The sequence below is a fragment of the Chryseobacterium sp. KCF3-3 genome, from assembly GCF_045865955.1.
Taxonomy (GTDB): domain Bacteria; phylum Bacteroidota; class Bacteroidia; order Flavobacteriales; family Weeksellaceae; genus Chryseobacterium.
This window is the reverse complement of the sequence record NZ_AP035792.1, coordinates 3,918,234-3,975,904: the sequence shown is the minus strand read 5'-3', so window position 1 is coordinate 3,975,904 and position 57,671 is coordinate 3,918,234. Positions and strand designations below refer to the sequence as shown.

46 protein-coding genes (2 of these 46 cut by a window edge) are annotated in these 57,671 nt (G+C 35.2%); 20 read left to right on the top strand and 26 right to left on the bottom strand.

The window, feature by feature from the left end:
* Positions 1-1,472, bottom strand: partial view of a nitrate/nitrite transporter gene (locus ACKTTZ_RS17790; RefSeq protein ID WP_253317738.1) — the 5' portion only. The gene continues 4 nt to the left of window position 1, outside the view; only the first 1,472 of its 1,476 coding nucleotides appear in the window; its start codon is at positions 1,470-1,472; its stop codon lies off the left edge, out of view.
* A 292-nt stretch (positions 1,473-1,764) separates the two neighbouring features.
* Here ACKTTZ_RS17790 and ACKTTZ_RS17785 point away from each other — a divergent pair, with 292 nt between their 5' ends.
* Positions 1,765-2,196 carry an Rrf2 family transcriptional regulator gene (locus ACKTTZ_RS17785; protein WP_253317737.1) on the top strand — a complete coding sequence of 144 codons (432 nt, stop codon included), beginning with the start codon at positions 1,765-1,767 and terminating at the stop codon, positions 2,194-2,196.
* Positions 2,197-2,214: 18 nt separating this feature from the next.
* On the opposite strand, the gene ACKTTZ_RS17780 is transcribed toward ACKTTZ_RS17785, so the two are convergent.
* From ACKTTZ_RS17780 to ppk2 (ACKTTZ_RS17770), 3 genes are all read right to left on the bottom strand, one after another.
* Positions 2,215-2,838: an ATP-binding cassette domain-containing protein gene (locus tag ACKTTZ_RS17780; protein ID WP_407846213.1), complete on the bottom strand. Its 624-nt coding sequence runs from the start codon at positions 2,836-2,838 to the stop codon at positions 2,215-2,217.
* Positions 2,839-3,387: 549 nt separating this feature from the next.
* Positions 3,388-4,191: a polyphosphate kinase 2 gene (gene ppk2 / locus ACKTTZ_RS17775; RefSeq protein WP_034698754.1), complete on the bottom strand. Its 804-nt coding sequence runs from the start codon at positions 4,189-4,191 to the stop codon at positions 3,388-3,390.
* 20 nt (positions 4,192-4,211) lie between these two features.
* Complete coding sequence (gene ppk2 / locus ACKTTZ_RS17770; protein WP_407846212.1) at positions 4,212-5,066, bottom strand: polyphosphate kinase 2; 855 nt, start codon at positions 5,064-5,066, stop codon at positions 4,212-4,214.
* A gap of 233 nt (positions 5,067-5,299) precedes the next feature.
* On the opposite strand from ppk2 (ACKTTZ_RS17770), the gene ACKTTZ_RS17765 reads away from it, so the two are divergent.
* Positions 5,300-5,728 (top strand): CBS domain-containing protein, encoded by a 429-nt coding sequence (locus tag ACKTTZ_RS17765; protein ID WP_407846211.1) that lies wholly within the window; start codon positions 5,300-5,302, stop codon positions 5,726-5,728.
* A 413-nt stretch (positions 5,729-6,141) separates the two neighbouring features.
* On the opposite strand, the gene ACKTTZ_RS17760 is transcribed toward ACKTTZ_RS17765, so the two are convergent.
* The gene (locus tag ACKTTZ_RS17760) at positions 6,142-6,489 is read right to left on the bottom strand and encodes a glycoside hydrolase family 19 protein (RefSeq protein ID WP_407846210.1); all 348 of its coding nucleotides are present in this window, start codon (positions 6,487-6,489) and stop codon (positions 6,142-6,144) included.
* Between the two features lie 361 nt (positions 6,490-6,850).
* On the opposite strand from ACKTTZ_RS17760, the gene ACKTTZ_RS17755 reads away from it, so the two are divergent.
* Together ACKTTZ_RS17755 and ACKTTZ_RS17750 are read left to right on the top strand one after the other, a co-directional pair.
* On the top strand, positions 6,851-7,657 hold the full coding sequence (locus ACKTTZ_RS17755) for a helix-turn-helix transcriptional regulator (RefSeq protein WP_407846209.1): 807 nt from the start codon (positions 6,851-6,853) through the stop codon (positions 7,655-7,657).
* A 292-nt stretch (positions 7,658-7,949) separates the two neighbouring features.
* Entirely contained in the window at positions 7,950-9,386 is a 1,437-nt protein-coding gene (locus tag ACKTTZ_RS17750) for a serine hydrolase (protein ID WP_407846208.1), read from the top strand.
* 1,762 nt (positions 9,387-11,148) lie between these two features.
* Here ACKTTZ_RS17750 and cas13b read toward each other — a convergent pair.
* From cas13b to ACKTTZ_RS17725, 5 genes are all read right to left on the bottom strand, one after another.
* Positions 11,149-14,586: a type VI-B CRISPR-associated RNA-guided ribonuclease Cas13b gene (gene cas13b, locus ACKTTZ_RS17745; RefSeq protein WP_407846207.1), complete on the bottom strand. Its 3,438-nt coding sequence runs from the start codon at positions 14,584-14,586 to the stop codon at positions 11,149-11,151.
* Between the two features lie 121 nt (positions 14,587-14,707).
* A complete protein-coding gene (locus ACKTTZ_RS17740) occupies positions 14,708-16,909 on the bottom strand; it encodes a CHAT domain-containing protein (protein ID WP_407846206.1) in 2,202 nt (733 codons plus the stop codon).
* Between the two features lie 291 nt (positions 16,910-17,200).
* Positions 17,201-17,752 (bottom strand): TIR domain-containing protein, encoded by a 552-nt coding sequence (locus ACKTTZ_RS17735; protein WP_407846205.1) that lies wholly within the window; start codon positions 17,750-17,752, stop codon positions 17,201-17,203.
* A 16-nt stretch (positions 17,753-17,768) separates the two neighbouring features.
* Complete coding sequence (locus ACKTTZ_RS17730; RefSeq protein ID WP_407846204.1) at positions 17,769-18,650, bottom strand: macro domain-containing protein; 882 nt, start codon at positions 18,648-18,650, stop codon at positions 17,769-17,771.
* Between the two features lie 152 nt (positions 18,651-18,802).
* A complete protein-coding gene (locus ACKTTZ_RS17725) occupies positions 18,803-19,471 on the bottom strand; it encodes a hypothetical protein (RefSeq protein ID WP_407846203.1) in 669 nt (222 codons plus the stop codon).
* Positions 19,472-20,047: 576 nt separating this feature from the next.
* Here ACKTTZ_RS17725 and ACKTTZ_RS17720 point away from each other — a divergent pair.
* Entirely contained in the window at positions 20,048-20,782 is a 735-nt protein-coding gene (locus ACKTTZ_RS17720) for a hypothetical protein (RefSeq protein ID WP_407846202.1), read from the top strand.
* Between the two features lie 335 nt (positions 20,783-21,117).
* Here ACKTTZ_RS17720 and ACKTTZ_RS17715 read toward each other — a convergent pair whose 3' ends face one another.
* From ACKTTZ_RS17715 to ACKTTZ_RS17705, 3 genes are all read right to left on the bottom strand, one after another.
* Positions 21,118-21,945, bottom strand: coding sequence for a helix-turn-helix domain-containing protein (locus ACKTTZ_RS17715; RefSeq protein WP_407846201.1), 828 nt, complete (start codon positions 21,943-21,945; stop codon positions 21,118-21,120).
* Between the two features lie 221 nt (positions 21,946-22,166).
* Positions 22,167-22,382, bottom strand: a complete 216-nt coding sequence (locus ACKTTZ_RS17710; RefSeq protein WP_407849184.1) for an N-acetyltransferase — start codon at positions 22,380-22,382, stop codon at positions 22,167-22,169.
* A 1,631-nt stretch (positions 22,383-24,013) separates the two neighbouring features.
* Positions 24,014-24,454 (bottom strand): transposase, encoded by a 441-nt coding sequence (locus tag ACKTTZ_RS17705; RefSeq protein WP_407846200.1) that lies wholly within the window; start codon positions 24,452-24,454, stop codon positions 24,014-24,016.
* A gap of 468 nt (positions 24,455-24,922) precedes the next feature.
* Between ACKTTZ_RS17705 and ACKTTZ_RS17700 the strand changes: the two genes are divergently transcribed.
* Entirely contained in the window at positions 24,923-26,500 is a 1,578-nt protein-coding gene (locus ACKTTZ_RS17700; protein WP_407846199.1) for a helix-turn-helix domain-containing protein, read from the top strand.
* A gap of 178 nt (positions 26,501-26,678) precedes the next feature.
* Here the strand turns inward: ACKTTZ_RS17700 and ACKTTZ_RS17695 are convergent, their stop codons facing one another.
* The 6 genes from ACKTTZ_RS17695 to ACKTTZ_RS17670 form a co-directional block, all read right to left on the bottom strand.
* Positions 26,679-27,077 (bottom strand): VOC family protein, encoded by a 399-nt coding sequence (locus ACKTTZ_RS17695; protein ID WP_407846198.1) that lies wholly within the window; start codon positions 27,075-27,077, stop codon positions 26,679-26,681.
* 24 nt (positions 27,078-27,101) lie between these two features.
* Positions 27,102-27,857 (bottom strand): helix-turn-helix domain-containing protein, encoded by a 756-nt coding sequence (locus ACKTTZ_RS17690; RefSeq protein ID WP_407846197.1) that lies wholly within the window; start codon positions 27,855-27,857, stop codon positions 27,102-27,104.
* A 440-nt stretch (positions 27,858-28,297) separates the two neighbouring features.
* Positions 28,298-28,651: a hypothetical protein gene (locus ACKTTZ_RS17685; RefSeq protein ID WP_407846196.1), complete on the bottom strand. Its 354-nt coding sequence runs from the start codon at positions 28,649-28,651 to the stop codon at positions 28,298-28,300.
* Between the two features lie 448 nt (positions 28,652-29,099).
* On the bottom strand, positions 29,100-31,259 hold the full coding sequence (locus tag ACKTTZ_RS17680; RefSeq protein WP_407846195.1) for a TonB-dependent receptor: 2,160 nt from the start codon (positions 31,257-31,259) through the stop codon (positions 29,100-29,102).
* 451 nt (positions 31,260-31,710) lie between these two features.
* The gene (locus tag ACKTTZ_RS17675) at positions 31,711-33,003 is read right to left on the bottom strand and encodes an HlyD family efflux transporter periplasmic adaptor subunit (protein ID WP_407846194.1); all 1,293 of its coding nucleotides are present in this window, start codon (positions 33,001-33,003) and stop codon (positions 31,711-31,713) included.
* Positions 32,963-35,179 (bottom strand): peptidase domain-containing ABC transporter, encoded by a 2,217-nt coding sequence (locus ACKTTZ_RS17670; RefSeq protein WP_407846193.1) that lies wholly within the window; start codon positions 35,177-35,179, stop codon positions 32,963-32,965. The genes ACKTTZ_RS17675 and ACKTTZ_RS17670 overlap by 41 nt, the downstream gene beginning before the upstream one ends.
* A gap of 137 nt (positions 35,180-35,316) precedes the next feature.
* On the opposite strand from ACKTTZ_RS17670, the gene ACKTTZ_RS17665 reads away from it, so the two are divergent.
* Genes ACKTTZ_RS17665 through ACKTTZ_RS17650 form a run of 4 tightly spaced genes read left to right on the top strand, consistent with a single transcriptional unit; the run spans position 35,317 to position 38,459 of the window.
* On the top strand, positions 35,317-36,018 hold the full coding sequence (locus tag ACKTTZ_RS17665) for a 2-C-methyl-D-erythritol 4-phosphate cytidylyltransferase (RefSeq protein WP_407846192.1): 702 nt from the start codon (positions 35,317-35,319) through the stop codon (positions 36,016-36,018).
* On the top strand, positions 36,002-37,201 hold the full coding sequence (locus tag ACKTTZ_RS17660) for a LicD family protein (protein WP_407846191.1): 1,200 nt from the start codon (positions 36,002-36,004) through the stop codon (positions 37,199-37,201). Before ACKTTZ_RS17665 ends, ACKTTZ_RS17660 begins: the two co-directional genes overlap by 17 nt.
* 24 nt (positions 37,202-37,225) lie before the next feature.
* Positions 37,226-37,900, top strand: coding sequence for a DUF6973 domain-containing protein (locus tag ACKTTZ_RS17655; RefSeq protein ID WP_120231216.1), 675 nt, complete (start codon positions 37,226-37,228; stop codon positions 37,898-37,900).
* A 25-nt stretch (positions 37,901-37,925) separates the two neighbouring features.
* On the top strand, positions 37,926-38,459 hold the full coding sequence (locus ACKTTZ_RS17650; protein WP_407846190.1) for a hypothetical protein: 534 nt from the start codon (positions 37,926-37,928) through the stop codon (positions 38,457-38,459).
* A gap of 913 nt (positions 38,460-39,372) precedes the next feature.
* Here the strand turns inward: ACKTTZ_RS17650 and ACKTTZ_RS17645 are convergent.
* The 4 genes from ACKTTZ_RS17645 to ACKTTZ_RS17630 form a co-directional block, all read right to left on the bottom strand.
* The gene (locus tag ACKTTZ_RS17645) at positions 39,373-39,624 is read right to left on the bottom strand and encodes a hypothetical protein (RefSeq protein ID WP_407846189.1); all 252 of its coding nucleotides are present in this window, start codon (positions 39,622-39,624) and stop codon (positions 39,373-39,375) included.
* Positions 39,625-39,757: 133 nt separating this feature from the next.
* Complete coding sequence (locus ACKTTZ_RS17640) at positions 39,758-40,054, bottom strand: helix-turn-helix domain-containing protein (RefSeq protein ID WP_407292792.1); 297 nt, start codon at positions 40,052-40,054, stop codon at positions 39,758-39,760.
* A gap of 110 nt (positions 40,055-40,164) precedes the next feature.
* Positions 40,165-41,016 carry an RteC domain-containing protein gene (locus tag ACKTTZ_RS17635; RefSeq protein ID WP_407846188.1) on the bottom strand — a complete coding sequence of 284 codons (852 nt, stop codon included), beginning with the start codon at positions 41,014-41,016 and terminating at the stop codon, positions 40,165-40,167.
* Between the two features lie 65 nt (positions 41,017-41,081).
* Positions 41,082-42,731: a helix-turn-helix domain-containing protein gene (locus ACKTTZ_RS17630; protein WP_407846187.1), complete on the bottom strand. Its 1,650-nt coding sequence runs from the start codon at positions 42,729-42,731 to the stop codon at positions 41,082-41,084.
* A gap of 305 nt (positions 42,732-43,036) precedes the next feature.
* On the opposite strand from ACKTTZ_RS17630, the gene ACKTTZ_RS17625 reads away from it, so the two are divergent.
* From ACKTTZ_RS17625 to ACKTTZ_RS17590, 8 genes are all read left to right on the top strand, one after another.
* Entirely contained in the window at positions 43,037-43,264 is a 228-nt protein-coding gene (locus ACKTTZ_RS17625) for a hypothetical protein (protein WP_407846186.1), read from the top strand.
* Positions 43,261-43,434 carry a hypothetical protein gene (locus ACKTTZ_RS17620; RefSeq protein ID WP_407846185.1) on the top strand — a complete coding sequence of 58 codons (174 nt, stop codon included), beginning with the start codon at positions 43,261-43,263 and terminating at the stop codon, positions 43,432-43,434. Before ACKTTZ_RS17625 ends, ACKTTZ_RS17620 begins: the two co-directional genes overlap by 4 nt.
* Positions 43,435-43,444: 10 nt before the next feature.
* Entirely contained in the window at positions 43,445-44,956 is a 1,512-nt protein-coding gene (locus tag ACKTTZ_RS17615; RefSeq protein WP_407846184.1) for a MauE/DoxX family redox-associated membrane protein, read from the top strand.
* Positions 44,957-44,985: 29 nt separating this feature from the next.
* A complete protein-coding gene (locus ACKTTZ_RS17610) occupies positions 44,986-45,249 on the top strand; it encodes a hypothetical protein (RefSeq protein WP_407846183.1) in 264 nt (87 codons plus the stop codon).
* Between the two features lie 452 nt (positions 45,250-45,701).
* The gene (locus ACKTTZ_RS17605) at positions 45,702-46,160 is read left to right on the top strand and encodes a hypothetical protein (protein ID WP_407846182.1); all 459 of its coding nucleotides are present in this window, start codon (positions 45,702-45,704) and stop codon (positions 46,158-46,160) included.
* A 47-nt stretch (positions 46,161-46,207) separates the two neighbouring features.
* Positions 46,208-47,053, top strand: a complete 846-nt coding sequence (locus tag ACKTTZ_RS17600; protein WP_407846181.1) for a hypothetical protein — start codon at positions 46,208-46,210, stop codon at positions 47,051-47,053.
* A gap of 9 nt (positions 47,054-47,062) precedes the next feature.
* Positions 47,063-47,749 carry a hypothetical protein gene (locus tag ACKTTZ_RS17595; protein ID WP_407846180.1) on the top strand — a complete coding sequence of 229 codons (687 nt, stop codon included), beginning with the start codon at positions 47,063-47,065 and terminating at the stop codon, positions 47,747-47,749.
* Positions 47,740-48,729: a hypothetical protein gene (locus ACKTTZ_RS17590; protein ID WP_407846179.1), complete on the top strand. Its 990-nt coding sequence runs from the start codon at positions 47,740-47,742 to the stop codon at positions 48,727-48,729. Before ACKTTZ_RS17595 ends, ACKTTZ_RS17590 begins: the two co-directional genes overlap by 10 nt.
* 88 nt (positions 48,730-48,817) lie before the next feature.
* Here the strand turns inward: ACKTTZ_RS17590 and ACKTTZ_RS17585 are convergent, their stop codons facing one another.
* The 3 genes from ACKTTZ_RS17585 to ACKTTZ_RS17575 are packed head-to-tail and all read right to left on the bottom strand — an operon-like array spanning position 48,818 to position 55,800.
* Positions 48,818-51,364, bottom strand: a complete 2,547-nt coding sequence (locus ACKTTZ_RS17585) for an alpha/beta hydrolase family protein (protein ID WP_407846178.1) — start codon at positions 51,362-51,364, stop codon at positions 48,818-48,820.
* Positions 51,354-52,757, bottom strand: a complete 1,404-nt coding sequence (locus tag ACKTTZ_RS17580) for a RagB/SusD family nutrient uptake outer membrane protein (RefSeq protein WP_407846177.1) — start codon at positions 52,755-52,757, stop codon at positions 51,354-51,356. The genes ACKTTZ_RS17585 and ACKTTZ_RS17580 overlap by 11 nt, the downstream gene beginning before the upstream one ends.
* Before the next feature lie 22 nt (positions 52,758-52,779).
* The gene (locus ACKTTZ_RS17575; RefSeq protein ID WP_407846176.1) at positions 52,780-55,800 is read right to left on the bottom strand and encodes a SusC/RagA family TonB-linked outer membrane protein; all 3,021 of its coding nucleotides are present in this window, start codon (positions 55,798-55,800) and stop codon (positions 52,780-52,782) included.
* A gap of 646 nt (positions 55,801-56,446) precedes the next feature.
* Between ACKTTZ_RS17575 and ACKTTZ_RS17570 the strand changes: the two genes are divergently transcribed.
* Together ACKTTZ_RS17570 and ACKTTZ_RS17565 are read left to right on the top strand one after the other, a co-directional pair.
* On the top strand, positions 56,447-56,755 hold the full coding sequence (locus tag ACKTTZ_RS17570; protein WP_407846175.1) for a helix-turn-helix domain-containing protein: 309 nt from the start codon (positions 56,447-56,449) through the stop codon (positions 56,753-56,755).
* Positions 56,756-57,286: 531 nt separating this feature from the next.
* Positions 57,287-57,671, top strand: partial view of a YaaC family protein gene (locus ACKTTZ_RS17565; RefSeq protein ID WP_407846174.1) — the 5' end (the start) only. It continues 659 nt past the right edge of the window; the window shows 385 of its 1,044 coding nt (coding positions 1-385); its start codon is at positions 57,287-57,289; the stop codon falls past the right edge of the window.

Here is a 57,671-nt window from a genome sequence, read left to right as displayed (position 1 = left end):
TGTTCAATTTTATCTTTGATATGGGGAGCCTCCCGGTAGGTCATATTTTTAATAACATGATTCATCCATAAAAGAGAGACTGCTGAAATGATGAATACAAAGATCCATGAGCTGGTCCACAATCCCGAAAAATCAAGGAGATACCCAAAAAGAATAGGGCCGATAAAACCTCCCAGTCCTCCTATAAGTCCTACCATACCGCCAACAACACCTATTTCATTTGGGAAATATTCCGGGATGTATTTATAAACTGCTGCTTTACCAATCCCCCACATGATTCCCAGCAGAATAACCAAAACAGAAAATATCCAGATATGTGCTTCGAATTTGATCAGTGTATGCCCCTGAGCCAGCAGTTGTTTTTTAGATACTTGCTGATTTTGCTTTACCAGCACTTCCTGCCATGAAAAGGACTCGGGAAGTATGGACGTATGTTCAGGAATTTCAGGTTTGGATTTTATATTCAGAACCTCATCTCCTAATACAATTTTATGGGTTGAAACCTCAGCAATTACTCCAGTTTTCTTTGCGGTGATCCCCTTGCCCGGTGTCAATATATCCATCTTAGGAAGCATAAGAAAACCGCTCAGAATAAGAGAAGAATAAAGAACCCAATTCATTACTTTTCTTGCTCCGAATTTATCAGACAAATAACCACCAAAAGCTCTTATGACTCCACTTGGTAAGCTAAAAGCTGAGCTTAAAATCCCTCCAAGAATCAATGATGTTTTATAAACACTTACATAATAAGGAAGAAGCCATTGAGAAAATGCTACAAACAATCCGAAAACAAGAAAATAATAGAGTCCGAATCTCCATACTCTAAGCTTGGAAAGTGGAGCCAGAAGCTCTGACATTGTTTTATCCTGTACTTCAGCTTTTTTATTTTTAACGAAGAATAAAAAAATCAACCCGATCAGGATGAGTATAATTCCGTAAATAACTGGAAGCATTCTCCAGCCGTTTTCCGGATCAGTTGCAGACAGATAATTCAGTAAAGCGGGTGCAAAAAATGTAGTTAATGCAGCACCGGCATTTCCCATTCCGAAAATACCCAGCGCTCTTCCCTGCCATTCTTTTGGATACCATACAGAGGTAAAAGCAATTCCTACGGCAAATCCGGTTCCTATCATTCCGAATAAAGCACTTAATAAAAAATAAATCCAGTACGAATTCGCAAAATAAAGTAAGAACAAAGGAATACTGCAAAGTAACAGCAAGGATGCAAATACAGGTTTCCCTCCATACTTATCCGTTAGAATTCCTAAAGGCAGCCTCATGATAGAACCTGTAAGAATGGGAATTCCCAGAAGCCAGCCTGTTTCAACTACTGACCAGTTAAAAATACCATTATCAACCAGATAAGTTACCAATACCCCATTCATTGTCCAACAGGCAAAGCAGACTATGAATGCCAGAGTATTCAGGAAAAGGACTTTATGTGCCGTGGCTAGAGAGTTTTCAATCATCATCTATATTTTGAATTTCAAAATTACTTTTTAAATAAGACAAAAACATCTTATTTAAAATTATTTTTTGATTCCTGTCAAAAATCATAATCATTATCTTTAACAATAATATTTCACATTCATTAGAAAAAAAGAGATTATGAAATGTAAATCTGATAGAATCACATAAAAAAAAAACTTATAATGAGTAGAATACCTTAAAACTCACTTTACTTTACAGTTACTTTATTTCAGGTATGATTTTGTATTTTTGTATTTTAGATATTATTCTTAGTTTTAATAATTAGATAAAATAATGCTGATATTTTCATATACATGCCAATACGCCATCAAAGCCTGTATTGTGCTGGCCTCCGAGAGAAAAAAAACAGGAATAATTGATATCTCTGAGCAAATTGGTACGCCTACTCATTTCACCTCAAAAATTCTTCAGCAGCTTACCAAGAAACAACTGATTTCTTCCGGAAGAGGAAAAGGAGGAGGATTTTATCTTAATGATGAGCAGTTTGAAAAACTAACCATTCAGGATATATACGAAAGCCTTGAAAGAGAAGGAGTTCTAACTTCATGTCTTTTAGGACTTAAAATCTGCAGCAGCGAAAATCCCTGTCCTATTCATGATATGGCTGTTGCAGTGAAAGAAAAGGTTAAAATAATTTTCGAGTATAAAATTAAAGATTTAAAAGATCTCGGAAGTGTAATGAAAATGATGGAATATCCCGGTTAAGCTCATTGGTTAAAAAAATCATCTGATAACCAGTTTTTTATGAGCATAATCTTCAAACTCATTTTCGTTATGACTGATCACAAAAAAGATTGATCCCTGGTTGATAGAAGTTTTCACAATTTCATCTTTCATTATCTTCCTCATTGAAGGATCAACAGCTGAAAAAGGTTCGTCTAAGAGGGCAACCCTGGCATTCTGAACCAATGTTCTTGCCAGCGCAACTCTTTGCTGCTGACCACCGGAAAGCCTGGAAGAAACTGTATTTTTCAGATTTTCCAGATTAAATATTTTCAAAAGATGATTAATGATCTCTTCATTCTTCTTTTTCTGTGCAAATTCAATATTTTTCTTTACAGTCATGTTGGGAAACAAAGCATAGTTCTGAAACATCAATGCAATATCACGTTTTTGAGGTGACAGAAAGGTTTTGCCTTTTGTATCCGTTAAAACCGTATTATTTACTGTAATGAGTCCGGAATCCGGAGTAATTAATCCTGATACAATTTTAAAAAAAGTAGTTTTTCCAATTCCCGAATCTCCGGAAACATGGATAATACTTCCCGCTTCAAACTGCTCATTAATCTCAAGAAACTGATTTCCCGAGGAGATAAAAATCTGGTGCTTTATATGAATATCAATCATCGGAATGTTGTCATATTAACTTTACGGTTGTGGCAATATGTCCTTCGTCTACAAATTGCCTACAATATTGAATACTTATAAAACTTTAAGAAATTACTTTTTTCTTATTCATATGAGATATATTTTTTAGTTAAAACGGCAAATTCAGTTACCTTAATAGATTTGGTTTCCTGTAGTTAATCAATTATTTTTTAGACCGGAATATATCCTAAATAAAATTTTATTTTTCTAATTCTTTTTTGGATTTTTTTTCATTTTCTAAAGAAATACTCAGAGGGATGATTATATTATTTTACACTCTTTCCCATTAGCAGGTTTATGATGAATCCACCACCTGTAATGAGAAAATAGAGCTCCTCATATGTTCTCAGATAATTATAAATACATATAATTAGTTTTCCATCACACCTACATAGCCAGATGATAACTTCTGAAATTAATAGTCCAAAAGTAATTTAAATAACTAAAATTTTATAACTTATCTAGTTTGATAGATAATCAGATATAATATCTAATTATCTTAGAGAAGAAAGGAAAAATATACAATCCTTATTCTAGTTCTAGATGCTTCAGAATTTTTTCATCCTTAATTTGATATGGGATATTTCCCAAAATATATTCTAAAGATTCTATTCTTGCTTTTGACTTTTTATTAGCTTTAAAAATTTTCCATGGTGCAAATTCTGTACAGGTATCCTTAAACATTCTTTCTTTGTAAAGAGTATATTTATCCCAAAGCTCAAGAGCTTTTTGGTCTACACTGCTGTACTTCCATTTTTTTAGCGGGTTGTTGATGATCTCATTAAAGCGTTTTTCCTGCTCTTCTTTGGAAATGGAAAAATATAGTTTCAACAGGTAAATCTCTGAATGAATGATCATTTTCTCGAATTCGTTTACCTGTGCCATAAACATTTCATATTCGTTCTCTGTACAGAAGTTATTCACGGGCTCTACCACAGCACGGTTGTACCAACTTCTGTCGAAAAAAACAATTTCACCAGCTTTGGGCAGCTGATTGATGTAGCGTTGGAAATACCATTGTCCCTGTTCTGTTTCATCAGGTTTAGGCAGTGCTACAATTCTGTGCTGGCGGGGGTTCAGATTTTCTGTAATTCTCCGTATGGCACCTCCCTTACCTGCGGCATCGCGTCCTTCAAAAATAATAATCACCCTCTTTTTATGCTCTGCCACCCAGTTCTGCATTTTGATAAGTTCTTCCTGAAGCTTGGCAACGCGCTGTTCATATTTCAAAAAGCTTTCTGCTTTATTGGGATCTAAAGTTGAGTTCTGAAGAAGGGCGTACAGTCCTTTTTTGGTATTCAGTATTTTATGTTGTTCTTTTGAAATTTCCATATTTTTATCATTTGATGTTATTAAAGATCTATTTGTTTAATCATTCTGAAGTAACGCTGTATTACGTTAGGATCTGGATTGATACCTATTGTAGCTTTATCTTTTCCCGTATAATTGAATTGTGAGAGTACATAGCGGATAGCCTCCAACCTTGCTTTCTGCTTATTATCCGATCTTACAATAATCCAAGGAGAGAATGCATTGTGCGTCCTGCTGAGCATCTGATCTTTGTAATAGGTGAAACTGTCCCATAACTCCTGTCCTTTCTGATCTACAGGGCTGTATTTCCACATTTTAAGCGGGTTTTTAAGCCTTCTGTTGAACCTGTAAAGCTGCTGGTCTTTGCTTACAGAAAACCAAAATTTTATAATGGTAGTTCCTGCTTCATATAGCATATGCTCAAACTCAGGAACCTGTACCATAAAAGATTCGTACTGCTCGGGAGAACAAAAGCCCATTACAGGTTCCACCACCGCACGGTTGTACCAGCTTCGGTCAAAGAAAACCATTTCGCCGGCATTGGGGAGTTCTTTCACATAGCGGCGGAAATACCATTGTTCCCTTTCTATATCCGTAGGCTTATTAAGGGCCACCAGACGCATAGCTCTTGGGTTAAGATGTTCAGCAAAACGCTTTATGGTTCCTCCTTTTCCGGAAGCATCACGCCCTTCAAAAATAATAGCTACTTTTTTTCCGGTTTCTTTGATCCAGTTTTGAAGATTCACCAGTTCAGCCTGAAGCAGGCGAAGTTCTTCCTCATAAAGATATTTTTCTAAAACATCATTATACATTACATTTCCGGCTTTGTTTGAATGTAAAAAACCGAGCAGTTCTTTCCTTTCATTGAAGTTTTGAAAGTCAATAATTTCCATCATATTATGTTTTTACAAATTATTTATTAAATTTAGAACATTTGTGAAAATTTCACAAAAATAAAACACTGACTTTTAGCATCTTTTGGATAATTTCAGAAAACAGAAAAGTTGATAAAAATCAGGAACTTACATACCATTCCAGAGACATTTCTTCGCTAACTTTGAGATAAGAAAAAGCCCATAGATTGTTGTTTTTTCATGAAAATTTCTCAGAATAATTAAAACAAAATGTTATGAAACAAAGAGTCCCTGTTTCCCAGATTATGACTAAAGATCTGGTAACCATTAATCCTACACAATCCCTGCATGAAGCTGAAATTCTGTTTAAAAAAAATAAGATCAGGCATATTCCTGTGGTGGAGAATCAAAAGTTATTAGGCGTGTTAAGCTATTCCGATTTATTAAAGATCAGCTATGCTGATGTAGAAGATCTGGATGAAGCTGAAGATGTTCCGGTATCCGCAGTAGTATATGATGTATTCAGTATTCCTCAGGTGATGACCAAAGCTCCCGTTATTGTAGATCCGGAGACTACTATTAAAGAGGTAGTGGAGATCTTGTCTGAGCACAGTTTTCATTCTGTTCCTATAGTGGAAAATGGTGACCTGAAAGGTATTGTAACCACTACGGATATTTTAAAATACCTGTTGCAGCAATATTAAAGATGATATAAAAACAACTATTTCGAGGTGATTTTTTTTTAATGCATTCCTTCAATTTTCATGGAAGTTTATTTCATAAAATTGAAGGTTTTTTTGTTAAAGCTATTTAATGTATTTACTTATTTCTATGGATAAAAAAAACGGAACAATTGAAGTTGTTCCGCCAACGCAAATAATGTCAAAAGTCCGTTGCAGACTTTATGTAAAGAAAAACAGGGGAATAATTAGAAAGAGTTTCCCCACAAAATGAAAAAAAAAATTACTCTCTATTTAAGGTTTCCAGAAAGACCAAACCGTCTCATTGAATACCGAGACTAAGTACTGTTTTTCTCATTAGATTTATAGAAATAATTAGATTGTTTTTGTTATGTTATTACAGAAAAAGTTGATCAATATTGATGTACTATAAGCAGTTAAATTTCTAATATTTTTTTGTACACTTTTAAAAGGTATTTCTTATCTTCTAAATTGCTTAAGCTACCCATAATCTGTTCGGTTACCATATGGATATCATCCTCATCAGCATACTTGTTAATATTATTCTGCATCCAAAACCAACACGCAGAAATTAATGCCCATTCAGGTTCAGCTAATAAATCAGGGTTAGAAACAAAATCCACATTCAATGAATTTGAAATCAGCTGATAATTTGATCTTCCAGTAAGTTTAAATGGATTTCGAACACCTAAACTCAATTCTACTCTGGAATATATACTCCTGATAAACAACAAGTTGGCGATAAATAAAAAAGGACAAACCATTATAAAATAGTTTATCCGTTTATTGTGACCTCACTGGTACAAAGCTCGAACTCTTTGTTGGAAGATTTAAGAAAACTAAATGCTCTTGATAATACATTTACATCCTAAACAAATGCCAATACTTATAATATTATAATAATTAAGCAATTACATATACCATTTAAATAAATATAAGTACTATTCTTTAGCAGACTAAAAGAAAATATGCCGATATGATCTTTAAATAATTGATCTAAAAATATTTTTTGTAATATAAGTGCTTATTAAATTCTGCCATGTAAAATGAAAGGCTTCCGCAATGACAGGCTAAGTGGGATATTTAAATTCTCTAAAAGAAAATGAAAATTATGTAATAGTTAATATGAGTATCACTTTTTATAAACCAAAATCAGATCTATTAAGCCAATATATTGAGGGATTTTATTTTATTTCTGAACATGATACCCTAAAATCAAATCAATATTGGACATTTCCAAGTAATTTCTGCCTTGCAACGATTTGTCAGGACACAGAGTTAATTCCTGAAAAAAACAAAATCACAATAAGGAGATCAATTATTAAAAGGATTGATTCATTTCTATTCTACAACATTTCCAAGCCCATTAACGTTACTTACAGGGAACCTAGAAATGAACTTACAATATATTTCAAACCCCTTGCAATTTTTCATTTTTTCCCTAAAGTGTTTTTATCATCAGCTACAGACCATTTGGAGAATTTCAAACCATACCCTGATTACCAGACTAAAATGCAAGATCTATTGAAAATAAATAACAAAGATGAACAAGCAAATATTTTAGAAAATTATCTTATCTCCAAACTTTGTAGTCCGAAGCTCGAAACGATTCAAAACATACTTCAAAAAATTGAAGAAGGATGGAAATTAAATGATATTGCTGAATCAATGGGTATATCCAGGCAATATCTCCATAGGATGTTTTTAAAATATACGGGAAAGTCTCCATCTCTGTATAAAAGAATACATCGCTTCAGGCAAGTTACCTCTTCCTTGCAAACCAATGAAAAATTTATTTCACTATCGCACGAAAATTTATTTTTTGACCAGCCCCATTTTAACAGGGAATTCAAAGCGCTAACGGGGGTTGTTCCTACCATATTTTTCAAAAATATTAATGTTTCAAAAGATATGCTCTGGCTTTTTGTTTAATGGTTTACATTCATACAATGTTCAAGGTATTTGTATCTATAATTTTGTACTTATGAACAATAGACAAGAATACCTGTTTATGAAATTAAATTATTATAATCACCCACAAAATTGTGCGGATCTAGCCACAGCTTGTAAAAAATTTATAGCAACTGCAATTCTGCATGAACCAAAAAAATTTATAGCCCCATGGATATAACAATTGGTTATTTGGCAAAATAGAGCATGACTGTTCAATAATTACGACAAAAAGAAAAAGGAAATAATGAACAACCACTATATTTTTTTTAATATGATAAGATCCTTTCTGGTAAGATTACTATTTATTCTTGGGGGAACATTAACTTTTGGACAATCGGTTAAATTGTCTGTCATAAGAAAACAACTGCATATTCTTGAGAAGGAGAATTACTTTAATGGTGTTGTTTTGATTGCCAGAGGTGATAAAACGATCTATAAGAAAGCTTTCGGATATGCTAATATAGCTGACAAAATTCCCAATAAAGTAAATACCAAATTTAATTTGGCTTCTATGAATAAAATGTTTACGGGTTTAGCCATTATGCAATTGGTAGAAAAGGGAAAGATTTTGCTAAATGACAGAGTTGGTAAATATTTACCCGAATTCCCCAATAAACTAGTAGCCGATTCCGTTACCATTCATCAATTATTGACACACACTTCCGGAATGGGAAACTTTTGGGCCGAACACGACAAACTAGCGAAAGAAAAGTTTAAAGCGGTAAGCGATTATTTGCCACTTTACGTACAACAGGAATTACTATTTTCTCCTGGGAAAGGTTTTCAATACAGCAATTCGGGATACATGGTTTTAGGACTGATCATTGAAAAAGTTTCTGGATTAAGTTATTTCGATTATGTAAGAACTTATATTTTCAAACCCGCAAAAATGAAGGATACAGATTCTTATGATTTGGAAGAGGCATTCCCGAATATGGCAATAGGATATACAATGCTATTGGAAAAACCAGGGCATTGGAAAAACAATATGTATAGCAATGTAACCAAAGGCACGCCGGCAGGTGGAGGATATTCAACAGCAGAGGATCTGTTGAGATTTTCCATGGCTCTTCAACAAAACACGTTACTGAGGAAAGAATTTACACAGCTGTATTCCACTGGTAAAGTAAAATATAAAGAAGGTTCTTACGCTTATGGTATTGTTGAGAGTTTTTTAAACGGTCAAAGAATGCTTGGACATACAGGCGGACATTTTGGAATAGCAAACGAACTGATGATTTTCCCTGAGTCTGGCTATACTGTTGTAATTTTAACAAACGGAGAAGTTGAAAATTATTGGGAAATTTCCAATCTCATTAAAAAGCAATTAACAGGAAGTACAAATGCAACAGATAACTTTTTCTATACAAAAGATATTATCCGGACAGTGAAAAAAAAGGGTCTTTCTGCCGGAATAAAAAAATTAGAGGGTGATTCACACAAAAAATATATCCTTAAGGAGAATTTAATAGAAAGATATGGGCAAAAGTTTCTCTTCGAAAAAAAATATATTCAGGCAATTGATCTGTTTCAGCTGTCTACTACTCAGTTTCCTGATTCCGCCACACCTTATTACAACTTGAGTGAAGCTTATAGATTATCTCATCAAAAGGAAAAAGCCATTGAATCTTTGAAAATCTATTTAAAGAGAGAGCCACAGGATAAAGAGGCTGAGATTAAGTATGAAAATTTAAAAAGCGGTAAATAGTTACTCTAAAATAATTAAAGATAATATTAAATCTTTTTTCTCATTTTTTCCAAAATGACTATCTCTGAATACACTTATTTCATCAAAAGTTTGTTCTTTACTTGAAAGAAGTTTTGTTTGTTAAGTAATTCGCTTTGAATGTAAGAAACCAAACCAAGAAAACTTCAAAACCTTAATGAGAAATCGGACTTTTGAAAAACATCATGATAAAATATAAAGGCATTTAAAAAAAATTATCCCAGGCGACTATGGAATATAGCTTAAAAATCCAGATATAAATATTCAAGAATCAACACATTGATGTACAACATGCAGGTATAAAAAGAGGCAACTATTTGATAGTTGTCTCTTTAGTGGGAGAGTGAGGGATTGCCACCCGTGCTTCTATCAAAATGTAAACCAAACAGTTACAAATTGAAAATCGAAAGATGCCACATATGGGCCACTCGCTCGTATATCTTGTTAATTCTCCTAAAATCTTAATTACAATAAATTAAGTTCATTAGGCAAATATAAGCATTTTTAGCTAAAACCCTTAATTCTTAGATATTTGAATTTTTCACATAAATCCCTCTCACTGGGCTGAGAGGCCGGCCAGTCGAACACCTAATACCCCTCTTTAGTTTTCTAAGCAACATTAAATAACTGATGTACATACATCTTAGTACAGTAAAATGCCAAATTCTCTTTTATTAATATAACACAATTAATACATATAAATATAGGCTCATATTTGACGTGCTTATTAAAGAATAATTGAGAATATCCTTCAAAATGTAATAGGTTCTAGCTACCTCATCATATAAATCAAGACAATCAATGTTCTGACTACCCTCCAAAATATGGTATGTCTCAACGGAGAAAGAACGAATATTCGACGAGTATGTGTTGTGATTACCCTTCAAATTGTGGTATGTTCCAACAGCCAATGCACCCGTCTTATGTCAAATTTCGTTGTGAATACCCTTCAAAATGTGATACGTCCCAACCACTTATAAAAACAAAACAACGAATAAAGAGTTGTGAATACCCTTCAAAATGTGATACGTCCCAACTTTCGGTATGTGAGCATCATTTTGTAACCAGTTGTGAATACCCTTCAAAATGTGATACGTCCCAACCACTTATAAAAACAAAACAACGAATAAAGAGTTGTGAATACCCTTCAAAATGTGATACGTCCCAACCCATCGGTCGACCGGGTAGTAGGGTTAACCGTTGTGAATACCCTTCAAAATGTGATACGTCCCAACGACCAGTTTATAAACAAAGCAACTTTAAGGTTGTAAATACGCTTCAAACTGTAATACGTTCCAACAAAACTAGCTGCCTTAATAGGTGGATAATAGCTGTGAATACCCTCCAAACTGTGATATGTCTCAACTTAGTGTTGTTTTAGCATGGGTACCAAATTGTTATGAATACTCCTCAAGCTGTAATACGTCCCAACATTTCAAACAATTAAATCAAAAATATTATGGTTGTGAATACCCTTCAAACTGTGATATGTGCCAACCAAACTAAATTAGAGATATGAAAGAATTTAGTTGTGAATACCCTTAAAATGTGATACGTCCTAACTTCATGCTCAAACGACCGAGATGAAGATGTACTGTGAATATCCTTCAAATTGTGATACGTACCAACACTTAAAGAAAACTAGCCATGAGTCACCAAGCTGTGAATACCCTTCAAATTGTAATACGTCCCAACATTGATATGATTAATTGTTATTGAATTACATTGTAAATACAAGATTTACCTATATCATCACCTTTTTAAATTCATTAATAGCATACTTTGTAAAATTCAGATAAACTAATGCTGCAGAGGGCTCATCTGCAAATCCATATTTCTCCCTAATATAAAAATAAAATTCTTTTGCCGGAAGTTGATTGTGAGCAAATTTATTTCGAATAGCTGTCACTAAAAAAGCCAATTGTACCAATTCAGACTTAGTTTCTAAAACATCTGCATCCAGATTATTAAAATCTGCATTGTACTCAAACCAAATATCTTCACCGTGACTATATAATCCTGCAGATTTTCTTAAAATTCCATTAACAATATATATTTTAAACTTTGGGTTCCCGTTATCTTCTAATTGAGCGGGATGATTAACGCCATCCCATCCTGATCGAGATAAAATTTCAGATTCGAATTGCTGAATTTCTTTGAATAGTTTTTCCCGTCTTATCACCTCATAAGAATTTTCACCAATAGAAAACTCATTTTCTAATGCATTCTTACTCCAGGGTTTTGCATCATCATAAGATAAAAGCGTCTGCACTTTATCATTTAATGATAAAACATTTAACTTCCCGATGTCTTTTAGTTTAACAGTATTCTCAATTATCTGTCCATTTTTATATCGAACCGTTTTGCTCCATATAAAATTGTCTTTTATGATGTTTGGGCTTTTGTCACCTTCCTTCCGTACACTTTGTAGAGCAGCCGTATTTTCCTTTTCTATTCTTTCTTCCTGAGTTAAGTAGAAATCGCTTAAAGGAAGTGTTGCGGAATACTTAAAGACTTTTTGAAACAAATTCTCAGCAATAAGTTTCAGAAACAGATCCTGTATCTTAATTTTTTTGATTTTAAGATCCTGTTTTATAATAATACGCTCTTTTAACTCCTCCATACCAAGAGTTCTCCTTTCACCATTATTAATAAAAGGTTTTTCAAGATGTTCTAAAAAAATATCACTGTAATCACGTTTCCAATCATAAAATTTCTGAAATTGATGATCTTTTTGATAACCATATTGATACCAGTTTGCAAAGGATTCCAGGCTATCTTCAACCCTAACATTTTTAATAAAAGTTGGTTTTTTATCAAAAATACCTCTTGGAAAAATAAAGGGTTTGGACAAAATTTTATTTTTCTCTGTCTGTAAATCTTCTATAATATAATGACGCTTCTCGAATAAGTCTTTTGGTATCTGCTGCTTAATAAACTTTTGAAGATTTTTAGCATTGGAAGTATACTGAACAATGTGTTCAGATAGAGAAGAAAAATATTTCTTTCTTCCATTCAAATAGTCATTATAAAAAGCATCAAAAAATTTATTTTCCGTAAAACTCTTTAATATCCATTCATTCCAGATTATCTTTTCATCTTTTAAATTCCAACTACTTTCTAGGATTGCCAGTGCTTCTTTGGGCCGTGAGTTATAGAAAGCTAATGACTGTTGCAACTGGCTATGCTGGTAGCCTTTCCATTCTTTTCGCACATCTGCCGGCATAAAACGTTTGATATCATCGGCGAGCCATATGGCTTCCCTACTTAGCTCAGAATTTGTAAATATAAACTTCCTGATATATTTACCCTCTTTCTTTTGTTTAAGAGCTTCCCTGTTATCCGAGATTATCTTCAGCTTTTGCTCTGTAACAAGCAGTTCTTTTGTCACTAGTTGAAGTAATTTATCTGTATTTATAATTCTTTCTCCTTTATTGCATCGCAGCCTTCGGCTTATCTGAGAAGCAGGAAGCGAATTTTTAGGATTATAATTTTTAATGACTTCCTGTCTTTCATTGAGCTTGTCTTTTATTATTCGTTCAATTTCTGCAGGCTCCTTATTATTTACTAATATTTCATATAAAAGAGCGGGAATTTCGTTTAAGGATAGAAGCGCGATCGGTTCTTCCTGGTTTAGTACTGATTTGTTACCGACCATCTGGGTTATTTCAAACTTTCTCTTTTTCTCAGCACCTCTTATTTTTAATTCGTCCGGCGCTTGGGCTCTTCTCAGTTTTTTAAAATCGGCAATCTCCTTTTTAAGACCCGTATCAACAGAAATATGAATGGGTATGTTATTATTGATAAATACATAAGATGGCTTAGGAAATATTTCCCATCCGGTTTCTTCATGTTTATCTGAAATCGAACTGAGGTACTGAGCCTTATAAGAGGAGATTTCCGAAAGTCTTCCGAAAACTTTTATACGGTCCTTAACTACCCTTTCCGTCTGGAATGTTGTCCCATCAATATTTTTTATCCTCCTGTCATGGACATAGTTTCCCACATGAACCTGAAACCTTAGCGAAGGGAATTTCACAAATTCATCTAGAAACCGAATAGCAAAATAGTTGAACTTACTTTCATAGCGTTTACGAATGACAGGATGAATGACTTTAGCTTCTTCCAAACTAAAATCCTGATTGCCTTCCTTAACGTACTCATTAATATCTTCTATAAATTTGTCTCTGGTGTCCTTATCAAACGCGCAATAAAGCTCATCTGGAACTTTACTGAGCTCATCAGTGATCTGAACGAGTAATGTTTCTTCGTGAAATTCAGTGGATAACTTCGATTTGAGTCCTTTAAAACATAGATAGGAAAAAACCCAGTGGGTAGCCATAAATTTAAGACCATTTACCTTTCCATCTTCATCTATTACCACTTTAGCCTTAAATCCTTTAATTCTACTTCTTAGATCTTCAATTTCCTTCCTCTTAAGAAACATACTGAGAAGAAATAAAAGGCCGCTTTGAGAGATTTCAATACCGTTTTCAGCCGGTTCGAAGGAAGTCAGTGCTGAACTGTAAGTGAGCTTTGTTTTAAAAGACTCACCGTCTTTATATATTAAATGATTGAAAGCGTTGTTAAGGACACCATTTTTAATTCCCAGCTGATCATGTATGTTAACCTTTTTCCCTTGTCGCTTCAATTCTTTTAATCTCTCCAGCTGCAGCTCATACCCGTTTTGCAGTTCTTCTGATAAGGATTTACTTAACAATTGTCTGGTCTTATCATCTTTCATCTTCTGGTCTCTCACTTCCTTAGCTGTTCTGGCAAAAATATCATCCAAAAGAATAAAAAGAGAAACATCAAAATCTAAAGGCTTGTGATAATAATGCGTATAAAAATTTCTTAGTTGATCAATTGATTTAAAAAGTGTAGTAAGATCTGATCTGAACTTTGCTCTATTATTTGGGTTATTGATAAAATCAACAACCGGGAAATAAATTTTTAAAAAGGACACTCTCTTTTGAAAATCGTTGTCGGGGAGATTATCCTTTAGAGAGACATCAGCAAACTGCTTCGCATCAACATCACCAACTTTAAATTTTTCTGAAAAAGCTCTTAGTACAGTCTTAATATTGTTCTCTGCTAAATTTAAGAATCCTCCAAAAAAATATTTGTCTTGTATTTTAGAATGATCATAGGAAATTCCTTGACCGATTGTTTGGGTTTCCATAGGTGTTTATTAATAGATATAAATAAATTATTCAACAAGAAAAATCAAGAATAAAATACCATCGACTTCTGTTACGACAAGTTTTAGGTATCGTAAACTTTCAATATTTACCAATTAAGTATTACACTTCAATTTCATTTATATTCTGATGAGCTTTGAGCCAAAGTTCAAATTTAATCAGATCGGCACGACCTAGTGTTGTATACGATAGCCATTCATGATCCAGATTCTCAAAGGCAATATCTGCTTCCGGAATTATACTTTTCACATATGCGTTCAACTCATCCAGCACCTCAACGCGCGTATCAAATATCATCAGCCTGAGAAGGATTTTAGCTACTTTATCAGCATCTATTTCTTTACCGAGCTTATATTTTGATCGTATATTTCTTACAGCTTCAGATATAAGGGTACTTCGTAAAGTGTGAGAAACAAACGCTAACCAATTGGAAAAAATAACCTTATCTTGCTGTTGTTTAAGGTTGTTCAACAACCTTAAAATAAGTACAGCTGCATCCTTCATCATGATGGGCAGAAATGTGGCAGTAACAGCAAATGCACCTGCTTGCATAAAGGCATCAGATAGCAACTTCACATAGCCATAATTTGGCATCGTACTACAGGCAGAAATAAATACCAATGGTGCGCTGATACCTCGCGAAATTATTTCTTCTCCCGTTAACCGAATCTTATTTTTACCGTCAACGACAAGGAAACTCGAAAGTTCCTTCCCATCAAAATCTCCGTGACAGTCAAAAATTAGCAAATCTGGTTTAAATGAATGAACTTCAGCCTCTATTTCATCAACAGTTTTACAAAATACGCTTTTGAAACCAATAGCCATCTGCTTTGCTGAAATCCCTCCAAAATAGCGGTGCATGTCATGATCATCTTCGCTTGCACAATGTATAATAAGTGTTCTCTGCAATATATCACTCGATATCTGGAAGGCCAGCCTTTGATTGTGAATGTAGTTGTTCATCAGACTGCTAAAATTGAACTCGGGTATACGGCAGATGTCATGAGTGAAACAAAGTGGATATTTCTCCATCTTCAACCATTCCATTGGCAAATCCGAAATAAAAACAATCTGCCCATTTCTTTCTTCAAGGTATTCTTTTAATTCTGGAATCATCATTTTCTTTCGCATTAGTTCACCAATAGTTTCGATTTTTTTTATAGCCTGCTTGCGGGTGGAAAAAGCATTTTCAAAATGTGACAGATCCATATTAAGAGATTTGCCCATAATTGGCATCCTGAACATAGGAGAGTTTGCTAGTTGAGCATGAAGATACCCAGCGTAGTCTACGAAATTTAGCCTTTGGGTCAGGCCACTTAGCGTTTCTCCGATGACATCACTCTGTAGTTCCCTTTGCACATCCTCGTTGACCATATAGGTGTAATCCAGCTCTTGCTCCGTCTGCGACACACGGAATAACATTTTTTGTCTCTTTGTTTCAAATGGATTTGTGACTAACTTTTTATACTTTGGAAAATGAAATGGCGCGATGATCACTATTGGTGGATATAGAGGTTCTATCGGCACTGCTGGCTCTTTTATCCGAATAACTTGAGAAAGACCATCAATTACAGTAGCCTGATCCAGTTGAATCAAGGCTTTCCTTTTAGTGAACATCAGCATCTTCTCTTTATCTGGCCATTCATGTTTTTTCAACCAATCATTTGCAAGAATCTGGTTCAGAAGGAAATAATTGGAATGACTATACGCTGTCGGATAAAAGGGATTTAGTTCATCTACTTTTGGATTGATATCAAAATTAAATGTTCCAATTTCTATGTCATGTTCGCGCCTTAAAATCCCATTTATTTTCGGCAAATCTCTTTGTAAAAGCTTGATCAGGCCCTGTGCGTCCGCAAAAAAATTTTCCGCATTATAAAACGCCCTATTCTCCTCATCAGCATCATCAATTATTGTATAATAACCAAAGCTTGTATCCGCAACCAGATGTCCTATCTGTTCGTGGTTACTGATGCTGCAATCAATGAAAAATACCTTAACGAGATCCATGTTAAATAATCCAGAATATTCATTAAATAGAGTAATATTCATAGTGCGATCTCCAGCAAATAACTTTGCCTGCAAAAGGTATAGGTTAATACCTCTACTAAGACCAGAGCGAAATAACAAATCGTAATAGCCAGCAGCATCTTCTAACTGCAGAAGGTCTTTAGGAAACTCCCGTAAAATGTTCAAAACCATATTATGGAAATATGTATATTCATTTGGAGCTCCGCCACTAAATAAAGTATACTGTATTTGCGTAGGTGAAACAATCGACAGTTTTGAATTTAAATCTTTCATAAAATTAGTTTGGCTACGTTATAGTACTGATTATTCTATTAATTAAAAAAAAGAATGTAAAATTGTATGTTTATTCATGGAGGGACAACCCAAGTGCAGATTGTATCTATTCGACATCAATAGTCAACCTCACCTTCCCGGTTCTCTATCCAATAAAAAATGGTACCCTACAATCCAGTGTATCTTTTTCCGAAAAGGTTGATATTAGTACTATTAAGTATTTATTTGGTGTAAAACTATTATTCTAAACTAAAATCGCCAATGCAGTTTAGTAACAGGGATTCTAAAATGCTAAATCATTCCAAAGTTTTTATAGGCTTCCTGAGAATAAATTCCTTCTCCATAACCATTAGGCTTATTGTTAAAAGTAAAACGAAGAGCATCCTGCAATACCTTTTTATTAAAAGGAATATGAATAGCAGAGGCACTTCTGTCCGCGATCCTAGTACGTAAAGCGTTAGGAAGTTTTGACAAAAGCGGGCTACAGTTATAAATTGGTGTACTAATATCCACGTATGTTATTATTAAAGGTATCTTGCAGGTATCAACGGCATATTCAATCTCAAATGGTACCCAGTCGTCGTCATTCTTTGTAGTTTCACCAATAATAAGTATCATGTTCTTACTACTATTAAGTCTCTCTTTTAATCTTCGCCTCAATGTTTCTTTTGAGCTGGTGTCTCTGACAGCGGCGGTTTTATCGTGGCTGTTCACAATTGTGAAGTTATCACCTACTTTCCCCGACCAAGCCTTAATTAAATTATAATATTTGATATCCGAATGAAGTGGATAATCTGTTCCATTTGCATGGAATGCTACGTAAGTACCGTTTCTATAAGCCATAATAATTAGTTTTTTCCTATGGTAAATAATTTTTTAACAGATCACGAACCTCAAAGAGGTTTACTGCAAATTCTTCAGCATCACTAGGATGAACAACAATGATCAGCTTCTTGCTAAAAACATTATGTTCACTGGATTGGGTAAATGACTGAGCTAAACGTGCAATTACCCTTTTTCTATGAGTCTTAAGCCTTCCTCGACCTGTGCCAACCAGAGGTAAAACAATCGGATCATTTTCACCTTTGGCAATTATATAATCCCAAAGACCGTCCAGAGAAGTAAGTACTTCCTGCAATGTTGAACCTGCTGTATTATCATAATTTAGATTTGACATAGCCAGCCAATAAAAGGTTTCTCCCATAATATCCATCCGTACTGTAGTACCAAGCGGATACTTTTTATCTTTTCCGGACCTTTTTTGATATACCACGGAACTCAAACCTACAAGCTCATTATCAATAAGACTATCTAGAGCCTGTATATTCTGCGGAAAATATTTTTTAGTAAATTGGCCCTGCAAACTTCCTTGTGCAATAATTCCTGTTTGGATATCTGTATCGAATGTTGTATTCGTACTAATAACCTTTTGCCCCTTCTCATTAAAAATGTCTCCAATCTTAACAACTATGACCTGATCTCTTCCTGCAACTTTGTAAGTTATATTAGTAATTGGCCTTCTTGTTATAATTACAATAATCAAGGATACAACCAAGAGGACAAGAAAAGTAAATGAAGGCAGCTTGTTCTGATCCAGAAGTTTGAAAAATGAAATCATTTCGAAAATTGTCCAAAATGCGCCTAGAACCGCGAGAAACATTTTTAAGGAATCATATGTCCACAATGCGTACTCCCAATATGACTTAGTCTTGATGGACTGCCATGTATAACTTAAATTCATAATAATAGTGAAGGTTAATAGTTTTCTATCATACCAATATAGTAATTTCCTATCGATATGGTATTATAAAATAAAATAAGATATTTATTATCTCTTTAAGTATTACACATCTATTCACTGACATGCAATATCAAGTGTAGTCGCAGAACTTATTAGTCAAAAGAAAAATTTTCAGGATATTTCCATCCAATAAATTCAACGTTATCATAAAATTGCATAAAAACAATAAACATATCTTCACAATCTAAATATTGATATTTAAAAACATTAGGATTATTATACTCTCCTTTAGCTAAAATATCAGGATTTAAATCTTCCTTTAAAAGATCAACTCCAGCAATTGTGTTAATTCCATTTTCATAGATAATCCTTTTCGAAATACTTTGAATGATTCCCTTTGCAGGTTTCTCTTTATGATAAAAATATAGTCCTCGAATCATTTTTTCGATAAATAATTCAGCTTCATTCTCCTCCAAAGGTAAAAACCAATGAGGTTTTCCAGATATTGTTCCAGATCTACTTTTTTCTTCCAAATTCCTAACAAATGACAGCTTTTCTTTTCTTTCAAATCCCCTTTTTACTCTTGTATTTAAATCATTAATTGCAATCTCATTTGTTTTAAATGCCTTTATGAAAAATTGAAATTTCTCGTCTAAATCAGACAAATTGTTATTATGTTCCGAGCAAGAAGGTATCGTCATTAGATTCTCCCTATAACCTTTTGGGAAAAACGTAAAAGGAGGAACGTGCTCTCGTGTATTATTATCTGCAGGCAGATTTTTACCACACCAGTAGCATATTTGGGGTAAATTATTCTTCAATATATTTTAATTATTAGGATTTCATGCAGAATGTGTTTTTTTGCTAAAATATTATATATTTAATATAAATCTTTACTGTTTCCCGTAATCACTTTGATAAATTTAATATTTCCTGGTTATAGCAATAATCAATTTTCAAAATACATAATAAAACAGTTGTAAGAACCTTCAAGAAATAATTAAAAAATATTTCAAATTAAAGTGAACAGACAGAAATCGCGAGATCAAATACAATTAAAAACCGGTTATTTATCACATATATTCTTTCGTTCAGATTTTTTTTGCAATCACGATGTTATACGTTTGATTTTGACCCAGCTGCTTTGCAGACGTAAATACACGCCAATTTACGAACAAAATAACCATCCTTCTAATTCCGAAAAAACAATATATAACATACTGTTTTCCGAAATTTAAAAATACAAATTCCCAGCACACAACTAATATTCAGATATTTACATCGAACCAATAAACAAAATTACCATGAAGAAAAGTGTATTTGTTCTTCCATATTTCATTTTGTCACAATTTCTATCTGGACAAGTTGGCGTAAATACTCAGAATCCTGCAACAACAATGGACATAGTTGGTAATCCAGCCAGTTCAACAATTCCGGACGGATTACTGACCCCTCGATTAACAGGCGATCAGCTTAAAGCTAAAGATACAGCCTATGGTACAAGTCAAGATGGAGCCATTGTGTATGTTACACAACCCGTACAGCCCCCCACTTCAAAGACAATAAATGTAACAAGCCCTGGCCATTACTATTATGATGCGACCAACGCCATATGGAAAGCCATGATTATACAAGGCTCAGGAAACTCAGGTACCTCGGGAACCACAGGTACCGGTTTATATGCCAGTAGAGATGGAGCCTGGTCTTTAGTATCATTGGGGATTTCAGGAACAAACTGGAATAAAATCAATTTGACTTCTACAGATACAAAAACAGGAGTAGCATCACTTTTGAACGCCGGAGTGTACACAGCCCCTAAGCCAGGAATTTACGAAGTCAACTACGAAGTACAGCTGGAAGCCGGTATTGATCTTAGTGTACTGGGGGGTAAAAAATTAGGAGTCCTTAAAAATGGAACTACAGTATTTGAAGAAAAGATTTTCGATGCTGTTAGGGTTTCCATATTAGGTACTACACTTGCTGCAGTACCTGTAACATCTAGTAAGTTAAGAACTCTCGTCCAACTAAATACTGGAGATACTTTAACTTTCGCTGTGGAAACAGGAGGAGTCAATCTCGGATTGCTTACAGATGGCAAAGCTTCAGTATCCGTGCACAAAGTCACGGACTAGCAACATATCAAATATCAAAATATCTTTGTGACTCATTAGATATTACAAATGACTTGTTCCCAACAACACAAACTTATTAGTATTTAACAAAAAAACACAAAGGTCAGTCTTTACCAATATTTGTTAAGGGCTGACTCTTTAGCTTGGACAGGGCGAAAAAAAGAAAAACCACGAAACACTGGAAAAATAATATGGTTAAGAGCTTGGATATATGATTATTATATTACAATTTTAAAAGCACGAATGTCAAAGCATCTCTTCTCCTCAACATTCAAGCTCTTACCTATTATTGAATAAAAGCGAATATTTACGCCCTTCCAGCCTGCATGATTTTTTTAAAATTCCGAAGGATTTTTTCCTGTATGCTTTTTGATAAAGTTGCTAAAGTTACCCTCATTACTAAATCCAAGCTCATAACAAATTTGTGAGATATTATAATTAGAATAGCTCTTAAGTTTTTTGTATTCATTAACCAACTTTTCTATAATTACCTGTTTTGCTGTTTTACCAATAATTACTTCTGTCATCTCTGACAATTTTTTGGATGAAATATGTAATTGGCTGGAATACTCAATCACCTTCTTTTTTTCTCTATAATCACGGTGCAATAGCAGGATAAATCTGTTGACATAGTATAAATAATCATATGAAATTTCAGTGTTAACATCTTTGATAGGTAGATGTACAAATGCATCAAGTATCAATTTCTCGATAAGATTATGTACAACCGCTGCGTATAAGCTCTGATCTTTAGATTTAAAAAACTGTATCCGTTCTATAAAGCTTCTTTTAATTTCGCCTATCTCCAAAATGGGAGCAACAAAGAGGTTAGAACTATAATTAAAAAATAATTCTGAATTAAGAAATAATCCATCCCTAATTGAACGCTCATAAAAATATTGTGAAAATGCAATAGCGATCACCTGCTGATCATCAATTCCACGGAAGACAACATTTCTCTGGGGGCCTATAAAAACTATATTACCGCTCTTCACCTCATGCGATGTACACTCAACCCTCAGTTCAAGATCTTCCAAAACAATATAAATCCAAAAAAAATCGAGCGTATTAAACTCCATTATTTTCGATCTGCCTCCAACAATCGAACCCAGCCAGTTGATATTAAACCCTAGTTGATCTAACTGTTCTTTATTTAAGTACATATTTTTAATCTCAAAAATCTTTAAACCATTTGTGTATTTTGTTCAAACAGCACCGTAAATAACTGTTATAGAATATACCTACAGCCTTTGCAGTCCTTAGGTATTTTTTATTTAACTGAAAAAATTGATAGAAATACTTAACAGTATATTGAAAGTGCCATAACGAAGTTCATAGTGAAATCAACCACTACTCATTTAATAAATGCGGCTTAGTACCGGGACTATACATTTAACCATATATCCTTGTACTTGTACGGATTATTTTTAAAGCAATTGGAAATATATGAACAGAGAGGTATAATCTTCAATGTGTTTTCTCTCGTATAATTGACCAGGTGATCAAGCAGTAAGGAATAATATTCATTTTTTCTTTCATCATCTAGGACAGTTACCGTCTTATAAACAGTGATCCTGCTTTCAACAACAGCAATCTCCATATAGCCGACCTTAAATCCATTATTGATTAGCTGAATCTCTCCTTGAAAAAGATTATTTAGCTGAATTTGTGTTTTCATTTAATGTGTATGTCTTTATATCCAAAAATATTGTCAATTTCCAGCATCAAACATTTCCCAGCACATATTATACTTCTTCAACAGCCTATATCTAAATTTATAATACCCCGTATGCACTGACATACAGTTAAGTCATAGGCTAAGTAAACACTTTACTAAACTTCAGTTTATGGAAAAGAAGAATACACCGAAAAATAACGTGGTTGATCGTCTCAAAGATTGTAAGGTCAGACTTACATAATAGGCGATTGGGTCACCTTAGACAAACAGTGGAATGCTTTTTTTCATGGAAAAATATGTTTTTTGATGCAGTAAATATCATCAGAATTTTAGTATAAAAAAACGAAAGTATCTATCTATTTCCGAAAAAACAGTTATCAAAAGTTATTTTCCGAAATCAATAAAGCAATTAAAATTATTTAAATATGTTGCCAGAAAAGCCTTTTCTAGATATAGACACTTCCAAAAATCATTTAAAGAAAAATTTACAAAATATGGCCCCATTTTAACAAATTATCAGGATTTCGATACAGCTAAATTTGCGCACCGTAATTTTAAAGTATATTAAAAATGATTGTAACAAACATAGACACCATTGTTGCCAGGATGAAAACTCTTTTTATTTTATTGGTTCTTAATTGTTTATTCACCTGCAGTGGCATCATACTCAAGTCTTTGATAAAAACAGAATTGAGATGGCCGTTATTTTGTCTTTCAATCTTAATCACTTTCATTATACTAAAAGCGATGTTTAACATCAGAGTACTACAATTCGAGAATATAGGAGCTACGTTTTCTATTAAAAGCTACCACCCCCTAAAGAAAGGAATAATTTTTCCTGTACTTGAGTTCCCAGTTGCTTCGGTTCAATCATTGACGCGCGAAAATTCTTTGATGTCCGATAGCATTTTAATTACTGTGATGAATCACAATAACAAAAAAAATCGCTTCAAGATAAAAGTTACGCACTTGAGCGATACCGATTTCAAAAAAATAAGAGGTTCACTTAAGCTAAACTTACTGTAGAATTGAAAGATTCTTCCTACTATCTTATTATATAGAAATATGAATTCAAAATTAGCTGATGTCGATAATGTATTTTTGGAGGCGCAACCTGAAATACAACTTCTTTAATGAAGAAAATCATTGTGGCTTTAACATCATAAAGTAATACAGAATTTATAAATACAGAATCACTCTAAATCTCGGTCACTGAATATCTTTTTCCATTTCCCAATTGTATTTCTGCTTATCTTATAGTGATTGCCTACATGTACGTTGCTCAAACTGTTTTTCTTTTGAAATTTCAATATCTCCAGAATTGAAGCTTCATCATAGGACCGATGTTTTTGATTCAGACCTTCACTTGTAGAGTCGGACTTTCCGAATATGATCTTATTTAAATTAATTATATCTATGTTGGACAATGATTCTTTACTGAGTATTGATTCACATCCCTCTTTTTTATCCGGGAATTTTTTTTCCAGGATATCCTTAAAAATCAATTTGTAGTTTGGCATATTTCTATACATTTAGGTAGTGATTTTTTATAATCATCGTCGATTGTTATACTTATCTAACCATTTGAAGAGTGTTGTTTTAGGAATCCCATAATCCGTAATTACCTGAGCTTTGGTTTTCTCCCCATTTGTTATTTGTTCAATTATAAAATCAATGATTTCAACTGTATACAGATTCTTGCGAAATTCCGGCAGCTTACTTTTCCTGTTGTTAACTGACTTTATATCTTTTGAAGATTGCGCTTTGGGAGGAGAAAATAATATTAAATGATGGGAGTAAATCCTAAAAAAATCATACTCTAGTAATTTACTCCATAAAAGAATCTTTTCTGCTCGCAAGTCTTCCGAATTCAACATCTGCTCAATTTCATAGTCATCACACTTGAAAAAATTACAGATTCGGGTAAAATCCATTTCGCTTTCCTCAACTTTCTGCCTTATTAAGGCCCCAATATGAATATTCTTAAAATTCATTTATTAACTTTTGATTTGTCAGTTATTTTTTATCCTTTGATTTGCAATTGAGCTAAGAAATTTCTGTTTAGTCACAACTGATAAGACTGCTAAAGACCGCTTCACTGTAAAGCGCCGCATAAAAACATAGGGTGTAAATGTCGAAAGTTTCTTGATGCTATCCTAAAGCTTCATCATTCAATTTCGGAAATCAAAACCACAATTTCCCTCTCTACATTCTTAATATAAGTGAACATTTTACATCAATAATTGCGTATAAAAGAAAGTAATCAAGTGAATAAAAGTTTATCTATTTCGGAAATCGAGAAATGTAATTTCAGAATCAAGTAAATACAAAACATTGATTAATAATATATTATAAAACACCCTTAAACAACAGTAAATTTCTACGAACCCAATCCATTTATTAATTATTTACATTTGCAGACTCAAATCTAGAAAGACAAGGATCAAAAAAAAATCGACCAGGTGAACACATTAGCTAAAAACATTTATGCACTTCTGTTTATATTTTCTACTACCATTTATGGCCAGACAGCATCGTCAGAACTTACAAAAAGATTTACAACAATTGCAGAAAAAGAAAATATGGGCTATGCTAATGTAGAAGCACAGTACAGAGAGCTTGCCAAACTTTCCATAGAAAAAAAAGAATACAATGTAGCTTCTTTATGCTACGCAAATTTGGGGTATATGTACCAACGAAAAGGTAATTTTGAAAAAGCGACAGCACATTTTAAACAAGGAATAGAGGTTGGTAAAAAAGCCAATATGAAGTCTGGTCTAGCAAGCAATTTAGGCGCACTTGGAATGACTTATCAAGAAATGGGTTTCAATAAAGAAGCAAAGAGCTGTATTAATCAAGGCATATTGATTCTCGAAAATTCCAATGATAGCGATATATCAAAAAACATAACCTTGGGAAATCTTTATAGCGTCCTTAGTTTTTTAAATTTAAGCACTACAGATAAAAAATTCACTAAGCCTGAGAGTTTAAAAGTGCGTTTGAGCTTAGTTGAAAAGTCCCTAGAATATTATAGAAAAACTCCCCTCGCATACAACAAAAGATCTGTTGGTTATATCAATCTGGCCGCAATCCTTCAAGATATGGGCCACTACGATCCAGCGATTAAAGCATTAAATCAGGCATTTGAAAACAATGTAAAAAAAAATCCTCGTACTTATTCTAGGATTTATCTTGGACTTGCACAATCATACCAAGGTAAGAAGCAATACGACAGTGTCATACACTATGGAAATAAATTTTTAGAAATCGGGGATAAAAATGATTATGTGGGACGTTTAGCTATCTACGAATCATTGTCCGATGCTTATACAGCGATAAAGGAATCAAAACTTGCAGAAAAATACCATAGTAAATACCTATGCCTAGACAATAAGCTAAATAAAAATAAACTGAGATCTGTAACCAAAGAATATCAGAAAAGTTCAGAAGAAAAGAAAGAGCTAAAAGGATGTTTTATTAAAATAATTTCCCTGTCAGCTTTTGTTCTTTTGATATTAATTGTTGTATTGATCTACCAAAATAGAAAATACAAAAGTCAAAAAAAGAAGTTTTTAAATTTTCGCAACTATCTTAGTGAGTCAAAGACAACGGCTGACAGCATCGACAATAAACCTACTACAAAAATTACTGAATTGATTCATAATGATACAGAAGTACATATTTTAAAAGGTCTGGAAGAATTTGAAGCCAAATTACAGTTTACTAAAAAAGGAATTACTCTCGGTGGTATGGCAGCCGAACTACAGACCAATGTACGCTACCTGTCAGAGATCATCAAAAAACATAAGTCCGAAAACTTCACCACCTACATTAACACTCTTAGGATTAACTATATAACCCAAAAAATTGAATCTGATCCTTTATTCCAAAAATATAAAATCAGTTATCTTGCCGAGTTAGGAGGATTTGCAACCTCGCCGGCTTTTACGAAAATATTCAAAGAAGTCACAGGCATGACCCCTTCTTCCTACTTGAGGCTACTTGCCGAAGAAAAAAAATCAGATAAAAATGCCAATTAATAATATGGAGCCAATGTATGGTGAATTCCGACGAATATTACTCCGTATAGACTATCTATTTTTATAGTTAACTCTTCGAGCTCCCACCCCATCAACCGATAATACTTCTTATACTGTAACTTGAAGAGTTCTCCTAGGATTGCTCCTACGAATGAGTATTCTTGCTGATATTGCATTTTTATCTGTTTTCTGGTACTGCGTTGCCAATAAACGGACTTACACTTATCTCAATCATCAGATTTTCAAAGTAAAAATAAAAACCAAAAGTATTTCGCATTTTTTTGGGAACACCTACTATTTTTAGATACAATTCATCTTTAATTTTATCATACATGCACCTTACAGCATTTTCATTTTGCTGATAAAATCCGATGTGAAAATTTTCAGGATAATCCGGTATTCTTTCATCATTGTTCATTACCTGTCCCCAGATTACCAATGCAAAATTATTGTTATTTTCCATAACGGCCATTTTGCTATTTCGATTGGCAAGCAGTCGAAAATCCATATATTTTGCAAACAGTTCAACAGCTTTATCAACATCTTTTACGACCAGATTAATATGATTTAATTCCATTTTTTTTATTTTATTAAAACAAAATTACTCATCAGGAAGCACCGTTAATTGGATAAATCGGTCATTATTATTTTGGCTTAAAACAGTTGGTTTAGATCCTGAAAACCTCTTAACGGCTCTTATAAAATGGGATTGGTCCGCATAGTTGAGTTCTGGATAAAAGTCTCCTTTTTTTAGCTGCTTGAGTGAATGGCAGAATTTGATGATATCAATGTAGGACTTTAAAGTTATTCCTAACCATTTTCTAAAATATCGATTCATCTCTCTGCTCTTCCATCCGATTTCGGAGGAAACTGCTTCAACTTTAATTTCTCCCTTTGAACGAAGGATCAGATCAAATAACATGACCTTACGATTATCGATTGGCTCATTCAAAATAAGCTGTATCCTATCGCATATGTTCTTGCAGAAGCTTTCAAAATTATCCAAATCTCCTCTGCAAAATCCCATAAAATCAGCGGGTAAAATAATTTTCTGGTTAAGAGAATCGGCAAAAGAATGTTTGAAAATATATTCAGCAGCAGTGGGATAAAAACTTATTCCAAACATGACTGATTTCGGAAAAGGATGTTTTATGATTGGTTCATTACATATGCCACTCATAAAAATTTCAAAATTTGCCTCCTGATCCAAAAAAAGGAAAAGATCAATTTTTCCGTCTGGAAGCACTATTGCTTCTGCACTATCCCCGGAATGATTTCGCAGCATCCATATACTTTCTATAAGATGATTCAGCTCTTGGGGTGGCGGCACCGAAATGTATTCCAGATCAGTTTTCAACTACTGTAATATTAAAGGTTCTAAAAAAATAACCCCCGACCGAATTAATTTACGCCTATACCATATTCTTTCTCAACAGCTCATATTCATTCTGTGCATCACAGACAAGCATCAAGCTGAAACCAGGTACATAAGGCAATGATCCTCTATGAACGACTCGGTAGCAAGATAGTGACTAATGTAAAAGAGAGCAATACTTGCTTCTTTCAAATTATAAATTTAATAAATTATGTATAGCCAGCTGCATGCTCTTCTTAAAATTATAATGACAAATCAATATAAAATCTTCCCTGGTTATTGCTGTGATAATTTTTTATTTTAAGGGCATGAAAATGCAAAGCCTAAAAAAAGAGAGAATATATTCTCTCTTTTTATAAATAGATGCTCTATTTAAAATAAATATACAGATAGTAAATAATTCAAACGGCAATGGTTACTATTTAAAGAACACCATAGCAAAATAAGCACATCCAACGTCCCTCATTATTACTGGCAGTAGCATCAAATATATAGAGTCCCTTACTTTCAATAAATTCTCTTTGCCCTAAACTATCACCACCTGAAACGTTTGTGATGTATAGAATAGCTCCATCCTGCTCCGCTCCGTATAAACTATTACCCTTTGCAGTTAGCTCTTCTAGTGTCAGTCTTGGAGGTATTAGTCCATCAATAGTTAGTACTTCTTTTTTTGCTGTAACATCAAGAGTCGCCTTGGGATTTGCAGTGTTAATGCCAATCTGTGCAGATGCTAATGAGGCAGCACCAATAAAAAACACATTCAAAAAAGTTTTCATAATTTTAGATTTATATTGAAATTAATAGTTACATATTAATTTACTGCATAAAAACAAAGATTTTAATGATAATGTAAAACAGCCCGTAGGTCAGCCCCTCTTTAAATTCCTTATGTTATTACGCCACGTTTTTCGGTGTGCAAAATTAAAAATGATCACTTTATTTATCTTGTTAAAAAAGGAATTATTATTGTATTTTTTCACCATTGATGCTCCACTAGTGAATTCAAAACAAAAAAGATCCGTATAGTCGTTTCAAAAGTCTGAAAAAATTGCTGCAACTATATCTCAGTTAGCTGTATATAGCGCAGAACGAATAAAAGCTAGAAAATGCTTGAAAAGGCCCTAGAATTTTCCAGAGCCATGCTATATAGGGTAATCATAATGAAGTATACTGCCTTGTCTTTACTATAAATATGGTAACATAAGCCGAATTAAATTCTTGGCACTACAGATCGAACTGTACTCCCAGGTTGGCCATTGTCCCCGCACCCTTGATATAATAGCGCCCCTCGTTGGTTGCGCCACGTACTTCGGCATGTATTGGATAGTAATCGGTGTTAAATAGGTTATTAACGGAGAACAAAAAAGTAAAATTATGATATTTATATTTCGTCTGGAAATCCACTAAGTTGTACCCCGAAATTGGATATTTCCCATAATTATATGCATCTACCGGAAACACGTCTCTTCCACCTAAATGGAGGAACTGCACATAAACATTCCACTGCTTGGTCAGCTTAAAGTCAACATTCAGGTTAATTTTGAAGGGAGAGATTATCGAATTGTCCAGTTTATCTTTAAAAGTCCCCTCATTCTTTAAATCCTGACGTCCATCCATGTATCCCAGTACCGTACCAATAGACAACCATTGAAGCGGTTTTACATTTGCCACAAATTCAACACCATAAATGCGCTGAGGAACCTGGAGCAGCTCATATTTACCAGGTACAGAAGTCTCCGCAAAATTAGTTCCTTTCTTAGACGTACTATAATAACCTGTAAGCTGGTAGTCCCAAACAGATAGCTTACCGTTGATACCCGCCTCAAAATTGTTGACAACAACTGGTTTGGGATCAATCTGGCTTAAAGGAACGCCGTTTCGCAATATAAGTCCCACATCGCCGATAGAATAGCCCTGTGAAAAGGAAGCGAACGGCTGAAAGTAGCTGTATTTATTATATCTGGTGGCAAGGTTAAAAACAAGAGCATCAGAATTATTGCTTTCACCAAACGTCAGTTTACCGTTTTTTGTTAGATCCCCAACCTTAAATCGGATATTTTCATAACGGATCCCACCCTTTAAGATCCAATTGGCTCCAATGTTTACCTTACTCTGCAGATACAGGGCAAAATTATTCATATTCATGTCCGGTGTTACCAATTCGTCCTTGAGGGTTTTCTGTACGGTGTGATCCTTTAAGAGATCAAGCCCGTAGATCAGTGACATTTTTGAAGAGCTGCTTAGTTCAAGTGGCGTATTGAAATTCAGTCTTGCTCCTTTGTGATCAGAGTAGTTCTGATTATAGGTTTCAAAAACCGTATTCATATCTTCATAATACATGCTTAAGTTCGCTGCCGTATTTCCATACTGCCCATCATATTTTAGATGCAAGGCCTTGTTATAAGGAGTACCCCCATTTGCAACCATATCAGATGGAATTCCAATCGCTGGGGACTGACCAAATATACCCGTTGTGCCTGCGTATTTGCTATCCTGCAAACTGCGGTAATAGTTCCCCATTACTTCTATATGATGATCCGGAGAAAGCTGACACCCAATTTTAGCCAATACATTATAAGACTTTGTTTCACCCAGACCATAAAAGGGACTTGCTACTACCCCATCTGAACTCCTAACCACCCCCGCGTGTCCTATCTTCCCTTGAACAACATAATCCCATTTTCCAACCTGGCCCGAAAAAAGTTGCGCAATATTATATCCATAAGTTTCACTTGGCTTTACAAGGCTCATTGAATTATTGAGATAAGTTGATGAGCTGAAATTTTTATTTTTTTTTGGCTTTTTTGTTATATAATTTATCACACCGCCGGCAGCTCCATTACCATACATTGCTGTGGCTCCATTGATAACCTCAATGTGATCTATGGCACTGGCATCAATTGTACGAAGATCACGTCCTCCATTACGTAAAGGTGTAGATTGCGGGATACCATCAATCAATACCAAAAAATTTCGTCCGCGGATCTTGGCAATAAAGTTATTCTGGCTTTCTTCACTGGGGGAAATACTTGGAACTTTCTGCATCAATATAGAAGGCAGGTTATCATTGATCTGCCTTTGCTGATCGAGCGCTTTACCTCCAATATAAGTAATCGATGAAGGCACTTCATCAATATGTTCTGCCAATCTACTTGCCGTAACAACCACTTCATCCAAATGATGTCCTTTTTGCTGCATAAGAAATGGCTCGGAAAATTTAAAAGCTCCTTCGCTCAGCTCAATCTCCCTGGTGATACTTTCAAATCCTACTGAACTTAGTATTAGGTTATATTTTCCATATGCTATACCTTCGAATTTGAAATACCCCTCTTCATCAGACCTGGTTTCTCCTGCGCCGGTTAGCTGTATACTTACGTTTGGCAAAGGTACTCCTTCTTCATTGAGAATCCGGCCAGTGATAGTACCACTTTGCTGAACCTGAGAAGAATATATAGATAAATGATTTGGTTGAATAAAAGCTACCGCAGCGAAAACTCTGGAGGATAACGAATAAGAACAATATAATAATACGGCTGCTATCTTAGCCATACTGCATTGATTGATTTTCATTGCTTGTTTTTGAATAGAATTTTTCTTTGAATTTTTTTATAAAAAAGTGTCAGCAAAGATATATTATTTTTATTAATTCTAAATAAATAAACAAGACAAAATATGCGGAAATTATCCACCCAGGTGCAGTTGTTCTGCCAGTTCATAATGATTGCTTTGCTATGGCAATCTCATTGGAAAGTACAATGGGATCCTAATGGCCCTACTGTATACCTTTATAAGATAAACACCGATGGCAAATTAATTTTAATCATTTATCATTATTTTAGAAGTTCAGAATAACTTTTTCCAGAACCCTTTCATAAAGTCTTTTGTTATCAGTCAAAATTTCTCCTTCTCCAACTACTCCATCCGAAAGGATCGTACCGCCTGCAGCTGTGATCGCCAAGTCTACCATATACTTCTTTTCATCACCGTTTACCGTTTTAACAGTATTTCCCAAAAACGAAACTTTTATCACCTTTGCTTTTATGACTCCGTATTCTTCATGAGGAAAATTATTGAGTCTTATCAGTACATCCTGACTTTGTTTAATTTTACCCAATCCGAAATCTGAGATAAGCATCTGGCCATTGACTTTATTGGATGCGGGAACAATCGCAAAGATGGGATCCTGATGATTTATATATTGATTATTTTTCAGGAAGCTTAAAAATTGCACCTTTCCACCAACGGGAGCAATAATCAAAAAAGCTCTTTTCCAAGCCCTGATTTTATTAATAAGGTCATTATAGCTATTATACAAGTCGGAGATAAGTTTTTCCTCTTTTTCCGTTTTCAGGATCCGTGCTTCTGTGCTTTTATTTTTTGTACTCAGAATTTCCTGATCCAGTTTATGAATCTCCTGTTTAGTGGTATTATTATATTGTAGCGCGCTGAGATAGTTTTGCTCTGTATCTTCGAATTGCTGCTGGCTAATGATCTGGGCATCCCTAAGCAGAGAATCTCTTGTAAGCTTATTGTACCCCAATTTGTCATTCCTATTGATCAGTTTAACCCTGTCTTTCTGTAAGTGCAGCTGCTTCTCCTGTTTACTTGCAAGATTGTCTAACAGTTTTTGCTGTTTGTCATAAAGATCGTTCTTGGAAAAAAGGACATATTGCTGTAAGGCATTAAGGAAAGTAAAATAGTTGTTATTGATCTCTCCAACATGAACAATTTTAGGAAGGGAATGGTAAAATGAAGCAAAATCTGTATCCGCATTAAAATTTAGCATTGTTTTTTCCAGAGCTAACATTTCCTGAAAAGATGCTTCATTTTCAATATAAGCTACAATATCTCCTTTATTAACAGCATCGTGATCTTTTTTCAAAATAACGACCGGTCCCTGATGATTGGCTACAAGAGATATGGATGGATTATCTGCAACGATCGTGACAGATCCTTTATAAGAATCTGGATATTTTATCGCAAATAAGGCGATGATAAGTACTAATAAAAGTAAACTGATCAGAACAAAAATCCGTATACTGATATTACTCGGTATTCGTGATACTAGAAAAGTAATTTCTTCCGAATTAGGCTGTGGTGGTCTCTGTATGTAATTTCTCGGCTCCATTTAAAACATTTATTTGACTTTCAAAAAGCTTATAATAATGTCCCTTTTGATTCATAAGTGTCATGTGATTTCCTCTTTCTATAATCCTACCGTCTTTCATTACGATAATCTGATCTGCGTTCATAATGGTACTTAAACGATGCGCAACAATTACAACCGTTTTATTAACGAATACCCCGGAAAGGGAATGAACAATATTTTTTTCATTGATCGAGTCAAGTGCATTGGTCGCCTCGTCCAGAAAGATATATTTCGGATTTCGGTATAAAGCTCTTGCTATAAGGATTCTCTGCTTTTGTCCGCCACTTATTCCCCTTCCGTTTTCACCGATTTTGGTTTTGTATCCCAAAGGCATGTTCTCAATCTCTTGCGTCATGTTGGCAATAGCAACGACATCTTTTAGCAGTTTATAATCAATATTATTTGTGTTTAGGATAATATTATTTAATACAGTATCATTAAATATCTTACCGTTCTGGAAAACACTTCCACACTGATCTCTCCAGTTAGAAATACTTATATTCTTATAATTCATCTCTCCCACTGTGATATCACCGGCAGAAGGCTCATACAATCGCAGTAAAAGCTTTAGTATTGTAGATTTGCCACTACCGCTATCCCCCACAAAAGCAGTAGTCTTTCCTTCGGGGACAACGAAGTTTAGATTCTGTAATACGTACGGCTGGCGGGAAGAGTACTGAAAGTATACGTTTGAAAACTTTAAGGTTCCCGAGGAAGGCAGTGTAAAGCTGTTATTTTCATAATTATCTTCTTCGGGCAAACTTTTGATCTCGCGAATTCGGCTGAAGCTTAGCTTCGCCATCTGAAAACCCAGAAAAAACTGAACCAGTTGCTGAATGGGACCATTCAACATTCCCAGTATCATTTGAATGGATAAAAGCTCTCCAAGGGTCATTTTAGCATTAATAACAAGCACTGCACAATAAAAGGTAATTGATACATTTTTAAGATTATCGATAACCTGTGCTCCCACGTTCTGCCTGTTCGTAATGGATTGCATCTGCAGGTTCTGTTTAAAGATTTTGGCCTGTATTTCGTCCCATTTCAGTTTTCTGGAAACTTCATAGTTATTGATCTTAATTTCCTGAATATTATTAATCGTTTCAATCCAGAATCCCTGGTCCTTACCCATTAAAGCAAAATAATTCATATCAACCTGTTTCCGGGCTTTAAAAAAAAGAAATATATAGGTAAGATAAATTGCAGTACCTGCTATGAAAATGAGGAAAACGGGAATGCTGTAAATCACAAGAACAAAAATGAAAGCAGAAAATGATAATAGGGAAAAAATAATATTCAAAGAATTTCCCATAATAAAACTTCTTATTCTTTCATGGTCATGGGCTCGCTGTAGGATGTCTCCCGGATGTTTGTTCTCAAAAAAACTGAAAGGTAGCTTTAAAAGCTTCGATAGATAATCTGATATAATATTAACACTTACTCTGTTTGAAACCTGCAGGATGATCCAGTCCCGTATAATCGTTGAAAAAAAAGAACAGATAATAAGCGCCAGATTAGCGATCAGGATCATCTTAATAAACTGTAAATCCCTTTTGTTCACCCCAATATCAATTACAGACCTTGAGATAAACGGCAGAAATAAATTCAATCCCGTAATTATAGTCATTACTACAAGTAATAAAAACAGTATTTTCTTGTAGTTTGAAAAATACCTGAGGAAATCGAACAGCGTATTCTTCTGCTCAATGACTTCTTCAATATGGACAGTTTTAAAGTTATGGGCAGGTTCAATCAAAAGGGCAATTCCCTTTTCATTGTCTTTTTTCCATTTCCTTTGAAATTCATCCAGCCTGTACATAACCTTCCCCCTTGCCGGATCCGATATATAAATCTTATCACCCTTAATTCGATAGATAACAACAAAATGACTTTCACCCCAGTGAAGAATCACGGGTAGATGAACCTGTGATTTTAATTCCTGAAAAGTACAACGTACTGCATGGGACTTGATTCCGATTTTTTCGCAGGCATATATCAGGTCAGCCAGAGAGACTCCCTCCTTTGTTATGCTGCATAAATCCCTCAGAAATTGTAACGAATAATATCTTCCGTAATGTTTGGCTATTATCCTCAGACATGTTGGACCACAATCCATTTTATCATACTGCCTTTCGTGCGGAAAGCTTTTGATCATTAGTTTTTTTTGCAAAATAATAACCTCTAAGAATATAAAAAAAACCATAACCCAACAATTAATAGAATGTTCACAATCCATTCACACCCGTGCAATTTTTATGTTCTAGTTTTGACATCAGTTAAATGAAACGATTGATGAGAACGAAGAAATACATTATAATTGTGGCAGCTGGTGAGGGTAACAGAATGGGCGCTGAAATCGCAAAACAGTTCCTTCCCCTTGATGGTAAGCCAATTCTAATCCATACCATCGATGCTTTCTTAAACCACCCCACTCTTATCTTTGACATAATCCTGGTTCTTAATAACTCTCATTTGGAAATGTGGGACAATTTATGCCAGCAATACTATTATCTCAAGCCCATTAAGATTGTCATCGGAGGTAGGGAAAGGTTTCACTCCGTGAAGAATGCAATTGACACCATTACCGATCATGAATGCTATATCGGAATTCATGATGGTGTCAGACCATTCGTAAGCGAAACGGTAATTGAGCGCGCTTTCTCAGAAGTAATTGAACATGATGCTGTTGTTCCCATTGTGCCCATGATTCCTACTATAAGAATGACAGATGGTGAAAATAACCGGAGCATGAACCGCAGCGATTTTAAAGTTGTTCAAACACCACAGGTCTTCAGGTCTGAAATTATAAAAAGAGCTTATCAGACCCCTTATCAATCATTTTTTTTTGATGATGCTACAGTAGTTGAACATCACGGATATACTATAAAACTTATTGAAGGCAATGAGGAAAATATAAAAATAACACTTCCCATCGATTACCTTACTGCAAAAGCCTTACAAAAAACAAAACTAATACATGATATTTCAAATTAAAGAAGGAGCCATATACTCCACTGCCGGCAATGAGACAGTTGAAATCAGTTCCAATATAACGGTATTATCCAATGATCAAAATTTCCACAAAGATAAATATGGATTTGAGATGTCTCCAACAGACATTCAGAATTACGCAGCCCACATTTTTATTTGGGAGTATATTTTAAAGAATGACATAACAATACCCTGCATTATTATTGAAAATGATGTTAAACTTAAGCATAAATATGAAGAACTGCGTAAAGACATCGATTCACTTCCAAATGAATGGGATTTAATCATTCCATATAATAAATTGCAAGAGAATACCATCTCCAGAAACGAGATATTCCCCAGCAGACTGGGCTATTATTGGGGCAGTTATATCTACGTTATCAATGGAGAAAAAATCACATCAATGGACTGCTTAAAAAGTATTAAACAGCCAATCGATGAAGAAATACTGGAGTGTTCTTTTAACAACTCTTTAAAAACACTTGTGATTGACACCGGCTGGTTTGACTATGATGAGGAAAACTGCCCTATCTACAAAAGCAGAGGAGCGTTTTTTATTGAGAAAATAAAAAAGATTAATCTATGGGAAGAAAGACATAAGGAACAGGCAGTAGAAATACTCAAATACCTGGGTGAAAAAGCAAAGGAACTCAATTTGAGTCTTTTTGCTCATGCAGGAACGCTTCTGGGGATCATAAGACATGATGATATTATGCCATGGGATGATGATATAGACTTATGCATGGATGAGAATGAAATTCAGCTTCTACTGCGTACAGTGGAAAATGACAATATCATCAAATATACAAAGCGTATCTGGCATAAAACAGGATCTGAGTATTACAAATTTTTCTATAAAGATGGTGAATACAAGGAAGGTTATGATTACACATTTCCATTTGTGGACATTTGGCTGCTTTTTCACAAAGAAGAAAGTTCATATATGACTTCAGACGGGTATGAGGTACCAATGACCGATTACTTTCCGGGAAAAGCTTATGAACTTTATAAGGCCCCTATCCTTGTTCCCCATAATCATGAATCAATTCTACAAAAGATGTATAAAAACTGGGACAAATACATTAAAGTTTTCTCATGGTCTCACCGCAAAAAAGAAAACTGCATTGATAGTATTATTGCCCCTATCCAGACTGACGGCAAGGGCCGGCTTATGAACCAAAACTAATAACCTTTTTTAAAATTTAAATACATGAGAAACTCGAAAGTACTCGAGCTCAACAGTACATTGGAACTGTTGACAGAAAATGAATTGTACGCATTCAAGGGAGGTCTTGAAGGCGGACAGAGCGAGCATGAAATTCCAGAAGTCATTATTACTGTCCCTGGAGGAGATGATGGCGGAGGAAATGATCCTGGTGGGAACGATGATGGCAATCCTCCAACATGGGATGACGATGATCCTCCTTATGGGGGTGATGGCGATGACCCGTTTCCTCCCGATGGAGGTGGTGATCCAGATGGTAGTAATCCAAGTGAGGCAGATGGAATTCTAGAAACTCCTACAGCCAGAGAAGTCCTGTGGCTACTTTTAAATACATCAGGAGCAGATCGTGATAAGATGCGCCATAACGCAGCCTTGGCAGCTCAATATGGAAAAGGACAGGTTGACAATGTCTATGATGCATTAAGACATGCGATGTGGTCAGCAATGGATGCCGCAGATATCGGGTTAGATAAGGCTAAAGAATTTCACACCCTTCATGAAACCGTAAATCCAGGAAACGATAATACAATGGATCTGCATAATAATGATTGGGGGTTCAATTGGTTTTCACAGCACGGAAATCCTGATAACAACATGCAGCAGTTTATCAATGACTTTAATGCAGCAGTAGCAAGCGGACAAATACAAACCCATCCATAAAATGAGAATAAAAAGGCTAAATTTTTTGATTCTAATACTATTAGCATCTCTTACATTTTCCTGCCATGCACAGACCAACACGGAATGCTTAACAAGGCTTGAACAAAAACTTTCTCCTAAAATTAATACCAATAATAAAGTAGGTGAAATAATAAACGTTCGAGATGAAGTAAACTGTTTCGACTGGGATACATTAGTCGTACAAATGGCAATAAACCCTAAAGAAATGACTGAGCAAGCACTTAGCATTAAAATTCCACAAAACTACGACTACAGTTGGGAAAGTGATAATACAGCGATGCTGTTATTTTTAAAAGGCAACACTGTTGTCCACTATATTCTTCAGAAGCCTTCCGTTGATAAGCAGACATTTGACGCTGCCCAATCAATCAAGGCATATGATTTTCTGAAGCTGGTTAACAACTCTGGAGATAATGCATACGCAAAAATTCCAAAGGAGAAAGCTGTTTTTGAAACCTATCAAATTTATTATCATGATGCAAAAGGTCAAAAGACAAGCAATCCAAAATTTGGTCTTGGAATAAGGGTGAAGAGTTAGAACCACAACAATTTACTCACATTCTTTTTGTTTTATTAGGCTGTCTTTGGACAGCCTTTTTTAATGATTCATTCCGTCTTGTAACATTAATCCATCTAGTGTTGATCTTTAATTAATTCTGGTGAAGCAGAAGCCTTTCTTTAACAGCTAAAATTGCAGGAGATTCTCGTAGATTCGTTTTCCGTCAGACATAAAAGACTTCGTGACCTCCAAACGTTTACAAATTGTAATGAGAGTGTATTGTACTAAGTAAACAAAAAATATCGTTACAACACATCTGCCTAATTCAAATTTGGAATTAACAATTTCCAGTAAATTATACTATAATATGGGAGCAATGGAAAGCAGCTTGATTGGTGTAATTCCTGACATTAATGATGCAACTCTGAATATTATATATGAGTTAATTAAAAATTCAGAAAAACAAAATTAATTACAACAGTATACCAATTAAAATAAAACGAATTCATTTCTTTACGGTTTAATTAAATATGCCAAAATTACCCAGAGTAAGAATAAATAGGTATAAAACCGCATGAGTCTTAGTAATTGTTAATAAGGCTGAAAATATTATTAATCAGCACAGGGATTAATCTGTTGTACCTGCATATAACTATTCTTCAACGTATCGGTTTGATTACTCCCTTCTACCTTACGAAAGCATATAGATACCTGAATATTCTTATTTGGTGTTATAAATACCAGCAAATATGACTGAATCCCGGTAAAGTCATTGAAATTATTTTGAAATACAGTTGCTCTTGGAAAATTTTGGGTAGAGGCTGATATATTATCTGTCTCATTATACCATTGGTAAGAAAACGCTGCATTTTAATTTGTGATATTATAACTATTAAAAAAGGAGACTTCCAATCGATAAGTATTTCCAGCTGTAAGAGAAAAGTTTCCCGCACTAAAAATATTCTGAAGGTCTATTTTTCAATTCAATTTCTACTTCTTCAAATGGGAAACCATCTGTATATTGATAAATTAGTGGATCATCATCACCTAGTTTAATAACCATTGCTCGTTCACTAGATAAACTTTCATAGAATAAATGTAGGAATGATAAAGCTTCATCTGGGGTATCAAAATAAACTGAACAAAAATCACTCATTTGTATATCCTCTGTGTATGTAGAGATTAAAATCTTAATTTTTTTCATATTATCGGTTTTTGAGATTATTTAATCGGTTTTCGCAAATATTTTCACGAACAGTATAGGCTATTGAATCTGGCAAAAAGAAGCCATAAAAGGCCGATATTAAATCAATGTTATTTATAACTACAAGATTATCCTAATAATATCCGGAAGATTTATTAAAACTGTTTCTGATCAGCTGATGCACATCGGAAAGCTTATAATATAATTTACCGCTTATCGTATAATACGGCAATTTTTTGTCTGACCGATAGCGCTGTAATGACCGTGAACTGATTTTAAGCATCTGAAGTACGTCCTGGTTATCCAGTAATTGCTCACCATCAATAGAAGACAGTTCATTTTGTTTTGTGTTTATTTTTTCATGAAGGATATCAAAACGAGTCATAATTCTCTCCATCCAAGCCATAAATTCTATTCTATCAATATTCATGATATTTGTTTTTATGATTAGAACAAAGTTTAGGCTTTACATAGAAATTCCTTCGGTAGGCATTCGTAACTACCGAAAGATTTTATGCTAAAAAATAATAGAAGTTAAATTCAGCGGTCTGAATCCAAAAATGCCTGATTCAGATTATCATTTAAAAGCTGAAGAAATTTGGTCCGGTTTATTTTACGGTTCTTAATTTCATGGAGGGTTTTGTAAAAATTTCCCAAACTGACATTCAGCGATCTTTCAGTAAAGCGTACTACCTCACTAAATTCAATATTTCCACCATTAAAGCAACGTGTTTGATGAAGGGCATATAAAAGTTCAACCAATCCGGACTTTGAAGAAGACCAATCCAATGGAGACTGATCATTTATCTTTTCAAAAACATATCCTTCGGCTTCGTTTATTGATTTCAAAAGATATTTTTCCAGACGGTCGTTAGCCAGAATCTGGGCAACTAAATGGTCATGAGAAGTGGCGAACTTTTCATCATAGTTATACAATCCCGATTCAAGCTTTGTTTTAAGGTCAAATTGGCTGCGGACAAAATATTTGTAATCCAGAAATGCCGCTTTTCTCCTGTAATACTCATAAAAATCAATATGCTCATGATAAAAATCTTTTATCACCTCCAGTTCACAGTGATAGTACTCTTTAATACTTGATTGTCCTGCATTCGGTTTTGCCGCCTCAATGGATAACAGTCTTGAATAATAAATAAATCGGGAAATAAAAAGAGGCTTGAGTTCTTTAAAGAAATAGATTTCATCTCCTGCTGCTGAAAACTCGAGGACAACTACCATTGATTTTATATCTCTAATCGCAATATCAATTTCCATTAGAGATTTTTCGCAGCATCCTATCCTGTCTTCACTATTTTCAAACTTAATCCTTTCCAATTTTTTATCCAGCAGGGCTAGTAATTTCTCACACTTTTTAAAAAACAACTGGGTTTCCATATTTTTTTACATAAAAAGTACAAAAAATAAATCAGCCACCTCCTAACCCTTATATTATCAACTTATTATTCAACCCCGTGTTCGATTTTCCGGGCAAATTCAACGGGGCTCATCGCAGTCATTTCCATAAACAATTTTGAAAAATTTGATCTATTGGAGAAGCCACATTCTCTGGAAATATCATCAATAGCATATTTTCGCCAAAGAGGATCATTGGTCAGCATTTCTTTAGCATACATAATCCTCAACCGGTTAATGTAGGTATTAAAATTGCAGCCTTTATGCTCATTAATAATCGCAGAGAGATATGCAGTATTGGTTTTTAGTTTCTTAGCCAATTGACTTTGTGTCAATCCTTTTTCAAGATAAAAGTTCTTTTCTTCCATAAGCTGCAGTTTATTTAAAATATCCGCAACCAGGTGTTCCGGCAATTTGAAAGATTTAACGGAATTGGTTTCCTGAGGTTCTTCATCAGAAGTTTCTATCACTGCCTCAGTCCTCACCAACTCTTCTTTTTTCCTTCTCAAGATTTTTTGATAACCAACTCCAGAAATCACTAAAAGCCCAATCAGACAGAGTGCTGCAATGGCATATCCGTAACGCGAGGTATTTTCTAATTTTTTCTTCGACTCAATCAATGCTTTTGTATCATATTCTTTATGAATCTTAGTGGACAAATACTTAAAATCTGCTGATAATATTTTATCAAATTTCAATAGCTGATTCGTATAATAAAGTTCTTTTTTAGGGTCTGTATTATTTCTGTAATAATCAATAAGCAGTTCATACGTTTCTCTGGTCGCAGGCAATACAAAACTGTTTTGCTGAAAGATCGAATCTACTTTTTTAAGATAACCGATACCCTGCTGATCCCGGTTATTCCTGAGTAGAATTTTACCTTTCAAATAATAGATAACCGAAGCATTCGTAAAATCATTCACTTTTTCAATACCTGCCAGTGCCGTATTAAAATCTGCTAAGGCTTCCTGATCATTTTTTTTCAGGTATTCCAGTATGGCTTTCAGTTTATAGAAGTAGCTTCGTTCAAGGTCAAAATCCTTATCATTAGCAGACTGTCGAAGACCTTCCGATACCAATGGTTCAGCATCCTTATACCTGGACAGGAGTATCAGACATATACTCATCTGATTAAGACTGTTCAGGTATCCCCGCTTCCGGTTATGCCGAAGATTGGGCTGCGCTTCCGGAGCATCCTGCTTATTATAGTATTGGCGGCATTTTGAAAAGATTTTATAGGCTTCTTCATAATATCCCAGGTAACTTTTAACGACTCCTATATGATACAGATTCTTATGGTACAGGTACGAGTCTTTAGAGTTTTCCAGATAAGCCCATGCTCTCAGATATTCATCCAAAGCTTTTTGGTATTTCCGCAAGGTAAAATAATAGATACTTCCTTTAGTTAAGTACGCATTACCGATTACATCAGAATCCTTTGTTAAGAAAGCAGCCCCTATTACACTGTCTGCATACATAAGTTTTTTTTCTTTGCTGAAATAGACTGCATCCCGGTAAGCCTGTGAAAGTTCTTTATAATTCTTGACTTTTTTCGCCTCCCTGATGTAAACATCAACAAATTCCATGGCATGGCTGTCATTTTCATCAAAATTATCATACCGCGCTCTATAGTCTGAAAATTTCTGACCATTCATTAAAACACCAATGCACATGAAAAGAAATATTGCTTTTTTCAAACCGGAAAAAGTTTTATTAATAAATTTTTAAGATCTGATGAATATTATTCAAAAGTACGCAAAATGAAACTGGAATGAAACTATTTCAACACACCGGGAATTTACCAATAGTAAAAACACAAAACAAGCAACTGATTATCAAATTATTAAACTCAAAACACAGGTTGAATTAATTTACAAAACAGCCATAAATTATTTATAAATCATCCCCAAATATCTTTTTTTTCAGCAAATACTTGTTCTACATTCGTTCTCAGAATTCTAGAAAAAACCGGCCGGGATTATTAATTTTTAAATCCCAAATCATGAAGAACGCAATTTATATTTCTATGGGAATTATATTCTCATTACTGGTATTTTCCTGTCATCCAAACGATATTGCTTCTACTGAAGACATGGAAGAAGTAAGTGAAAACATTCAAAACTACAGTACTTTTTCAGCCAAGGCAGACAGTACTACTTATAAAGATACTGATCCGCCTAAAGACCGTGATCATTGGAGACCTCTAAGAATCTATAATGAGAGGAAATGAGTACCAAAGTGAAATTACCTGTCACCGCAGCATCCGGACAATTATGTCCAGTCAGCGGAGTATGGAAAAACAAAGGAACTTTTACAACAACAATAACTATTTCGGAGAAAACAACAATGCCGGAATACTGCGGAGTAAAGGTTGTATGGATCTTATTATATCAATGCTGAACTAATTACCATGAGAAAATTAATTCCCTTAATACCGACAGCGGTTACCTATTTTTTTGTATTATTATTTACCTACGCTTTGGTTAATAAGATCCTGGATTTTGAAAATTTCCAGATCCAGATTGCCCAGTCTCCGCTTCTCACCGCATACACCGGATCCATATCCTACCTGGTTATTATCGTTGAATTATTGATTGTCATGCTGCTGCTAACCAAAAGTACACGGCCACTAGGTTTGTTTTTCTCCTTAGGAATGATGATGAGTTTTACTGTTTACATTTATCTGATCTTACACTATAGTGAATCAATCCCTTGTTCCTGCGGAGGCATTCTGGAAAAGATGGACTGGAAAGAACATCTCCTATTTAATATAGCCTGTGTAGTTTTGGCTGTCATTGCCATCATCTCTATCTATTTTAAAAGAAGATACAGAGGTAAGATTTACTTAAAAATAGCTGTCATGATTTTTGTAAGTTCACTGCTTGTTATCCTGTTATATATAAGTTCTGAAAATACGGTTAAAAAAGAAAATAATTTTACCCGCCGTTTACTGACTCATCCTATTATCCAGGATAAGGTCCTGGAGCTGGAGAATGAGCACTATTATTTTGCAGGAAACAGCCAGGGAAAAGTATTTCTAGGGAACACTTCTTTTCCACTACTACTCACCACTATTGAAAGAGCCTTTAAAACACCGGAATCAAAGAGAATATACCCTGATCGTACTGATTTTAATTACACCAATTTACAGTTCAAAGTATCAGGACCTGATTATTATCTCTATGATGGCAGTGTTCCTATCATTTACAAAGGAAAAATAAAAGACTCTTCAGCACATACCATCAGCTATAATGACGTATACTTTAATCAGCTGGCCGTCATAGATTCTTCTCATTTTGCGTTAAGAATCAGGAGCAGTGAAACAGGAGAATATGAGTTGGGACTACTGGCTCTCAATAAACAGCCAAAATTGAGTTTATCTGAGGAACTACTGCAAAAACAGATTGACGGAATATTCGATGCAGACGGCCAGCTGGCCGCTGATCAAAAAAGCGGAAATATTACCTATATGTATTCTTACAGAAACCAATTTCTGATCATGAATAATAGTCTAAAGTTAAAAGACAAGATGAAAACCATTGATACCATTTCAAAAGCACAGGTTGAGCCTGTTAAACTTTCAGACGGCACAATGAAGTTAAAGTCCCGCCCCTTAAAGGTTAACTCAGCAATTACTACAAACGGTCCCTTTCTGTTTAACCAATCCCACTTAATGGGAAAACATGAACCCAAAGAACGCTGGAAAAATGCAACAGTAATCGACATTTACCGTACAGACCGGCAGGAATATGCAGGGAGCTTTTATATAGACCATATCGATCACAAACCTGTATCCCAGATTATGGTAACCGATCAATACCTCTATGCTCTTACCGGAAAGAAATTAGTCCGTTATCGATACAGAACAAGCAATGTAAAATATTTTACAACAGGGGAAGCTGAAAACCTGAACAAAGAGTAAGCAGTCATTTACTAAAAACTTCAATTATTATGAAAAAGTTTCTAGTTCCTGCCGCCCTGGTAATTATGGGCACAGGAGGTGCATTAGCATCAAACATCGAAAGTTCATCCAAAGTAGTTACTATTGGATACAGAGTCGGAAATTTTGGAGAGCCTACCTGTGTAGCGGTTAAAAACTGTGAAACAGTAAACACTGGGATACTCTGCACTTACACAGATGCTACAGGTCCTCACAACTTGAAAAGAATGAGCGGCTCGCAGTGTTTTGGAGATTTGTTTGAAATCTTACCGTAATTTGAAATCTATTAACAAAGAGAAGAGGCTGTCCGAAAAGGACAGTCTTTTTTTATAAACTCTATAAGATAATTATCAAGCACGTGAGAGAAAATACCAGAAAAATTACTCTATCGGAACAGAGAATAAACTACAATTGGATTTCTTATATATTTTTTCTAATGGAATATAGAAACAAAATATGTTGGAAAAGTTTAATGAGAGCAATTTTCAACATCATTTCCAACAACTACTTTATTTAAACGTCCAACTACTACTCTATTAAAATGCACAAAGCATATACTACACAAAGGTGTAATTGATTTCATGTGATGTAAAATATAAATTTGAATTATTATCTCGGATGAAAATTTCATCTTTGAATTAATTTTCACAAAACACAAATTTGACAAAATATCTGTTTTTAAAATTCGTAACTTTAAATATTATAGCAACTTAAAAACTAATATATTATGAATAATGAAAACTTTGATTTAGTTCAAAAGTTATTTGAGCTTCCATGGTATAACTTAATTCTTATTTCTCTTATAATCATTCCTGTTTTTATCGGGACTTGGGCTTCGCTTATAAACAGCTTCAGTCTTAATTTAAATGATAAGCAAAAAAGAACGTTATCAACAACATTTATAATGCTCTACATAATAGGTGTTGTAGTTGGTAAAATAGGACATGACAGGGAACAAGATAGAAATTCCAAACAGATGGTTGAGACTTTAAAAGCAGACCTAAAAAGTAATAAAGGGATTTTAGGATTTAGAAGAATTAGAGAAAGACATCCTTCATATGATGAAAACTCATTATATAAAATTGCAGATCAATACCCAGGTATTTTTGGTATTGCTCCCATCGCTGACCCTCATAACAACCAGCTAAAAGACAAGGACGACCCTATTGGCCTTGTCTTAAGATAATTGTATATCAATTTAAAAATTTTACTGTAAAACTAAAAGCTAATGATATGAAAATTGAAGTTAAACTACCAATTGACAGAACAAAGACTGGAACATTAACATTAAAAAATGAAAATGGAGAAGTGCTTGCGGGTCCATTTTCAGTACAAGGTAAGGGAACTGGCGGAAATGATACCATGCGCGAAAATGCAGATACTCCTACAGGTGAATATATTTTACCAGAACGCCCATTTCTCCCACCAAAAAATGATGCTGATGGAATTAAGAAGTTTGGAGTAAATTCAAGAATAATAATCTCACCTGTTTCTGGAGATGCCATGACTGCAAGTACAACAAGACATATGGATATGTTGAGAATTCATGGCGGGGCTCCTAGTGCAACAGGTGGACTCAGATGGACGCAAGGCTGTTTAAGGCTTAGTGACGCAGATATGGAATCTTTGTTAAATGGATTGGCTTTTGAGGCATTTGCCCAAACAATGCTAAGTGTTGATATTGGGGTTCCAACAGATTTTTCAATGCCTTCTGTTAATGTATCTGTTTCAGAAGAAGATATAGATCCTGTAGATAACACCCCAGATACTGCACCAACAATGATTCCTAGTGAATACAAAGACAAAGAAGGGAAAGACGGTAAGGAGGGCAAGGAAGGATCTGATAATAAAGAGGGTGAATCTGATGGTAAAGAAGGTGAATCTGATGGAAGTGAAGATTCAGAGCACAAAGAGGGTGAGTCCGACGGTAAAGAAGGTGAATCTGATGGCAAAGAAGGTGAGTCTGATGGAAGTGAAGATTCGGAAAATAAGGAAGGAGAATCTGATGGTAAAGAAGGTGAGTCTGATGGAAGCGAAGATTCAGAAGGAAAAGAAGGCATGGATTCACCATTAGCATAATCGTTACTCATGAAAATTGCAGTTATAAGAAGAAACAGTGGAGAAAATACCATTGTCTGTAAAATTCTATCTGATTTAAGAATCAGTTTTTCAGATATATCATATCCTTCCAACATTTACCTAGAGATTTTAGATTCAAAAGACTATTCACCAATTTGTTTTTTGAATGATAATCCACTATCCTCTTTTGATAAAATAATTTATTTGGGATATCCATCAACAATAAAGAAAAACTTTCCTTCAGCAGATGAGATTTTTATTCTTCAAGAGAGAACACAAGCCTTTTTAGCATGTTTTTACTGTTTGGATAAAAAAAAGATAATAAATTCCGGCTATGTTTTCAGATGGAATAAAACAGTAATGAATGAATCATTATTTAAAAGATATTTTGCAAGTTTAGAAATAAAAATATTAGAAGAAGTTATGAGTAATCATTCAGTATTTAGAGAATCTAAATTTGAGAATAATAAATATTTAATCCTAGTAAAAAGACAATCTAATATTTTTTCTACAAATAACCAATTGGAAAGAAAAATATTCCAAGCGGGACTTTCATTTTTAATTGAATTTGATCTCGATTGGTGTGTTATATTTTATTGTCAAGATACTTTGGAAATATCAAGAGTGATAGTAGACTTTTCGTACTTATCATATGAAATAACAAAACAAATATTACAAGATTTATTATGTTGTTAACTATAGGTTACATTACCGAAAAAACTTTTGGCCATTTTATCTCCAATCTAAAACAAAGCAGTGTTACATACAAAATTTTAGATTTATCTAACTTATCAAAACTAAATAGAATTTCCATAATTGAAGATTATAATAATCAGAATCTAGTCATTGAACTTGATAATGAAATTTATGATTTTTCTAAATTCCGGTCATTTTATACCCGCCTGTTTTATACTGATTTAGGGAATAATGAACTAAATATTTTGTTTAGTAAAATGATTTCATCAATATATTCTTTCCTTGAATCAACTAATAAAATGGTTGTAAATAAACCGTCATCTGGGGATTCTAATGTAAACAAATTTGTACATTCAAAAACACTTGGGGAGTATGGATTTAAAAGTATCCGATCAATGATTAGTACTGACCAATATAGAGTATCTGAGATAATCCCACCGGATAGCAGCTGGATTACTAAGGGTTGTTCAAGTATAAAAACTAAAGCTGCTCTTATTGATCATTATATTTTTAGCAGATTAATCAGATTACCCATTGCTCCTGCCCTTTTTCAACCAAGAATCATAGGTGATAATGTTAGAATTCATTTTGTGGGAAATGAATATTTTGCTGAAAGAATTATTTCCAAACGTCTTGATTATAGATTTTCAGATGACGAAGTTTCTCCAAATAAATATTTGGAAATCATACCACCAGCTATAATTATTGAAAAGTGTTTGAGATATTGCAGATCAGAAAACCTCTTTTTTGCCGGGTTTGACTTTATAGTGACAGAAAATGAAGAATGGTTTATATTGGAATGTAATACTATGCCTGGTTATGAATCATATGATAAAAGATGCCAAAATAAAATTTCAACGGCATTAATTAAAATATTAGCTGATTCTTCAGATAATAATCCATTTGAAAAAGAAAATCAAAACTTATTACCAGAACCTTTTATACCCTCTTTTAATAGACCAAAAGTTAATTTTTTATAGGTTTTCATATACATATTGATATTATTTTACTTCATTAAGATTTACGGATTATGAGTGAGTAACTTTAGTAAACAAATGAGTAAGGATGCTAATCAGCATCCTTACTCATTTGTTTCTCAATCCATGGGATGTCTCTCTTCCCTTTCAGAAAATAATCCCACCAATCCTGTATTCTTACAGTCAGGTCTTTCTCTGCTTTTGAACCTATGGTAAAAACATGGGCTTCTCCCGGATAAAACAAGGCTACAACATCTTTCTTATTCCGTTTCAGCCCGATATAAAACTCCATGGTCTGATCCCATACAATCCTTTTATCCTCCGTTCCTGCCCATAAAAGCATAGGAGCATTTACTTTATGTACATTTTCAATCGGATTATTATCCACATACAGTTTTTTATTCTCTGCAAAAGAAGCATACATATTGTACTGCCCTTCTTCAAACTGCCAGTAAAATGGTGTAGACGAGGTCTCATTATAAGAAAAATACATTCTGGTCAGATCACTGGCTCCAGCTCCTGAAATATAAGTCTTAAAACGTTTGGAATGTCCTGCTATAAAATCTGTCCGGAATCCTCCGAAAGAATGGCCGATCAATCCTACATTTGTAAGATCAACTTCAGAATAATTTTGCAAAGCATCTAATGAGCTTTCCACACAGTCTAATGCTGACTGCCCTACCCCTGAAGGTCCGTTCGCAATATCCGGCAGATATACAAAATACCCTTCCTGCAAAAGTTTTCTAATCGAAAACCCTACCGGAAAATTATTGAGTGGGGATAAATACTGATTCGGATTCCTGCTCTGCACTTCATAAATATGCACGACCATTGGATATTTTTTCCCCTCAGTGTATCCGATAGGATAATACAGAAGTCCTTTCAGAGCTGTTCCTTCTCTATTGTTAAAACTAATCACATCCCTCCTTATTGATGCTGATGTTTTATCATGCGCATTACTCTGAAATACAATATTCCCTTTTTCTTTTCCTATCTCCTTACAGACAATCCTAGGCGGAAAATGGAGGCTTTCTTCTATATATACTGCCTTTTTCAAAGATTCATCCATCTTGTACCATGTTATATTCGAAGCTGAAGAAGCCATGAGTGTTTCAAGCCTGCCTTTCTCCCATTTCAAAAAGGTTTTCTCAATCGTTCCTTTTCTGGTAACTGCCAGCAGCACCGGCACATCTACATTCAGTATACTTCTCCTAAAATTATAACCCGAATCAGGATATAAATCTGTTTCATCTTTCGTAACTACCTTTACTTCATTTTCATGATCGATATTAAGTGCGATAAACTGTCCCTTCTTTATTTCATATTTCCAAAGATCATTGCTGCTTTCAAAATAGATCGTTCTGCCATCCGGACTAAAATATGCTTTTGTCAAATCCTTCTTTTCCAATACTATTTTCCTCAACTTCTCCGTATCTGTCAGCACCCACAAGCCCTCCTTATTTTTAAATACAAAATGACTTCCACCGTCTGACACTGAAACTTCCGCCTGTAGTATACCCAAGTCTTCATAGCTACCCTTTTTACGATCATACAGAAAACCGTGAATCAGAGGAAACAGTGTTGAATAATTCTGCAATTCCTCCCTGTTAAACATCAAAAAATAGTCAGGATTATTCAGGCTTATTGCTGTTGAAAACCGGTCAGAAGGAATTCTCATCAACTCATTCCCATCCTTTTTCCATATCCAGTATCGCTTTACAAAAGAACCTTCCTGCTTGGCTTCCAGATTACCATCATTACCATACCAGATATCAACCGTACCCTTTTCTGCCGGAACATGAATCATTCCTGTAATCATGATGGCATTTCCATTTTGTATTTCGGTAAAACGCAGGTATTCTTCTTTTCTAACTTTACCTATATCAGGAAACACCAGTTCCCCTCCCTTTGTGTCAACCAATACAACTTTCTGAGATGAACTGTTTGAACCTCCTTCATCTGTTGTTTCTTCTTTAAGAATCAGGAAGCTTCCTGAAGGCATTTCTTCCATACTCCGGATCATACCAGGCGCAGCATACACGCTCTCTACTTTATTACCGGAATACTTCATCAGCTGAGTCTCCCTGCCTGATTTTTTCACGATATATAATACAGATCCTGAACTGCTCACCTTAAAATACTGCACCCGTTCTACTTTCTCCAGCAGGGCAGATTTCGCGTCATAGATATGCAGAACACTGTCACTGGTCTGCAAAAAGTACTTATCCCCTTTCTCCATCACTCCACTCTGCACTACATTTACTGATTCTTTGCCCTTCGGACCAGTCCTAAGTTCTTTCTGCATACCGGTCCTCAGATTCCACAGCATTACTTTTCCCTGCCCCAAAGCCAGCAGCTGCCCACCTTTTACAAAGGAGTACTGGTACTTTTTGGTCAGTGTGCCTACCAGGGATTTCATCCCTGATCTCCCGGTCGTCAGCACCACTGCCGTATCATAATTATTCCTGTAGACTTTTGTAGCCACCATCCATTTTCCGTCATCAGACACTTTGTTAACGGCAATATTGTAAAATTTTGAACTTTCATCTTTTACTGAATCCTGCCTGACCTGTCCATAACAGATCATCCCCATAAGAATCAATAAAAGGATTATCAATTTATTGATATTAATAGCCATTATTCTGAGGTTTTAAATTAGGATTAAGCAACAGATCTTTCTGGGGAACCGGCCATAGGCTGTGAAAGGGTTTCCAGTTCGGTTTTACCACCTGCAGATCGCCAAGTTTGTTATTTCGTTTTAAATCCAGGAACCGGTGTCCCATTTCGGTAAAGAACTCCCTCCTGTTTTCTAAAAGGATTTCACTCAGCAACACTTCTTTTGAAATCGATGCTAAAGCAGTCAGCCCCGCTCTCTGCCTCACCGGATTGATATACTGCAATGCTTCTCCAACTTTATTCTGCTGAGCCAGTGCTTCAGCCAGCAGTAAACACACTTCTTCCAGGCGGAACACGATAGAATCCTCCGTATCATTACTAGTTATATTTTTATACTTATTCACGCGATACCAGGTATTTCCTCCTACGCTTACAGGAACCATCCACTGCTGTTTTCTCAGGTCTCCCGATTCAAAAGAACTGATCAGACTTTCAGACAGCGCATAGCCCGTAGGTGCTGCTCCTGAAAAATAATACAGCATAGCTTCTTTCACAGGATCACCGGGGTTCGCAGGTTTTAACTGCCATATTATATGTTTTGAATCCTTCTGAAACACTTTTGACAGGTCATTCTGAAAACTATACAGCGGGCTTCCCACAATTGCTTTCAGCACAGTTTCTGCCTGAGTCCACTTCTGCTCCAGCGTATACACTTTGGCCAGCATCAGCTCTGCTCCCTTACGGTTGGGATATACCCTTTCGGCATCCCTGTACTGATCCGGCAGCAACTCTCCACAGTGCAACAGATCCGCTTCCAGTCTTGACAGCACCTCCGCAGATTCTACCCTTGAAAGAGACTGATTTACTGTATAATCCGTACTTACCGGGTAAGGAACCGCTCCAAAGAGCTGCTGAAGATAAAACAGCAGAATACTTCGCACCAGAAGGGCTTCCCCTTCTATCCTGTTTTTTTCATTACCCGGCAACGCTGATGCTCTAACACCTTCAATAATGGCATTGGCAGCGTAGATGTGCTGATAGGCCGTAGACCATACTGAATACACCGTAGAATTGGTATCGGTCTGCTGGTTATGATACAGCGCCAGTACCCCATTGGTATCCGTCAAGGCATAAGAATCCAGATCATCCGTATAGACACCCAGAAAAGCTCCCAATGACTCCCCTGAGAGGGGTGAATTATCCCTTAAACCTGCATACAACCCAGCCAGCGCTGCATTAGCGGTCTGAACATCCGCAAAGACCTTATCTTTTCCGATCTGATTGGAAGGCGTTTCCACCTCCAGCACCTTCTCACAGGAGAAAAGAAGAACACAAAACAGCAGGACCAGTCCCCTGTTCCTACAGAACCTCATCAATTGACAACATTGATTTATATTGATTTTAGAATTTTTCATTATTAATTTTTTAGCATATATTTTATAGTGTAATCAAAACCCCCATTGAATAGGTTTTTAAAGGAGGCAGATAGCCAATATTCCTGAACTCAGGATCAGGCCCGAAATACTTCGTAAAAGTCAGCAGGTTCTGCCCCTGAAAATAAATCTTCACACTTTTAAAAGCTCCTTTTACCGGAACCTGATACCCCAGCTCCAGATTCTTAAGACGGATGAATGATGCATCAGATACCGCTGCCGTACTGTTCATAAAAAACACATGGAGCTGATTCTTGATCCCATTGCTCCCTGAAGAATAAGGCATATAGGTACCCCCCGGATTCTCAGCAGACCAGACATCCATTACTTCCTGAGGCTGGTTATTCATCGTTCCCGGTATGGGCATAATATTGTTATAATTCCAGTTTCTCTGTTTCACAAACTGAAAAAGAAATGACAGGTTCCAGTTTTTAAATCGAAGGGTATTATTCCATCCCCCAAAATACCGTACTCCTATATTTTCCACGGCCTGCCTGTCATCCGGAGCTGAGATCTTCCCATCCCCGTTAAAATCTTTGAACCGGTACAGTCCCGTTGCAGGATCAATCCCCTCATACTGGTATACCTTTACCGATGTAATGGGCTGTCCTATAACATAAGTATTGGCATAGGTAGAACCTGCCAGCCCCGGAAAAGAAACCAGCTTGTTTTTAGGAAAACTGATATTGATCCCGGATTCCCACTGAAAATCACCTCCTGAAAACGGCTTAGCGGAAAGGTCGAGTTCCCATCCTGAGTTCTCCACTACGGCATCCAGATTGGCCAGTACACTTGGAAACCCTGTTATGGAAGGAAGCTGATATCCCACCAGCTGGCTTGAAGAACGGTTCCTGTACCACGCGGTAGTCAGGTTTATCCTGTTTTTCAGAAATCCCAGCTCCAAAGCCGCTTCCAGTTTAGTAGTCTTCTCCCAGCTGTAATTGGGATTATACAGCCTTGAAGGATTCAGCCCTGCGGTATTGTTATACAGGTATTCTGAGAGGTCATAGGTATCCAGATACCCATAATCTCCTATATTATCACTTCCGGTAGTTCCGTAGCTGCTACGAAGTTTCCCAAAGCTCAGCCATTTCATGTTTTTCAGGAAAGATTCCTGAGAGAATATCCACGCCGCTCCCACTGCCCCGAAATTCGCAAACTTATTACTGGGACCAAATCGGCTGCTTCCATCCCGTCTTCCGGTCACATTCAGGATATATCTTCCGGCGTACTGGTAATTCACCCTTCCAAAGAATGCGGCATATCGGTACTCTGTTCTGATCTGATCGGTAATGATCTTGGTTCTGGCTGCTCCTACATTCTCTATAAAAGCATTACTCTCAAATCCAATCCCGATCATAGAGCCCTGAGTGCCTATTTCCCGCTGAAAGGTCGTCCCTGCCAATACATCCAGAGCATGTTTACCTTTCTTCATCTGCCAGTTCAATTGTGGTTCCAGAATAAACGAAAACCGGTCCTGACTGCTTGCATACGACTGTGAACTCGCACTGGACTGCCCCTGATAGGAAGCAGGATTATACATAGTATTAGGTTTTAACGATCTTTCATCAAAAGACTGATAGTTAAGGCCTCCATTAAGCTTCAAAAACCAATGTTCGAGCAGTTCATACTGCACATTCATATTGGTTAAAAACTGCTTGTTCTCATAGGAATAGGAACTGTTATAGAGCCCTGCCGGATTGTTAAAGGTGTTGTTCTCCCAATTGAGGCTACCATCCGACAGATACAAAGCCGGAGCATCAGGTACCATCAGGTAAGCTTGTCTGGTGATATCCTCACTCAATACATTATTCTTCTGAAGCGAGAACCTGCTGGAAACACTGAGCTGAAAACGTTTGTCTTCAGAACTGTGGCTGATATTGGCAGAGAGATTATCCGCCTTATATTTAAACTCTTTTGAAAACACGGTAGACTGCTCATTATGCCCATAGCCCACCAAAAAGGAAGTTCTGTCGTTCCCTCCGCTTAATGAAACATTCGCCGTAAAGGCATCAGCGGTATTTCCAATCAGCGATTTCCTCCAATCCGTATACCTCCCCTGATCCCACACTCCATTGATATCATAGGCATTAGCCGGATAGGCCGTAATCCCGTCATTCTGATAGGCCTGCCTTCGCATCCTGAGATAATCCCCGGTCTTCATCATGGTAAGGTTATTAATCACAGAACTTACGGCATACGAAGTCCCCACATTTAATCCCAGATTCCCTGCTCCTTCTATACCTGCACCAGCTTTCCCACTCTTCCCTTTCTTGGTAGTGACCAGCACTACTCCATTTGCGCCCCTAGATCCATAAATCGAGGTGGCATCCGCATCTTTCAGAATCTCAATACTCTCAATATCCGCAGGATTAATGCTATTAAGGGGGTTAATACTGCTGGCTGGCAGTACCGCTCCTGAAAACTGGGAAGCCATTTCTCCTCCTACCGGAACCCCGTCTACTACATACAGCGGATTATTCCCCAAAGCCCGAAGACTGTTCTTTCCTCTTATCTGAATATCATAGCCTCCCCCCGGCATTCCCGAGTTCTGTACAATATTCACTCCCGCTACCCTTCCCTGAGCCGCTGAGAGCACATTGGTGACAGGCTGATTTTCTATATTTTTTGCTAAAACTTTGGCAATACTACCGGTTCTTTCTTTGTCTTTAACCTTGTAGTAGCCGGCGTTGAGAATAACTTCATCGATTCCCTTTACTTTTTGTTCTAAGCTGATATTAACGACTTTCTGATTTGTAAGTGTAAATTTTTCTTCTGTATAATCAGGGTGTCTAAACAATAGGATGGTATTTTCTGCTGAAACCTGTAAAGTATAGGCTCCGTTGTTGCCGGTCATGGTTACCTGATCACTGCCCTCCTGGGAGATCACGACTCCTGAAAGAGGTTTACCTGATGTGGTGACGGTACCGGAAATGGTGCGGGTCTGGGCTTTTGTAGTAATGCTTACAGCCGTAAACATGAGCCCAAAGAAAATGCCTCCTATATTGTAATAGGAATTTTTCATAGATTTGTAAAGGTTTTTAATTTTTTAAAGATTAATTACTGAACTACGCTCTTTCCCGTTGGTCTGCAAACTCTATGGGAAGGAGCTTTTTCTTTCTTTTGATTTTAAGTTGAGTAGTTTTTTGATTCATTTTTTTAGATAAAGACTTTCCTGATGCCCTTTGGTATAAAAAGGACTGGTGAGGTTCTGCAATCAGTGACCTTTAGGGCACCGGAAAGAATTTAATATGAATGAAATCTGTGTTCCCGTGTAAGCTTTTTAAAGCCACAATAGGCTGTACCCTCCTATTGTATCGTGCAATCTGATACTTATGTTGTAAGCGGGCTTAGATTTTAATGTAGATATAAAGCGAACAGCATGAAATAAAATGGCATGGAACTCTACATTATCCGAGCAGAGGCACTGGTATACCCATAACAACAGATAAGAGAGCCCACGCCTAGGTCGTGAGCTTCAAGCCTATCATCTCGTTGTTATTTGAAAATTACCAGTTTTCTGCTTCGAGATTCTAAGCAATAGCTTCTAATATTTCGTTGAAGTATCGCAAAGTTACATTATCTGTAACTTATCTTACAAATATAATAAAAAAACAATAGACGACATATACATCTTCATGAAAAATATTTAAAAGATCAAAATTTACTACATGTATAAATGGCAGGTAGAAGATTTAAAGTTTCAAATTGGTAAGTTAATTCAAGTCTATAGACTAAGGAGAGAATTATCCCAATTCCAATTAGGATTGGAATTAAATATTTCTAAAGATCATGTAGGTAGAATTGAGAGAGGATTGACAAATCCAACAATTGAAAATATTGTAAAACTTAGCAACTTTTTAGACATTGATATATTATCTCTTTTCACAAAATTGAACGCAAAAGAATTGCAAAAAATAGAATTTGAAATTGACTATTTACAAAAAGAGTTTAAAAATAAAAATAAGAGAAAATCCTGACGAGAGTCAGGATTTTCTCTTATTAATCATCATTTTACTAGAATTATACTTAATAATAGATTATAAACTTCACGGAAAACTGTAATTAGCTGAAAAGAGTATTTTTATATTTAAGCACTTTAAAATAATGTGAAATGGTGTAAGAACCTTATAGTTAATTAGAAGCTCAAACTTATTCAAAGTCTTTTGTATATTTGGAGTAAATAACTAATACCATAATATGAATACTGAATTTAAGAATAATCCAATAATTTCTAACATAACAAAGCTTCGTAGTAGAGTTAATAGATTATATATTCAAAAAACAAAAATTTATTACCCTATTAAAAGTTTTAATTAATAGTATTCATACAATAGTTGGAAAAATCAAAGTTATAATAAGTGGATATATTAATCCTACAATACTAATTAAAGTCTTAACAAATAAAATAAAGATAAATCTTCACAAGATTTTCTAATCAAATGGAGCATTATACCTAAATGATGATGCTTTCAAACTTACTTCCTACACCTTACATTATAATTAATATTATGCCAATAGCTCGTTTAAAAATTAAAGGAAAAGATTTAACTCCACAAAAGGCAATAAAGAATCCATTACTTGGTTCTAAAAACGTGCTCACAAATTCGCGTTGGGAATTTGTGGCATTATGGTTAAAGAAAGAAAAAAAGGATTCTGCATTATTTTATTGGAATCAGGCAAATGAATTTTATAAGTCATCGGTCGGGGTTAATATTTATACAGCACCCTTACTACACTATTATTGTTTCATGAATGCTACGAAAGCATTGTTAACATCTAAAAATATTATATTCAACCATTATCACGGAGTAAAACATAGTGGTATTTCATCGAGTAGATTTACTTTACAAAATGAAGGGATTGAAATTAAATCAAATGGAATATTACCATCAT

Bases quoted from the DNA above. Each gene is read 5' to 3' on its own strand.
- ACKTTZ_RS17785 (WP_253317737.1), top strand. From the start codon at position 1,765: ATGCTGATATTTTCATATACATGCCAATACGCCATCAAAGCCTGTATT.
- ACKTTZ_RS17780 (WP_407846213.1), bottom strand. From the start codon at position 2,838: ATGATTGATATTCATATAAAGCACCAGATTTTTATCTCCTCGGGAAAT.
- ppk2 (WP_034698754.1), bottom strand. From the start codon at position 4,191: ATGGAAATTTCAAAAGAACAACATAAAATACTGAATACCAAAAAAGGA.
- ppk2 (WP_407846212.1), bottom strand. From the start codon at position 5,066: ATGATGGAAATTATTGACTTTCAAAACTTCAATGAAAGGAAAGAACTG.
- ACKTTZ_RS17765 (WP_407846211.1), top strand. From the start codon at position 5,300: ATGAAACAAAGAGTCCCTGTTTCCCAGATTATGACTAAAGATCTGGTA.
- ACKTTZ_RS17760 (WP_407846210.1), bottom strand. From the start codon at position 6,489: ATGGTTTGTCCTTTTTTATTTATCGCCAACTTGTTGTTTATCAGGAGT.
- ACKTTZ_RS17755 (WP_407846209.1), top strand. From the start codon at position 6,851: ATGAGTATCACTTTTTATAAACCAAAATCAGATCTATTAAGCCAATAT.
- ACKTTZ_RS17750 (WP_407846208.1), top strand. From the start codon at position 7,950: ATGATAAGATCCTTTCTGGTAAGATTACTATTTATTCTTGGGGGAACA.
- cas13b (WP_407846207.1), bottom strand. From the start codon at position 14,586: ATGGAAACCCAAACAATCGGTCAAGGAATTTCCTATGATCATTCTAAA.
- ACKTTZ_RS17740 (WP_407846206.1), bottom strand. From the start codon at position 16,909: ATGAAAGATTTAAATTCAAAACTGTCGATTGTTTCACCTACGCAAATA.
- ACKTTZ_RS17735 (WP_407846205.1), bottom strand. From the start codon at position 17,752: ATGGCTTATAGAAACGGTACTTACGTAGCATTCCATGCAAATGGAACA.
- ACKTTZ_RS17730 (WP_407846204.1), bottom strand. From the start codon at position 18,650: ATGAATTTAAGTTATACATGGCAGTCCATCAAGACTAAGTCATATTGG.
- ACKTTZ_RS17720 (WP_407846202.1), top strand. From the start codon at position 20,048: ATGGACATAGTTGGTAATCCAGCCAGTTCAACAATTCCGGACGGATTA.
- ACKTTZ_RS17715 (WP_407846201.1), bottom strand. From the start codon at position 21,945: ATGTACTTAAATAAAGAACAGTTAGATCAACTAGGGTTTAATATCAAC.
- ACKTTZ_RS17710 (WP_407849184.1), bottom strand. From the start codon at position 22,382: ATGGAGATTGCTGTTGTTGAAAGCAGGATCACTGTTTATAAGACGGTA.
- ACKTTZ_RS17705 (WP_407846200.1), bottom strand. From the start codon at position 24,454: ATGAATTTTAAGAATATTCATATTGGGGCCTTAATAAGGCAGAAAGTT.
- ACKTTZ_RS17695 (WP_407846198.1), bottom strand. From the start codon at position 27,077: ATGGAATTAAATCATATTAATCTGGTCGTAAAAGATGTTGATAAAGCT.
- ACKTTZ_RS17685 (WP_407846196.1), bottom strand. From the start codon at position 28,651: ATGAAAACTTTTTTGAATGTGTTTTTTATTGGTGCTGCCTCATTAGCA.
- ACKTTZ_RS17675 (WP_407846194.1), bottom strand. From the start codon at position 33,003: ATGGAGCCGAGAAATTACATACAGAGACCACCACAGCCTAATTCGGAA.
- ACKTTZ_RS17670 (WP_407846193.1), bottom strand. From the start codon at position 35,179: ATGATCAAAAGCTTTCCGCACGAAAGGCAGTATGATAAAATGGATTGT.
- ACKTTZ_RS17665 (WP_407846192.1), top strand. From the start codon at position 35,317: ATGAGAACGAAGAAATACATTATAATTGTGGCAGCTGGTGAGGGTAAC.
- ACKTTZ_RS17660 (WP_407846191.1), top strand. From the start codon at position 36,002: ATGATATTTCAAATTAAAGAAGGAGCCATATACTCCACTGCCGGCAAT.
- ACKTTZ_RS17655 (WP_120231216.1), top strand. From the start codon at position 37,226: ATGAGAAACTCGAAAGTACTCGAGCTCAACAGTACATTGGAACTGTTG.
- ACKTTZ_RS17645 (WP_407846189.1), bottom strand. From the start codon at position 39,624: ATGAAAAAAATTAAGATTTTAATCTCTACATACACAGAGGATATACAA.
- ACKTTZ_RS17640 (WP_407292792.1), bottom strand. From the start codon at position 40,054: ATGAATATTGATAGAATAGAATTTATGGCTTGGATGGAGAGAATTATG.
- ACKTTZ_RS17635 (WP_407846188.1), bottom strand. From the start codon at position 41,016: ATGGAAACCCAGTTGTTTTTTAAAAAGTGTGAGAAATTACTAGCCCTG.
- ACKTTZ_RS17625 (WP_407846186.1), top strand. From the start codon at position 43,037: ATGAAGAACGCAATTTATATTTCTATGGGAATTATATTCTCATTACTG.
- ACKTTZ_RS17620 (WP_407846185.1), top strand. From the start codon at position 43,261: ATGAGTACCAAAGTGAAATTACCTGTCACCGCAGCATCCGGACAATTA.
- ACKTTZ_RS17615 (WP_407846184.1), top strand. From the start codon at position 43,445: ATGAGAAAATTAATTCCCTTAATACCGACAGCGGTTACCTATTTTTTT.
- ACKTTZ_RS17610 (WP_407846183.1), top strand. From the start codon at position 44,986: ATGAAAAAGTTTCTAGTTCCTGCCGCCCTGGTAATTATGGGCACAGGA.
- ACKTTZ_RS17605 (WP_407846182.1), top strand. From the start codon at position 45,702: ATGAATAATGAAAACTTTGATTTAGTTCAAAAGTTATTTGAGCTTCCA.
- ACKTTZ_RS17600 (WP_407846181.1), top strand. From the start codon at position 46,208: ATGAAAATTGAAGTTAAACTACCAATTGACAGAACAAAGACTGGAACA.
- ACKTTZ_RS17595 (WP_407846180.1), top strand. From the start codon at position 47,063: ATGAAAATTGCAGTTATAAGAAGAAACAGTGGAGAAAATACCATTGTC.
- ACKTTZ_RS17590 (WP_407846179.1), top strand. From the start codon at position 47,740: ATGTTGTTAACTATAGGTTACATTACCGAAAAAACTTTTGGCCATTTT.
- ACKTTZ_RS17585 (WP_407846178.1), bottom strand. From the start codon at position 51,364: ATGGCTATTAATATCAATAAATTGATAATCCTTTTATTGATTCTTATG.
- ACKTTZ_RS17580 (WP_407846177.1), bottom strand. From the start codon at position 52,757: ATGAAAAATTCTAAAATCAATATAAATCAATGTTGTCAATTGATGAGG.
- ACKTTZ_RS17575 (WP_407846176.1), bottom strand. From the start codon at position 55,800: ATGAAAAATTCCTATTACAATATAGGAGGCATTTTCTTTGGGCTCATG.
- ACKTTZ_RS17570 (WP_407846175.1), top strand. From the start codon at position 56,447: ATGTATAAATGGCAGGTAGAAGATTTAAAGTTTCAAATTGGTAAGTTA.